This is a genomic window from Levilactobacillus parabrevis ATCC 53295 (genome assembly GCF_001434055.1).
Taxonomy (GTDB): domain Bacteria; phylum Bacillota; class Bacilli; order Lactobacillales; family Lactobacillaceae; genus Levilactobacillus; species Levilactobacillus parabrevis.
In genome coordinates this window covers 1-57671 of the sequence record NZ_AZCZ01000009.1, presented here as the reverse complement: position 1 = coordinate 57671, position 57671 = coordinate 1, and the positions used below count along the sequence as shown (strand labels likewise).

Annotated in this window: 51 protein-coding genes (1 of these 51 running past the window's edge); 18 read left to right on the top strand and 33 right to left on the bottom strand. The window is 50.8% G+C overall.

Annotation, left to right across the window (positions count from 1 at the left end):
• Positions 1–1478, top strand: the 3' portion of a protein-coding gene (gene yicI / locus FD07_RS03780; RefSeq protein WP_020088902.1) for an alpha-xylosidase. Its footprint begins 811 nt before the window's first position; 1478 of the gene's 2289 nt are visible here — the last part of the coding sequence; the start codon falls outside the window, past its left edge; the stop codon is at positions 1476–1478.
• 42 nt (positions 1479–1520) lie between these two features.
• On the opposite strand, the gene FD07_RS03775 is transcribed toward yicI, so the two are convergent.
• The 5 genes from FD07_RS03775 to FD07_RS03755 form a co-directional block, all read right to left on the bottom strand.
• Entirely contained in the window at positions 1521–2804 is a 1284-nt protein-coding gene (locus tag FD07_RS03775) for a helix-turn-helix domain-containing protein (RefSeq protein WP_162254216.1), read from the bottom strand.
• Between the two features lie 169 nt (positions 2805–2973).
• Entirely contained in the window at positions 2974–3774 is an 801-nt protein-coding gene (locus FD07_RS03770) for a serine hydrolase (protein ID WP_020088904.1), read from the bottom strand.
• Between the two features lie 166 nt (positions 3775–3940).
• Entirely contained in the window at positions 3941–5041 is a 1101-nt protein-coding gene (locus FD07_RS03765; RefSeq protein WP_020088905.1) for a hypothetical protein, read from the bottom strand.
• A 92-nt stretch (positions 5042–5133) separates the two neighbouring features.
• The gene (locus tag FD07_RS03760; RefSeq protein WP_020088906.1) at positions 5134–6234 is read right to left on the bottom strand and encodes a hypothetical protein; all 1101 of its coding nucleotides are present in this window, start codon (positions 6232–6234) and stop codon (positions 5134–5136) included.
• A gap of 150 nt (positions 6235–6384) precedes the next feature.
• The gene (locus FD07_RS03755; RefSeq protein WP_020088907.1) at positions 6385–6858 is read right to left on the bottom strand and encodes an S-ribosylhomocysteine lyase; all 474 of its coding nucleotides are present in this window, start codon (positions 6856–6858) and stop codon (positions 6385–6387) included.
• A gap of 424 nt (positions 6859–7282) precedes the next feature.
• Between FD07_RS03755 and FD07_RS03750 the strand changes: the two genes are divergently transcribed.
• Positions 7283–8281: an LCP family glycopolymer transferase gene (locus FD07_RS03750; protein WP_020088908.1), complete on the top strand. Its 999-nt coding sequence runs from the start codon at positions 7283–7285 to the stop codon at positions 8279–8281.
• Positions 8282–8423: 142 nt separating this feature from the next.
• Here FD07_RS03750 and FD07_RS03745 read toward each other — a convergent pair whose 3' ends face one another.
• From FD07_RS03745 to FD07_RS03710, 8 genes are all read right to left on the bottom strand, one after another.
• The gene (locus tag FD07_RS03745; protein WP_020088909.1) at positions 8424–9257 is read right to left on the bottom strand and encodes a DUF1129 domain-containing protein; all 834 of its coding nucleotides are present in this window, start codon (positions 9255–9257) and stop codon (positions 8424–8426) included.
• 78 nt (positions 9258–9335) lie between these two features.
• Positions 9336–9695, bottom strand: a complete 360-nt coding sequence (locus tag FD07_RS03740) for a fluoride efflux transporter FluC (protein ID WP_235804783.1) — start codon at positions 9693–9695, stop codon at positions 9336–9338.
• Complete coding sequence (locus tag FD07_RS03735; RefSeq protein WP_020088911.1) at positions 9692–10087, bottom strand: fluoride efflux transporter FluC; 396 nt, start codon at positions 10085–10087, stop codon at positions 9692–9694. The genes FD07_RS03740 and FD07_RS03735 overlap by 4 nt, the downstream gene beginning before the upstream one ends.
• Before the next feature lie 72 nt (positions 10088–10159).
• On the bottom strand, positions 10160–10423 hold the full coding sequence (locus FD07_RS03730) for a metal-sensitive transcriptional regulator (RefSeq protein WP_020088912.1): 264 nt from the start codon (positions 10421–10423) through the stop codon (positions 10160–10162).
• Positions 10423–10749, bottom strand: coding sequence for a thioredoxin (gene trxA, locus FD07_RS03725; protein WP_020088913.1), 327 nt, complete (start codon positions 10747–10749; stop codon positions 10423–10425). Before trxA ends, FD07_RS03730 begins: the two co-directional genes overlap by 1 nt.
• Positions 10750–10921: 172 nt before the next feature.
• Positions 10922–12322, bottom strand: coding sequence for an FAD-dependent oxidoreductase (locus FD07_RS03720; protein ID WP_020088914.1), 1401 nt, complete (start codon positions 12320–12322; stop codon positions 10922–10924).
• 687 nt (positions 12323–13009) lie between these two features.
• Positions 13010–13651 carry a VTT domain-containing protein gene (locus FD07_RS03715; RefSeq protein WP_020088915.1) on the bottom strand — a complete coding sequence of 214 codons (642 nt, stop codon included), beginning with the start codon at positions 13649–13651 and terminating at the stop codon, positions 13010–13012.
• A gap of 956 nt (positions 13652–14607) precedes the next feature.
• Complete coding sequence (locus tag FD07_RS03710) at positions 14608–15462, bottom strand: DegV family protein (protein WP_020088916.1); 855 nt, start codon at positions 15460–15462, stop codon at positions 14608–14610.
• A gap of 619 nt (positions 15463–16081) precedes the next feature.
• Here FD07_RS03710 and FD07_RS03705 point away from each other — a divergent pair.
• On the top strand, positions 16082–17461 hold the full coding sequence (locus FD07_RS03705; protein WP_020088917.1) for an Nramp family divalent metal transporter: 1380 nt from the start codon (positions 16082–16084) through the stop codon (positions 17459–17461).
• A gap of 133 nt (positions 17462–17594) precedes the next feature.
• Positions 17595–18137 carry a GNAT family N-acetyltransferase gene (locus FD07_RS03700; RefSeq protein WP_020088918.1) on the top strand — a complete coding sequence of 181 codons (543 nt, stop codon included), beginning with the start codon at positions 17595–17597 and terminating at the stop codon, positions 18135–18137.
• 106 nt (positions 18138–18243) lie between these two features.
• Here FD07_RS03700 and FD07_RS03695 read toward each other — a convergent pair whose 3' ends face one another.
• From FD07_RS03695 to FD07_RS03675, 5 genes are all read right to left on the bottom strand, one after another.
• Positions 18244–18993, bottom strand: a complete 750-nt coding sequence (locus tag FD07_RS03695) for a glucose 1-dehydrogenase (protein WP_020088919.1) — start codon at positions 18991–18993, stop codon at positions 18244–18246.
• Positions 18994–19135: 142 nt separating this feature from the next.
• Entirely contained in the window at positions 19136–20551 is a 1416-nt protein-coding gene (locus FD07_RS03690) for an NAD-dependent succinate-semialdehyde dehydrogenase (RefSeq protein ID WP_020088920.1), read from the bottom strand.
• A gap of 276 nt (positions 20552–20827) precedes the next feature.
• Positions 20828–21394 carry a TetR/AcrR family transcriptional regulator C-terminal domain-containing protein gene (locus tag FD07_RS03685; RefSeq protein WP_020088921.1) on the bottom strand — a complete coding sequence of 189 codons (567 nt, stop codon included), beginning with the start codon at positions 21392–21394 and terminating at the stop codon, positions 20828–20830.
• A gap of 298 nt (positions 21395–21692) precedes the next feature.
• Positions 21693–22220 (bottom strand): methylated-DNA--[protein]-cysteine S-methyltransferase, encoded by a 528-nt coding sequence (locus FD07_RS03680; RefSeq protein WP_020088922.1) that lies wholly within the window; start codon positions 22218–22220, stop codon positions 21693–21695.
• Positions 22221–22303: 83 nt separating this feature from the next.
• Complete coding sequence (locus FD07_RS03675; RefSeq protein WP_020088923.1) at positions 22304–23506, bottom strand: NAD(P)/FAD-dependent oxidoreductase; 1203 nt, start codon at positions 23504–23506, stop codon at positions 22304–22306.
• Between the two features lie 324 nt (positions 23507–23830).
• Between FD07_RS03675 and FD07_RS03670 the strand changes: the two genes are divergently transcribed.
• The gene (locus FD07_RS03670; protein WP_020088924.1) at positions 23831–24481 is read left to right on the top strand and encodes an SDR family oxidoreductase; all 651 of its coding nucleotides are present in this window, start codon (positions 23831–23833) and stop codon (positions 24479–24481) included.
• 210 nt (positions 24482–24691) lie between these two features.
• Here FD07_RS03670 and FD07_RS03665 read toward each other — a convergent pair whose 3' ends face one another.
• The gene (locus tag FD07_RS03665) at positions 24692–24985 is read right to left on the bottom strand and encodes a hypothetical protein (RefSeq protein WP_020088925.1); all 294 of its coding nucleotides are present in this window, start codon (positions 24983–24985) and stop codon (positions 24692–24694) included.
• Positions 24986–25165: 180 nt separating this feature from the next.
• Here FD07_RS03665 and FD07_RS03660 point away from each other — a divergent pair, with 180 nt between their 5' ends.
• From FD07_RS03660 to FD07_RS03650, 3 genes are all read left to right on the top strand, one after another.
• The gene (locus tag FD07_RS03660) at positions 25166–25867 is read left to right on the top strand and encodes a response regulator transcription factor (protein WP_020088926.1); all 702 of its coding nucleotides are present in this window, start codon (positions 25166–25168) and stop codon (positions 25865–25867) included.
• Positions 25857–27221 (top strand): sensor histidine kinase, encoded by a 1365-nt coding sequence (locus FD07_RS03655; protein WP_020088927.1) that lies wholly within the window; start codon positions 25857–25859, stop codon positions 27219–27221. The genes FD07_RS03660 and FD07_RS03655 overlap by 11 nt, the downstream gene beginning before the upstream one ends.
• 160 nt (positions 27222–27381) lie before the next feature.
• Positions 27382–27633 (top strand): hypothetical protein, encoded by a 252-nt coding sequence (locus tag FD07_RS03650; RefSeq protein WP_020088928.1) that lies wholly within the window; start codon positions 27382–27384, stop codon positions 27631–27633.
• A gap of 256 nt (positions 27634–27889) precedes the next feature.
• On the opposite strand, the gene FD07_RS03645 is transcribed toward FD07_RS03650, so the two are convergent.
• From FD07_RS03645 to FD07_RS03605, 9 genes are all read right to left on the bottom strand, one after another.
• Positions 27890–28309: a hypothetical protein gene (locus FD07_RS03645; RefSeq protein ID WP_020088929.1), complete on the bottom strand. Its 420-nt coding sequence runs from the start codon at positions 28307–28309 to the stop codon at positions 27890–27892.
• Positions 28310–28422: 113 nt separating this feature from the next.
• A complete protein-coding gene (locus FD07_RS03640) occupies positions 28423–29823 on the bottom strand; it encodes a DHA2 family efflux MFS transporter permease subunit (RefSeq protein ID WP_020088930.1) in 1401 nt (466 codons plus the stop codon).
• Positions 29824–30267 (bottom strand): MarR family winged helix-turn-helix transcriptional regulator, encoded by a 444-nt coding sequence (locus FD07_RS03635; RefSeq protein WP_155823040.1) that lies wholly within the window; start codon positions 30265–30267, stop codon positions 29824–29826. It lies immediately after the preceding gene.
• Positions 30268–30419: 152 nt separating this feature from the next.
• A complete protein-coding gene (spxB, locus tag FD07_RS03630) occupies positions 30420–32180 on the bottom strand; it encodes a pyruvate oxidase (protein ID WP_020088932.1) in 1761 nt (586 codons plus the stop codon).
• Positions 32181–32576: 396 nt separating this feature from the next.
• Entirely contained in the window at positions 32577–33497 is a 921-nt protein-coding gene (locus tag FD07_RS03625; RefSeq protein ID WP_020088933.1) for a magnesium transporter CorA family protein, read from the bottom strand.
• A gap of 174 nt (positions 33498–33671) precedes the next feature.
• Positions 33672–34424, bottom strand: coding sequence for a nicotinamide riboside transporter PnuC (pnuC, locus tag FD07_RS03620; protein ID WP_020088934.1), 753 nt, complete (start codon positions 34422–34424; stop codon positions 33672–33674).
• 327 nt (positions 34425–34751) lie between these two features.
• Positions 34752–35222: a MarR family winged helix-turn-helix transcriptional regulator gene (locus FD07_RS03615; RefSeq protein WP_020088935.1), complete on the bottom strand. Its 471-nt coding sequence runs from the start codon at positions 35220–35222 to the stop codon at positions 34752–34754.
• A 280-nt stretch (positions 35223–35502) separates the two neighbouring features.
• Positions 35503–37140, bottom strand: a complete 1638-nt coding sequence (locus tag FD07_RS03610; protein ID WP_020088936.1) for an alpha-glucosidase — start codon at positions 37138–37140, stop codon at positions 35503–35505.
• Between the two features lie 209 nt (positions 37141–37349).
• Complete coding sequence (locus FD07_RS03605) at positions 37350–38744, bottom strand: FAD-binding oxidoreductase (protein WP_020088937.1); 1395 nt, start codon at positions 38742–38744, stop codon at positions 37350–37352.
• Positions 38745–38891: 147 nt separating this feature from the next.
• Between FD07_RS03605 and FD07_RS03600 the strand changes: the two genes are divergently transcribed.
• Positions 38892–39344: a MarR family winged helix-turn-helix transcriptional regulator gene (locus FD07_RS03600; protein WP_020088938.1), complete on the top strand. Its 453-nt coding sequence runs from the start codon at positions 38892–38894 to the stop codon at positions 39342–39344.
• Positions 39345–39360: 16 nt separating this feature from the next.
• On the top strand, positions 39361–39855 hold the full coding sequence (locus tag FD07_RS03595; protein ID WP_020088939.1) for a GNAT family N-acetyltransferase: 495 nt from the start codon (positions 39361–39363) through the stop codon (positions 39853–39855).
• 103 nt (positions 39856–39958) lie between these two features.
• Here the strand turns inward: FD07_RS03595 and FD07_RS03590 are convergent, their stop codons facing one another.
• The 5 genes from FD07_RS03590 to FD07_RS03570 form a co-directional block, all read right to left on the bottom strand.
• Positions 39959–40618: an ABC transporter ATP-binding protein gene (locus FD07_RS03590; RefSeq protein WP_020088940.1), complete on the bottom strand. Its 660-nt coding sequence runs from the start codon at positions 40616–40618 to the stop codon at positions 39959–39961.
• 12 nt (positions 40619–40630) lie between these two features.
• Positions 40631–42097: an ABC transporter permease gene (locus tag FD07_RS03585; RefSeq protein WP_020088941.1), complete on the bottom strand. Its 1467-nt coding sequence runs from the start codon at positions 42095–42097 to the stop codon at positions 40631–40633.
• A gap of 180 nt (positions 42098–42277) precedes the next feature.
• Positions 42278–43453 carry an AI-2E family transporter gene (locus FD07_RS03580; RefSeq protein ID WP_020088942.1) on the bottom strand — a complete coding sequence of 392 codons (1176 nt, stop codon included), beginning with the start codon at positions 43451–43453 and terminating at the stop codon, positions 42278–42280.
• 575 nt (positions 43454–44028) lie between these two features.
• Positions 44029–44676 carry a hypothetical protein gene (locus FD07_RS03575; protein WP_020088943.1) on the bottom strand — a complete coding sequence of 216 codons (648 nt, stop codon included), beginning with the start codon at positions 44674–44676 and terminating at the stop codon, positions 44029–44031.
• A 23-nt stretch (positions 44677–44699) separates the two neighbouring features.
• Positions 44700–46070 carry a GH25 family lysozyme gene (locus FD07_RS03570; RefSeq protein WP_020088944.1) on the bottom strand — a complete coding sequence of 457 codons (1371 nt, stop codon included), beginning with the start codon at positions 46068–46070 and terminating at the stop codon, positions 44700–44702.
• Between the two features lie 598 nt (positions 46071–46668).
• Here FD07_RS03570 and purH point away from each other — a divergent pair.
• The 8 genes from purH to FD07_RS03530 all read left to right on the top strand — a co-directional run.
• Positions 46669–48201, top strand: coding sequence for a bifunctional phosphoribosylaminoimidazolecarboxamide formyltransferase/IMP cyclohydrolase (gene purH, locus FD07_RS03565; protein WP_020088945.1), 1533 nt, complete (start codon positions 46669–46671; stop codon positions 48199–48201).
• Positions 48202–48408: 207 nt separating this feature from the next.
• Complete coding sequence (locus FD07_RS03560; protein ID WP_020088946.1) at positions 48409–49425, top strand: glycosyltransferase family 2 protein; 1017 nt, start codon at positions 48409–48411, stop codon at positions 49423–49425.
• Positions 49426–49441: 16 nt separating this feature from the next.
• The gene (locus FD07_RS03555; RefSeq protein WP_020088947.1) at positions 49442–51511 is read left to right on the top strand and encodes a hypothetical protein; all 2070 of its coding nucleotides are present in this window, start codon (positions 49442–49444) and stop codon (positions 51509–51511) included.
• Positions 51512–51623: 112 nt separating this feature from the next.
• The gene (locus FD07_RS03550) at positions 51624–52478 is read left to right on the top strand and encodes a DUF3737 family protein (RefSeq protein WP_020088948.1); all 855 of its coding nucleotides are present in this window, start codon (positions 51624–51626) and stop codon (positions 52476–52478) included.
• Positions 52478–53644: a MalY/PatB family protein gene (locus FD07_RS03545; RefSeq protein ID WP_020088949.1), complete on the top strand. Its 1167-nt coding sequence runs from the start codon at positions 52478–52480 to the stop codon at positions 53642–53644. The genes FD07_RS03550 and FD07_RS03545 overlap by 1 nt, the downstream gene beginning before the upstream one ends.
• Before the next feature lie 218 nt (positions 53645–53862).
• Complete coding sequence (locus FD07_RS03540) at positions 53863–54819, top strand: Dyp-type peroxidase (protein ID WP_020088950.1); 957 nt, start codon at positions 53863–53865, stop codon at positions 54817–54819.
• A gap of 366 nt (positions 54820–55185) precedes the next feature.
• The gene (locus FD07_RS03535) at positions 55186–56421 is read left to right on the top strand and encodes an MFS transporter (protein ID WP_020088951.1); all 1236 of its coding nucleotides are present in this window, start codon (positions 55186–55188) and stop codon (positions 56419–56421) included.
• A gap of 188 nt (positions 56422–56609) precedes the next feature.
• Positions 56610–57671: MFS transporter (locus FD07_RS03530; protein ID WP_057161930.1), on the top strand; the 1062-nt coding region annotated here is incomplete at its 3' end.

Below are 57671 nucleotides of genomic sequence, written 5' to 3'. Positions count from 1 at the left end.
TGACGACCTCCTTCACCACTGATTACAGTGAAAAAACAGTGTTGAAGTTCATCGATGGCATGAAGGATCACAACATTCCATTGGATGTCTTTCACTTTGACTGCTTCTGGCAAAAAGGATTCGAATGGTCCAACATGGAATGGGACCGCGACGAATTCCCAGACCCAGAAGGCCTGATCAAGAAGATTCACGATCGGGGTATCAAGGTCTGTGTCTGGATCAACCCCTACATCGCCCAGAAAGGGAAGATGTTTGAAGAAGGCAAGAAGAACGGTTACTTCATCAAGCGTGAAAATGGTAACCTCTGGCAATGGGACCTCTGGCAAGCTGGTAACGCCTTCGTCGACTTTACCAACCCTGACGCCGTTAAGTGGTACAAGAGCAAGTTAAAGGCCCTGCTCGACATGGGTGTTGACTGCTTCAAGACCGACTTCGGTGAACGAATTCCCGTTGAGGATGCCGTCTTCTTTGACGGTTCAGATCCTAAGCGTGAACATAACTACTACACCCTGCAATACAACAAGGCCGTCTTCGACACAATCGAAGAAAACAAAGGTAAGGGCGAGGCCGTTGTCTTTGCTCGCTCCGCTACCGTTGGGTCACAAAAGTACCCCTTACACTGGGGTGGTGACGCCTTGTCTAACTTCAAGAACATGGCTGACACCTTACATGGTGGGCTGTCCTTCCTGAGTTCTGGGTTTGCCTTCTGGAGCCACGATATTGGTGGATTCGAAGATGGTCCCGACACGCCTACGCCAGACCTGTACAAGCGCTGGACGCAGTTTGGTCTGTTATCTTCTCACAGCCGTTACCACGGTAGCAACGTTTACCGGGTACCATGGAACTTCGATGACGAAGCCGTGGACAACACGCGGAAATTCGTTAACTTGAAGCTTTCCCTGATGCCATACCTGTACACCCAAGCCGCTCACGATACGACTTACGGTAACCCCCTGATGCGGCCAATGTGGTTCAACTTCACGGAAGACCGGACGGCACACACGTTGGACAACCAATACATGTTTGGGACCCAACTCTTGGTTGCCCCCGTCTTCAACCCTGAAGGCCACGTAAACTTCTACCTGCCAGCCGGCAAGTGGACCAGCATCATCAATGATGACGAAACTTACGACATCACTGATGGTAAGTGGATCAGCAAGGACTACGGTGAATTGGACTTGCCTGTATTGGCTCGTGATAACACGATCCTGTTACGGAATCCAAAAGCCGTTCACGCCGACTACGACTTCACCAAGGACCTGGACATCAACTTGTACGACATGCACGAAGGTTCCACTTCTGTTGCCGTCGTTGACCAAAAGGGTCAGGATACTGGTAAAGTCACAGTTGATCGCAGTGGTAACCAATTGACCGTCACCACTACTGGTTTGACTGGCTCTGCCACCATCTACGTCCACGAGAATGGGAAAGTTACTAAGGCTGCCTTAAACGGTACCGAAGCAACGATTACCCTGTAATCAACGACTTTAAGCTTTAAATTATGAAGCGTCATTGCCAATTCAATTGGTGATGGCGCTTTTTGTCTGCCGTTTTACAGCGCGCCAGACGGTACTGGTGCTGACGCCGAACTGCTGGGCAATCTCCCGGTAAGTCTTTCCGGTCGCTCTCAGTTGGCAGAAGATCGCGGGCGTAGGCACTAACATCTTGGGCTGTGATACCATTGGTTGCTGGTCATCTGCTGACTGAGGCACGTCCTCCACCCCTACATCACTTACCGAGTCCAACCGGATACCTGCCTGGGGACGTGTCAAAACCAGGGGTTCCGTCTGTTGAATCTTAGCCAGGGCATTAACGACGCAGTGCGTGGTCTGCGCATCCCAGAGAGCATTGTGCTGGTGCGGATTGAAGATATTCAAGAGTCCTGCCACGCCATTCAATGGCAAATAATGATGGGTATCCTTCTTGCGATGATTACTGCGGTTAATGACTTGATTGGTGTAAATGCTGCCGTCAAACACCGCTAGTTTCATATTTAGGAGCGCCTGCTCCGCTGCTGAGAACGCATCAAAGTTAACGGCCAATGTGTGTCGGAGCAAGCGCAGATCGTTGCTCTTGTCCCAAAAGACCAGTGGCAACTGGCGGGCCAGAACTTCATGGATAAAGGCCTTCAACACAGTCACCGGATCCGTTTGTCTGTCATATTCGGCCAAAGTCAATTGGGTCTCCTTGAGTCCTCGTAGTTTAATCTCAGCCGAGAAGTTGGGATTGTCCAAATAACGGTTGAAAAATAGATCCAGTGCCTGATTACCCGCGTATCCCAGAACTGCCAACTGAAAAATCCCCGCCTTTTCACCATAAAACGTGGCCCGCCGCTGCACGGTGCTGTCGCCCTGCCGCTGAGTTCTAAATAAGATTCCAAATTCACAATCGATCACCGCGTATTTCTCTGGAATCTCAGTCAATGTCTTGACCGTTGGGAAAACAGCCGCCAGTTGTGCCTTGAATTCATCGGTCAGTGGCTGCGCAGTCGTCACGGGCAGCCTATACCCATTCGTCTTTAGTAGTGCCGTTACGCTCATGTCCGCAACATCGGTATCGTAATTGACAATCTTTTTGGGTCCTAGTGTCAGTGAGTGCCCTGACGTTGAGTTAATCACAAACCGCTGGCGGGTATCGATCGTAATTTGCGTAATCTCACCCCAGCTGGCGTAGTTCTTCGCCACCAGCAACTGCCCCGAGCGATCGACCTGACAAATGGGATAATCGACAATGTAGACAAAGTGATTCTCCTGCGGGAGCTTGTCCAGCGCCCGTCGTTCCGCGAAAACAATCTTAGCCGTCACCATCATCCCCCGCTTCAGAATTTTGATTATTCCCAGCTTACCGGATTACTTTCTCAAAAGCTACCAAAACGCTTTACAAAATTAATTATTAAAGCCGTTACATAAATTCATGCATAATCCAGCGTCAAAAAAAGTTCAGGGCACTTGACCCCGAACTCGCACACGACGATTATCGATGATTCTCTAAATATCTTACGGTGTCGCGGCCTAACCGGTTCATCGCGCGATACTGCTGTGCCTGATTGCCTTGCTGCGCCATGACCACAACGGTATAGGTGCCGTGTTTCGTTCTAAAAAGACTAGCATCGTTTTGCACGCCCTTAGCTGGGAATTCACCAGTCTTGTTGTAGACCGCGGCATGCTTCACCATTTTTGGTAATTTTGAATGGTTCTTGCAATGATGAAGTAAGGTCATCATCTTATTATCGTAGGTCTTTCCCAACAATTTACGCTGACTGACCAACGTTAAGAAACGCGTGAGATCGTTGACCGACGTGTAATTATCGTGCCCCCGCTGTAAGGCCCGTGTGTCCATCATATAGCGACGCAGATGGGAGTGATTAAAGCCATAGGTCTTCATCGTCTGATTGACCCGCTTGAACCCGCCGAGCCGATTAATCAAGCGATTGGTCGCAGCATTGTCGGAATTGTGAATCATCCGTTTCAGATCCGTCTTGACCGTCTTCGTCAACTTCAAGTGGTGCGCCCGTGCGCGCTGAAAAATCGCTAACATGACGTAAACTTTGATCGTACTGGCTGACCGCTGTCCCTGGACCTTCTTGTTGCCCGTCGTCACCGCCAGCGGCCGTTGTCCGAGCCGCGTGACCTTGACGGACCAACGACCGTGAACGGGGCGCATGTCGCGTTTGACTATCTTCTTAATTGCTGTCTGCTCATGGTCGACCGTCGTTGCTTGCGCCGTTGTTCCCACAGCGCCAAATACACCGCAGCTAATCAATACCGCCAACATTATTTTCCAATACCGCATATGTCCCCCGCCTCGTTAACTATTTACTAACTTATATTTTACGCCTAATTAGCCAAAAGCAATAGGTCACAAAAAATCGCCACACCTCCGGCTCAGCCCAACCGGCTGATTTTCTGCGTGACGATCGCTTATTTTATTTTCTCCAAAATTACCAATCTAACGTGTTGCCCGCAAAGACTTCGGGCTGATGATTGCTCAACAGGTAAGCTTGTCCGTTCTCACCAAAGCTCAGGCCTTCAAATTCTCGCTTAGAGGCGAAGTGAGTCCACTTCACATCCTGTCCGGTCAGGTGTCCGCTTCCAGTGAGCTTAGCCACTGGCAGGCTGGCAATCGACTCATCGGCAACCAGGTACAGGCGATCATTGTTGGGATTGAACGCCATGCTCTGTACACAGGTTCCAGGCCCGTGCCTCAGGACTTGACTAGTCAGCCGAAAATCAACGTGATGCCGGCCAACGCGGCCCTGGTAAATATACACGTCCGTGGCATTCGGTCGGGTCCAGAAGTAGGCGCGCCCCTGATGATCAAACGCCAGCACGTGGCCACCGGGAACCGCAAAGTCCCCCGCACGTAACCGGAAACGAATCCGCTGGACCGGTGTCAGCGTGCTGGCACTTAGTTGCTGAAGATAGCCGTACTGGCTAACGGGTACCCGTGGCGCGGATTCACGGTCGCACCACATGTAAAGCTGGTGGGTCTTCCAATCATAAGCCAACGACTGGCCGTGACCGGTCACGAAGGCCGGGCCTACCTTGATTGCCGTACGAATCTGCTTTTCCTTCGCCGACAGGTTAGCTGCAATCGTGTAGACCCGTTGAATCTGATGCGGCGTTGCCTTTAGACTAGCTAATTTACGCATATTGAACCGCACGATGCGGCCACGGTTGTGCCAAGCCGTCGGGCAGTAGACGACATATAGGTAATGCCCCACCACGGCCATACTCTGCGGATCACCCCAGGCTTCCCCCTGATAACCTAGTGTGGGCAGGAGGTACTTCGTGGTAAACGTCACCGCTGATCCCTGATCACTGGCAATCGTGTTGGTCCCGTGAAGGTTGGCGGCTTGCGCATAACTGCTGGGTACCGTAACAAAATGGACTTGAGTATCATCGAGTGGACGTAACTTGTCCGGCGTTGCCAGAGCGGCCGCATGTTGATCCACAGTCGTCATCGCGTGAGCCGGTACGGTTGCAGTGACGCCCCAAATAAGACTTACGAGCAATGCTCCCCATAAATGAATTTTTCGCATAATCCATTACCCCCCAATCTTTTCAGCCAGTATAAGTCGGCCAGAAAAAACCGGGGTCTCAAATTATTTTCATTACTCACTCAACTTACTAGCTACCAACCGCGCCGATTGCCAGCCAAGATTTCCGGATTATGGTTGGTGAGCAGGTAGGCCTGACCATTGTGCGCAAACGCTAAGCCCTCAAACTCCCGCCGTGAAGCAAATTTATTCCAAGTCACATTATGCTTGGTGAGATGACCATTACCATTCAACTTTTTCGCCGGCAACTTGGCAATGGAATCATCGGCGACCAGGTAGAGTTGCCCCGTTCGCGGATTATACCCCATACTCTGAACCCGCGTCCCCGGACCGTGCTGGAGAACCTGATGGGTCAACCGAAATTTCACGTGATGCCGCGTGACCCGGCCCTTATAAATATAGACGTGATGGGTCGTCGGCCGCGTCCAGAAGTAAGCATTGCCGTATTTGTCAAACGTTAAGACATGGCCGCCTGCCACCGCAAAATGCCCGTGCTTCAACCGGAACCGCACCTGGTGAACAGGCTTCAGCTGGCTACCGCTAATCTGACTAATGTAGCCATATTTATTGGCTGGCACCCGTGGCGCCTTTTCCTTGTCACACCACATATAGAGCTGATGATCATGCCAGTTATAAGCCAAGGATTGGCCGTGTCCCGTCACAAATGCAGGGCCCACCTCGATGGCGCGTCGAATAGCCTGCGACTGGCCGCTTCCGCTGCGATAAGTTCGCTGAACTTGTTGTGGTGTCACGTGTAGCTTCCGCAAAGCCACCACGTCATACCGGACGATGCGCCCCCGATTGTGCCAAGCCGTCGGGCAGTACACCACGTAGAGATAGCGCCCAGCTGCTGCGATGCTCTGTGGATTGCCCCAAGCCTGATGCCGATAACCGGGATACGGCAACAGATAGTTTGTCTTAAAGGTGATGTGGGCCCCTCGCGTTTGCTTGATCACGTTTGCCCGATGGAGGTTGGGCGCATGCCGATAACTCTTGGGCACCTGCACATAATGCACGGCACTGTCATTAATGGCCCGGAGTCGACCAACGCTTAACGCACTAGAACGCTGATGGACGACGTGATAGGCCGCCGCGGGCGTACTCGGCAACACCCCCAATACGCCTAAGAAAAGGCCTATGACAAAGAACAACGTAACGCGTTTCCAATTCAACATAAAAATCTCTTTTCCCCAAAATAAACGTCTAAAAATAATCAACCACCTTAAGTATAAAGCATTCTTGCCAAAAGCTTCAGTATTTACGCCGAAAAAAACACGTGCCACCTAAAATGGTCACGTGCCTGTAAGGGTTGTAATTTAGTTAGCTTAGATAACTTCGCGTTTGAATGGGTCCTTAGAAATCCCCTTGTCGAGAATGTCCTTGCTCCATTCCTTAGCGGAGAAGAGGCTGTGGTCACGGTAGTTCCCACAACTGTATTTGTCAGTCCCCTGAACATCCTTCCATTCCGTATCAAATGCGATTCGGTGAAGGGCAGCCTTCAGTGCCTTGGCAACTTCTTCGGTGGATTGTTCACCCCAGGTAATCAAGTGGAACCCGGTCCGGCAACCAAATGGTGAACAGTCAATGACGCCGTCCATTTCGTCACGGAGGTAGCCCGCTAACAAGTGTTCAATCGTATGTAACCCGGCCGTTGGAATTGCATTGGTGTTGGGTTGAACTAACCGTAAATCAAAATTCGAGATAACGTCACCCTTCGTTCCCGTTTCACGGGTAATTAAACGAACGTAAGGTGCCTTAACAGCGGTGTGATCTAACGTAAAACTTTCAACTTTTGCCATTATTGTGCCAACTCCCTTGTTAAAAATATGTGTACATCTTTACTGTACACCAACCGCCCCAGCAGTTGCCACTAATTACTTGTCGCCTGCGGCTGTCAGAAACTCCGCCTGCTGTGGGGACCGGTCCAAGCCTGAGGTGCGGTCTTGGACCTCCTCCGGCTTAAATAGTCTTCATTATCTGGGAACTTCCTGTATCCACCCGATAGCACTAATAACCCAAAATGGCACTACTCAAGAAAACTAACCTACTATCCAATCTTTCTCACCAAACAACGCTATCCACTAGTTAAGTTTCTCTTGCAGTTTCTCTTGCAGTTTCCTAAAGTTACCTAAGAAAATATCAAAACTAGGCGTCCCCTTCGCCATCGCTGCTAAAGCTGGCTATACTGGGTTGCGGATTAAGAGATTTAGGGGAGGAATCATCATGCAAAACACACCATTACCACCACGTCGCCGGACCTTCACACCTCGTCGTCACCACTTACGGCGATGGCTGCTTGCCCTCTGTAGCCTGCTCGTCATCGGTGGCGGCATCTATGGCTGGTGGGCCTGGCACGCGGCTCAGGCAACCTTTTCACAGACCTACCGTGCCGATGGCCTCAAACCAACGAACACCGCGCTGACCAGTGGTAAACCCTTTGCCATCCTATTGTTAGGTACCGACACCGGTGCGCTGGGCCGCCATGACGTGGGCCGGACCGATACCATGATTGTCGCGACTATCAATCCCCAAAAACAGACGGCCAAGCTGACCAGCATCCCCCGCGATACGCTCGTCAACATCTATGGTAGCCAGCAGGACGAGGAGAAAATCAACGCCGCCTATCCCCTCTATGGCGCCAAGACGACCGTCAAGACCGTGGAACACCTCGTCAATATTCCCATCCACTACTACGTCCTGCTGAACATGGGCGGTCTAAAGAAAATGATCAACGCAGTGGGTGGGGTCACCGTCGATCCCTTGCTGACCTTCCACTATGAACAGGCTAACGTGGTCAAAGGTCATAAGATTCATCTGAACGGAGCCAGTGCCCTCGCCTACTCACGGATGCGTGACCAGGATCCGCTCGGTGACTACGGTCGGCAGGCACGCCAACGCCAGATCATCAAGGCCCTAGTCCTCAAGGAGGCCAGCATCAGCTCGCTGACCCGCTACCAGTCCGTGCTAAATTCACTGAGCAGTAACCTCCAGACCAATCTAACCTTCAACGACCTCATGTGGCTCCGCGCCAAGGACGGTCACACCAGCCGCCACATCAAATCGCAAACACTTCAAGGCGAAAACGCCACGCTCAACGGCATCGACTACCAGATTGCCCCGCAGAGTGAAGTCGCCAAAGTTTCAACCGATCTTCGCCAGGCACTGGGGCTGCCAACAGCGAGTGATTTTCAAACAGACGCCCTCGATCCAGTTGGATTCTAAAACCAGGCGCTCCTCTACCGGCTAGCTAACCTCACCGCTTCGTACACCCCACCCTGATTAGCTAAAATACGCTCCTGCAGACATTTTCACAAATTCCCGCAGAAGCGTATTTCTTATACTTTATTAATTTGTCTACCGACAACTAAGCGTCTTCCGCCTTGTGCTGCCGCGCTTGCCAGATACGCCAGCCGATGATCAGAACGCTCGCATCCCCTAGTAAGGTTCCTAACCCAATCAGCAAGTTACCGGCACTCGTTACCATCAAGCCAGACGTTGCCGGAAACCGTGCCAATAGCGCCAGTAGTGTCGTGATCCACAGGCTCCCCAACACGGCAGGTAACCAGGCGTTCGGGTGCTGCCGATTCTGCCACCAGGCCAAACCGGTAATGATCACAGCGAAAACCAACAACGTAATACTACCGCCGACCCGCGTCAGATAGACGAGGCCGTGTGCCGGAACCGTGCGCGCGGCGATCCCCATCGCAGCCAACAAGCCCACGATGATCACCAGCCACCCGATCAGCCGGCCTCGGATCGTAAATCGTTGCGTCAGCCAGCGTCCCAGTCCCATCGCCAGAATAAACAAACCATACTGCACGGCTACCAACAACAGCTGGAGCGGTACCGCCGGTAAGATCACACTCGGTAAAATTGTCCCCAGGGTAAAGACCAGCAACGGCACTAGGGCGTCCCAAGTTTGCCACCAGGAACGTTGCTCGACCAGTTTGCCCATGGCGATGGCCACGGTTGCCGGACCACCACTCAGATAGTCTTCGGCAGACTGACCGACCTTTTGTGCAGCCAGAATCTCCGTTAAGAGATCCGCCAAGTCCCGCTGTAGCAAGGTCTCATTCGCCGCATACTTCGGCTGTTCTCGTAAATGCTTGACGAGTTGACTCCAATAGGCCTGATTGACCGTATTCAACTGATCCCGCATCACGGCATTTCGTTTGATAATCGTTGCGATTCGCGCCACGACTGCCACTCCCTTCGAAAAAATACTCTGTTCCCATAATAGGGAAGTTTCCAACAAAACACCACTGATTTCTATATTTTAGCGAAAATGCAGGCCGCACCAGAGCCCACTGGCAGCCAACAACAGCCCACCGCCGACACTCAGGACTAAATACCCTAGTGCAGCACCAAAATGCCGCTGATCGGCTAACATGACCAGCTCATGGCTAAAGGTCGAGAAGGTGGTAAAGCCACCGAGAATACCGGTTCCTAATAACACGGTCAATGGCTGATCGAGTTGCCAACCGCTCAGGCCACCAAGTAAAAAGCATCCCACCCAATTAATAGCCAAGGTTGCGACTGGCCAATGGTTGCCAGTCCACCGTTGAATGACTCGCGTTGTCCCGTAGCGCCCCAGAGCGCCAATCGCCGCACCGAAGCCAGCCACCGCGGCCATCATGATTCCTCCTCCACGGGAAAGGCCCACCAGCGCCGAGCGCTCCAGACACCCAGCCAGCTGAGTAGCAGGCCACCAATTAAGGTAATTCCAACGTAGAGCCCCGCAACGCCCCAAGCCTGGTGGTTCAGGAGTCGCTCCAGGTCCAAGCTAAACGTCGAAAAGGTTGTAAACGCGCCTAAACCACCGACACCTAGCCCAACGCTCACCGCACTAGGCCACCGGGCTGTCACTCTTTCTGCGTGGGACAGCCAGGCTAGCAACCCACTCCCTAACAAGTTGACGAGGACCGTAGCCCAAGGAAAGCCAGCAGTAACGGGCAGAACAACCCCCAGTAAGTAACGGCTCCCACCACCGATAAATGCACACACTATAATTGCAAAAACATTGGCCATAGATCCGGGCCACCTCTCGAATAATATCTCTCGATTATACCAAAAAAGCCGCCATAATTGGCGACTTCCGGATCAATGTGTCTTAACAACTAAGTCTAAGGCATCCTGCAGTTCAGCTTGCTGATCCTCGTCGAGTTGATTCTCGGCAATACACTGTTTGACGTTCTCGGCGACAACAACTCCCATCATCCGCTCCACACCAGAACGAACGGCGGCCAATTGCGTCAGGATATCCTTGCACTCCCGTCCCTCATCGACCATCTTTAAGATTCCTTGGAGTTGCCCGTCGGCTCGCCGTAACCGGTTTTTGAGTTGGTTCGACGTCGTTTGCACCATTAGGCCGTCACCTCAGTTAACTTTTCATCAATGTACTTCTTCAGGGCTGACTTGGGATGGAAACCGACAACCTTTTCCGTAGGCATCCCATTCTTGAAGATGACCAATGACGGAATACTCATGATGCCCAGGGACTGTGCGAGGTCTTGGTTCTTATCGACATCGAGGGAGGCAAACTTGACTTGGTCGCCATAATCCTTGTCGAGATCCTCGAGAACCGGCGTCTGCATCTTACATGGCCCACACCAGTCAGCCCAGAAGTCTACGACCGTCACCGCAGTGTCGTCACCAATGTGTTCGAAATCCTTACTTGTAATAGCTTGCATACTTAGCAACTCCTCATCAAAATTAATTAGTGGCCTCAGTATACCCCCATAGGTATCTTTTGACTAGTCTTTTGCCTGTCGGTTGCAGAATTGCCAGCTATCAGTGACTCCTGTAGCTACAAAAAAAGCTCAGCGCCCTCACGCCAAGCCTCATTAGAATCGTTTTCTACAGTTAAACGTTCTCTGAATCTTCGTCCATCCCAGCCGTCAGACGTGGATGGTTATTCCCACGCTTCGTTTCCTTTTCAACCGCCATCTGAGCCACAATGTTCAGGTAGTTGAATGGGGCATCGAAGTTCGGGTTGAACAGCATATCAATGAAAGCTAAATCATCGATCGTGTTGCGGTTCTGAATCGCAATTGAAATGGCGTTAGCTGACTGTGCAACTTCATGTTGACTCAGGAATTGAGCTCCCAAGACCCGCCGGTTTTCCCGGTTGTAGACCAAATTGATGGTCAAGTCATCAGTCGATGGCATGTAGTCTGGCCGCCAAGTTCCTTGGAAGGTCACTTGGTCAGCGTCAATGCCAGCTCGCAAGGCGTGGTCAATCGTCAACCCGGTAGAAGCTAACGTCCGGCCAAAGATTTGCATCGCTGACGTGGCTTGCGTTCCCATGTACTTCTGGATGTTACCGAAGATGTTGATCCCGGCCAGCATCCCTTGACGCACGGCATTCGTCGCAAGTGGCGTGTAGGCTGGTTTGCCAGTTGGATTGAAGTTAACGACACTAGCGTCCCCACAAGCAAAGATGTCTGGGTTGGACGCCTGAACGTAGTCATTGATGATGATTGCGCCGTGCCGGTCCATATCAACCTGGCCCCGTAACAATTCTGTATTGGGTACGAACCCAGTGCAGACAACAGCTAAGTCAGCCGTAAAGTCACCGTTCGTTGATTCAATGACCAGTTGGCCATTATCATCACCGGTAAAGGACGTGACCCGACTATTCAGCATGACCTTAACCCCGTGGTCTTCCAAAATGCTAACAACGTGATCGGAGAATTCCTTGTCAACGTAGTGGTTCAAAATGATATCCCGTGACTGAATCAACTGAACATCATGCCCGGTCCGCGCGTAACTTTCAGCAAGTTCCGTCCCGATATAACCGGCCCCGATAATGGCGATTCGCTTGTTGCCCTTGGCCGCTTTATCAATGGCGATCGCTTGATCGTAGTTCTTACACATTAAAACCTTTTCTTCATCGATGCCGAAGATTGGTGGCACGGTCACTGTCGACCCGGTTGCCATAATTAATTTATCATAAGTATCCGTGGAAACGTCCCCAGTGTCCATATCCACGATTTCAAGTGATTTAGTTTCTGAATCGATCTTAATAACGTTGCGGCGCGTCAAGACCTTTGCACCAGCTTCAACCAACGCTTCGGGTGAAGAATAGAACATATCCTCCAGGTGCTTAACTTGACCGTCAAGGAACAGTGAAATCCCGCAAGACAAGAATGAAACCGTCGTGTGCCGTTCGTAAATAGTCACATCAGTTTCCGGATGATCCCGTAAAATTTGTAGCGCTGCATTTGTACCAGCGTGTGTACTACCAACAATGATGACTTTCATGTTTACCCTCCTACATGAAAAACGATTCTAACGATAGTCTACTTGAAAGTTAGCGAAAGATAAATGACTTCGTCTCGGAAAACAGGGAATATCCGGTCAAAGTCTCACATTTCAGAGATAATGACGGGCGAAAGTGCAATTTGCACATATCTTTTCACCGTTTTACTTATAGAATCATCATAATTTTCTATATAAGTAAGCGCTGTTTCGCAACGTTATGTAGGCTTATTGTCCATTTCTTCAATTTCACCCATTCGTTCGGCTTTTCCCATTCATCGACACCATAACTTATCTCGCCCCTTTTTAAAATGACCAGATTAAATCGCTTACCATCGAAATTAAAGGACAGCCTAAGCCCCTTATCATGCTATAAATAACGGCTTTGCTAGGATTTCTCCAACGACTATCTACCGTAAAATTGGGACACCCTATTCATGGAATTCACAATTTTATAACCACTTAATTCCAATCGTCACATTTTACTTGCGAACAACCTAACGAGCGCTTATGATGACTGTAGTTAGTTCGTGATACGTTCTGACCTTAAGCACTGTGATAGATGATAGGAATCACTGTCTATAGATGCACTCCCCCCAAAACAAGTGATTTATTAACAGATTCCTAAATAAGGTCCCGAGTAATCCGCATGTTACTCGGGACTTTTTCTATACAAAAACGCGTGAGCCCTTAGCTCGCGCGTTTTGTTTTAATCAATTGAATGGCGCGTTGCCCCAGAAAGGGAATCGCCAGTAAGACGATGAATAACCAGGTGAAGTTATTTCTAACGAATGGCGTATTGCCGAAAAAGTAGCCCACCGCACAGCAGCTCCCCACCCATAGAAGGCTTCCCATCAGGTTGTAGAGGCGGAATTGCCGCCAGGTCATCTCAGCCGTGCCGGCCATGATCGGTACAAACAAGCCAATGAACGGGATAAATCGCCCCACCAGCATGGTCTGGTCCTGATTGCGGTTAAAGGCCGCTGTCGCCTCCGCCACCTTCTGATCCGGTAACCGCTCGATCAGTTTATCCTGGGTATTGTGCCAGTGCAGCGTCGTCAGGTACTTAATCGCCGAACCCAGGGTGGCCGCCGTAGTAAACATCAAGACGAGCAGCCAAATATTTAACCGGGAATTCGGGTCGGCCGAGATCGACCCTACCATAAAGAGTAGCGACTGTCCCGGAATAAAGGAGAAGATTAACATCCCTGATTCCAGAAAGATCAAGAAGAACAGCACGGGGTAGATGCCGGTTCCCAACTGATTGGTCAGCGGCACTAACACATTCAGCGGATGCCAGATCATATCCCAAATCTCTAATAAAAACGTCATGTGAAAGCCCCCTCTATCTTATTTTTATTCGAACACGACTCACTCGTGTCCCGTGAATTTCACGAAATTCAGTCACACTTGCGCCCTTACTTATCAGGCGAACAATCGGATTACCACCGTCTTAAGCGGCAAAGACCAGCCCTAACATCCGGACATTTACCAGCCAAATTAGCCCTAAAAGTAACGGAATGTCAGGCCAATTGTCAGACAACTATTGTGATGACCGCCAGCGTCACAATGGCTAGCAACTTTAATAACTGACGATTAGTGGTGACACATTGTTGCCACCATTGCGATTGATATATGTGGCGTATAAATAATTAACGGGTGCACACCTCAAGAGTACCCCCCAAAAATTCGACATTTAGGAACACCCCGCTGGGACACGCCACTTCCCCGCCTTCTCGACATCCCCAGCCCCTCCGACCACGAAGTCTACTCAACCCAGTCAAAGTGTCGCCATCCAGCGTCGTTACTATTCGTTTCTCTATTATACGGATTATTCGCAGAAAGTCAGGCACTTTCGTCCAAAATAAAAAGCGACCCATTCAGTCATTGGGGTCGCAAAACGTTGTCGTCACCATCTTTAGCAGCATAAAATTGTTTTTGTTCACGACAATTGCTTCAGCTATTTAATTTTTCGTGCGCTGATCAATAAACGGCCAAAAGTGTTGTGGCACAAGGGATAACCCTATTATTAGTAAATTTATGGAACCAATCAATTGCACCTGAGAGGTCAAGGCGTTACACTACAAGCAAGTTAGTAACTACGGATGTTACTAGCTGGGTTGTACCAAATTCTTATTACTCTTTTTTACGAGCAGCAAGTAGCACTCCCCCAAAGTATCTATATTCTGCTCGTATCCCCCCTCAAGCCGCGATAGCCTTAATATCGTGGCTTTTTTTGCGCGTGTTTAACCCTGACGCTGTGACGGCCAGCCAAAGAACGACCTGACCTAGTCCAGCACCTGTACACCGACGCCAATTAAGCCCGGGCCGGTATGAACACCCAGCGCCGGTGACACGTCGCCAGCATACCATTCCAAAACATTGGGATGGGCCGCCTTTAATTTCTCAAGGACGGATGCGCGCAGCTCCGGGTTCACCCCATCACAGACGGCGACGTTGACCCGCTTGGCATCACCAATGGCGTCATTGACCAGCGCTAGTAACTTGGTAATCGTCCGCTTCTCACCGCGCACCTTGGCGATTGGGTAGTAGATTCCTTCTGCATCACAGGAAATAATAGGCTTCACGTTCAGTAAGGTTCCAGCCATCCCGGCAACCTTGCCGATCCGACCACCCGCCTGCAGATATTTTAAGGATGGCACGTAAAAGAATACTTTGGTCTGCGCCGTCACCCGTTCCACCTCGTCTACGATCTCTTGGAATGACTTCCCGGCAGACCGCAAAGCAGCGGCATAAATGGCCGCAAAACCACTGCCGATTCCCACACTTCGAGTATTGACCACGTGGACCGTCAAATCCGTGTCAGCGGCCAGCAATTGCGTTTCCTGATAGGTTCCAGAGAGTTCCGCTGAAATGCAGACAGAGATGACGTGGGTGTAGCCGGACGCTTGAATTCGTTCCAGAGCTTCCATAATGTGCTTCCCCGTGGGACTCGCCGTCGTCGCCCGTTCGGTTGCTTGCCGCCGGTAAAATTCTGCCGGGGTAATCGTGACCCGGTCCTCGTAGGCGCGATCCCGAAAAATAACGTTCATTGGCATCAGGGCCATGTCTGCCGCTTCCAGAACAGCCGCCGGAACGTCAGAACATGAGTCCACTAAAATTGCAATTTTCTCTTGTGGCATGGGTGTTACCTCGTTTCTCCTAGTATCGTTCTTGGATAATAATCGTTATTATAACGCAATTATCTAGTTTTGGGAACTAGGTCATCTACCGTTAGTTCCATATGTACCTTTACTAAGCTGGACACTTGCATCCATTAAGCCAGCAGAAAAGTTGATTTACGTGTAATCTGAATGTAGCCGAAAAAAATTTTTTTCTGTTAAAATTAAGCCGGAACTAATTCTGGTATTAGCCCTGCATATGCAACTCATCCTGGTTCCGACAGTTACCGCCACTTTGAATAACACTTCACACAGTCAATCACTGCAACCATGAAACCGGCACCACACTGTTGTGTCCTCTCCCAAGCAAGCCCTGCTAGTCCGTTTTTACGCTGACAAGAAAAAGGCTTCTACTTATACAAATATTTTTTTGGAGAACCAAAACTTCAGCCTGGTAAGGTTGACATTGCGGCTAGATAGCCTATACTTACGTTTGGAAATGAAGTGAGTGATCGACATCAGTTTTCCGATTTTGCTCTTATTTGCACCATCTATTACTGGTTCCGACCACGTACTTACCAGGAAAGACAGAAGTCACTTGACTACCTGAATTTCTAAGCCAATAGAAAAGAGGGATTTTATGAAAAATCATGAAACCGACCCAAAGTCCAAGCACCATATGATTGGATCCACTGACTCTAACCAGAAGAGCCTCGATGAAGTCAACGGTACCGTTGAAGTACCGCAAAACGCAGGCTTCTGGAGAACCCTAATGGCCTATACAGGCCCCGGCGCGTTAATTGCCGTGGGGTATATGGATCCCGGGAACTGGATCACTTCAATTGCCGGTGGTGCGCAATACAAGTACGCACTGCTAACCGTTGTTCTGCTATCCAGTTTGGTTGCCATGTTGCTACAAGCCATGTCGGCGCGGTTGGGGATTGTTACGGGTAAGGATCTCGCGCAACTGACGCGAGAACGTACCGGTAAGAAGACCGGACTGTTCCTCTGGATTGTCACTGAATTAGCCATTATGGCCACGGATATTGCCGAAATTATCGGGTCCGCGATTGCTTTAAAGTTATTATTCGGTTTCCCATTAATTGTCGGCCTGATCATCACTGCCGCCGACGTCTTAATTCTCTTAATCCTGATGAAGCTGGGCTTCCGTAAGATTGAAGCCATCGTCGCCACTCTGGTTGCCGTCATCCTCTTCGTATTCTTGTATGAAGTGATTCTCGCCAAGCCAGAAGTCACCCAGATGTTAGAGGGTTACATTCCTTCCAGCGCTATCGTGACTAATCACGGCATGCTCTACCTGACCTTAGGGATTGTCGGTGCAACGGTCATGCCCCATGATTTGTACCTGGGCTCATCAATCTCACAAACGCGGAACTTCGACCGGAGCGACCGGAAGAGTGTGGCCAAGGCCATCAAGTTCACCACGATTGACTCCAACATTCAGTTAACGATTGCGTTCGTTGTAAACAGTCTGTTACTGATTCTGGGGGCTGCCCTGTTCTTCGGTACCAACAGTGACCTGGGTCGCTTCGTTGACCTGTTCAACGCCCTCAGCGATAACCAAGTCGTCGGCGCCATTGCCAGTCCACTTCTCAGTATGCTCTTCGCCTTAGCCCTGTTGGCTTCCGGGCAAAGTTCAACCATTACTGGGACGCTGGCTGGACAGATTATCATGGAAGGGTTCATCAACCTGAAGATGCCACTCTGGGCACAACGGCTGCTGACTCGGTTACTCTCCGTGACACCAGTTATCATCTTCGCCGTCATCTACCACGGTAATGAAGCGAAGATCGAAGACTTGCTAACATCCTCGCAGGTCTTCCTGAGTATCGCGTTACCATTCGCCATGATTCCACTGGTGCTGTTCACCAGTAACAAGGACCTGATGGGTGAATTCGTCAACAAGACCTGGTCTAAGGTCTTGGGATGGATCATCGCCGTCATTCTGATTATCCTGAATATTTACCTGATTCTAAATACACTAGGCATTACCGCCTAGAACTAACACTCGACTTGCAAAGGTCGGGTGTTTTTTTGACTTCTGAGATAGCAACAGGTATAACTAAATTTATAATTGGTGATTTTAACAATCTACGTAGCCACCTAATCTCTTAAAGTGCGAGGTGTTTCCCGTGAAAGCCAACTTCCTAACAACCCTGCGGACCCATCTCATGACTCCCGTGGTCGCCGATGCGCCAGCTCTATACGCCCTGATCGATGCGGATCGTGAAAATTTGGCACGGTGGATGCCCCGCACGGCCAGCCTCAAATCAGTGGAAGACGAGGCGGCCTACCTGTTCCGTTCCCAGGAACGCATTGCCAACAATCAATTCTGGCTAGCGGTCATCTGGGTTGGCAATCGTCCGGCCGGAACGATCGACCTTCACAATTTCCAGAACGGTCACGCCGAGATTGGTTACTGGCTGGGCCGCGACTTCCGGGGCCGCGGTATTATGACGCACGTGTTGGGCATTGTCGGGGACGTGGCCTTCAGTCAGCTGGACCTTCATCAGCTAGAATTGATCATTGCCACGGCCAACACAGCTAGCCGTGCCGTCGCCCAGCGCCGCAGGTTCCATCAAGACGGTATTCTGCGAGAGCACCTGTTAACGGCTAGTGGCAACTATGATGACGCCGTCGTCTATACCAAGTTAGCTCGCGAATTCGAGGCTTAATTTCATTAAAGGTCAGGGAGGAAATTGACCGCATGTTAAAAGGGAACTGCGCACAAAACGCAGTTCCCCTTTTTCAAATCTATTTCAATTGTGTGACCATGAAGCTTTAAGCGCGTTGACCACCATCGACCGTGAATTCTGCCCCGTTAGCGAAGCTAGATTCATCGCTACCCAGGTAGACACAGACTTCACCAATGTCTTGTGGCTTGCCTAAGTGTCCAACCGGCACCGTCTTCACGATGGCGTCGCGAGCAGCTTCCGGAATAATCGCCGTATCGATCCAACCAGGATGAACGGAGTTGACCCGGATGTCGATACCACGTTGCGCCAGGTTCAGTGCCGTGGCGTGGCTTAACATCCGACTCCCACCCTTACTTGCGGAGTAAGCTGGGGCCAATGGCAGCCCAACCAGGCCGGCAACGGAGGACACATTGATGATGGACCCCTTAGCGTCGTTGGTCTTCTGCATAGCCTTGATACCAGCCTTTTCACCCAAGAAGTTGGCCGTCAGGTTAATGTCGATGACCTTCTGCCAGTCTTCCAGTGACAGGTCTTCAATGGCACTGTTGACGCCACCAATCCCGGCGTTGTTGACTAAGATATCCAGCTTGCCAAATTTAGCGATCGTGGCATCGATAACCTTCTGCCAATCAGCTTCCTTAGCGACATCTTGTTGGACGAAGAGACTGACATCGTCCCCAAATTTCGCGACAGCAGCGTGACCGCCATCAACGTTATGGTTGGCCGTAATGACCACCTTAGCCCCTTCACGAACGTAGCATTCAGCGATACCTAAACCAATTCCAGCGACCCCGCCGGTAATAATTGCAACTTTTCCCTTTAAACGATCAGTCATCTTAAAATCATCCTTTCAACATTTCCTATTGTTCAGAATATCACATTAAGTGGCTTGGGGAAAATGTTTTGCCTAAATAATTGTGACCCTTCATCTGCCAACTAAAAAAAGAGCAGGTCATTGGGACCCACTCCAACTTATATTAAAATTTATGCGGTAAGACTAGCCCACCAAACTCGTTTTCGTTTGGCCGCTCACGCTTAACCACTAATTCTTGATTAACGAAGCTTGAAATCCCAGTCTGTCCAAGTTCCCGACCGAAGCCAGACTTCTTCACCCCACCGAATTCTAACTCTGGTAGAGAGCTGAAGAAGGTGTTGACGAAGACCATCCCAGTCTCAACCTGCGAAGCTAATTCCGCACCGTATTCGGCGCTACCGGCAAAGACGATCCCACCCAAGCCGTAATCGGAGTCATTGGCTAACGCCACAGCTTCGGCGTCATCCTTCACCTTGTAGACCTGAGCCACGGGGCCAAACATTTCCTTCCCATAGGCCGGATTATCTTTGGTGATGTCCGTCAAAATAGTCGGCATAAAGAACTGACCCTCGTCGTCGATTGGTTCATGGACGTAGTACGCCGTTGCGCCACCATCCAAAGCCATGTCGACCTGCGCTTGGAGGTGTTCTTTGGCCTTCTTGGAGTTCATGGGTGCCAGCGTAGTTGCTGGATCCATGGGATCACCCATCTTCACACTAGAGAAGGCATCCTTCAGCGCTGCCAAAAGCTCATCGTAATTGTTTTCCGTGACAATGAATCGCTTGGAAGACGTGCAGACTTGCCCGGCATTGTAGAGCCGTGCTCGCGGTGCAATCGCCGTCACATCAGCCATGTTGGCATCGTGCGCCACGATGAAGGCATCGGTTCCCCCGAGCTCCATCGTGTTCTTCTTCAAATATTTACCAGCAACTTCGGCAACTGCCACCCCGCCACGTTCCGAACCGGTCAGGGCCACCCCTTGAACCCGTTTGTCGGCGACCACCTGGGACACTTGATCGTAAGACAGGAAGAGGTTAGTCAGCGCACCATCGGGAGCCCCAGCCCGCCGCACAGCATCTTCAAAGGCCAACGCCGACGCTGGCGTGATTGCTGCGTGTTTGAAGACGATGGGATCGCCGACCGCAAAGTTAGGCGCGAAGATCCGCATCATTTGGTAGTATGGAAAGTTCCACGGTTCTACCGCCATCAGGACGCCCAGCGGATGATCCTCGATTTGTGCGTCACCAGCAATCGTATTGATGGTCCGTGGCTGTAGGAATTCTTCGGCGTGGTCCGCATAGTATTCCGCAATCTGAGCACACAATAACACTTCACCCTGGGCTTCCACAAAGAGTTTACCCATATCGATCGTCAAAACTTTGGCCAGACTGTCCGTCTCATCTCTAAAGAGCTGCGCGAGTTTACGCAAAACAGGAATCCGGGTAGCTACGGGATCATTCCGCCACTTTTTATAGAGCGCTTGGGCCTTGGCGAGACTCTCTTCAACGTACTCTGGTGTTGCATCAGCATAGGTCTTTACAACTTCATTGGTATAGGGATTCGTCGTCTGATAAGCCATAATCGTTGTCCTCCTAACGGGATCGTTCACATTCACAATGTAACCCTTTACAAAATATACTATACCCGCATGAATCGTTAAATACCAGCATTTAGATTGTGATGTTTTCGACATGAAAGCTTGTGAATTATCGCATTTATTTTGTCACTTCACAATTGACAGTTTTTAAATTGGTCTAGGTACACTATGACGGTTAACCATCAATTTGGCCGAAAAAAAAACGGTTGACCCAGACTGACCGAATCCAGTCTGCATCATCCGTTTTGACCTTACACTTTAACTTAACTTCCAACGGTCTAGAATCCCGTTGAACAGACGGTTAGCCGTCGTCATCTGATCGAGGACCGTCCGGGGACTTGCGGTAAAGTTATCGTTCGCCCACTTATTAATAATTCCCAACGCGCCAGCAGCAATAAATTCCGCCGACGTGTCGATCACGTCTTCCTTTAAGTAACGATACTCGGGCATTGCGTGGAGCAAAATTGACAATCGTGAAGCCACAAACTCATTCATTGATTGACGCCAAACGCCATCATCATAGGGATAAGCGTTCAGGAAAATCTTAGAATTATCAGCGATCCGTTCCAACAATTGAATTGTTGCCGGTCGCCAGTTCTCTAAGGTCAGGGCTACGGGTTGTTCATGACGCGGTGCTTCAACGATAAAGTGTTGATAGACAAAGGTCAACAACTCGTATTTATCGGCAAAGTAGTAATAGAACGTCTTTCGGTGAACTTCCGCTTCGTCCGCAATCTCACGGACCGTAATCTTATCAAACGTATTGTGGTTCAACAACGAAGCCAAGGCCTCCGCAATTCGCTCCTTAGTTTCCGATGCAGCCATCGTGATACCTCCAATCATTCACACAACATTTTATTTATGTTTTGTGCGTTACTAGCATCCCCCCTGGAAGCTAGTAACCTTAACTAACGTCCCAAGCTGACTAAAATTATACGCGTCTTCTAGTAAGAAGAAACCCTTTTCGCGAAAAAAATGTCAGTTCATTGTTGAGTAGTTACGCCTATCAACAATGCTATCAATTTAGTTTTTGGACAGAATTGATTATAGCATATCTACCGGTACATTGTACGATACTTTTGTGCACAATAGGTAAGAAATCCGTAAATTTTCTGGAAAATACCTAATTTTTTTCGAGAACTACGCGCTCAGTCGTCATCGCCAGGCTTCCTTCGAGCCGCAACAGCGATTTCTTCCGAATCAGTCCACCGGCGTAACCAACTAAATCCCCCATTTGCCCAACAACTCGATGGCATGGAATCACCAGACTAATCGGATTGTGACCGACAGCATTGCCCATGGCACGGGCTCCCGGGTTATGACCAATCATTGGGGTCACCAATGTTGCCAGTTCACCATAAGTTCGAACTTCGCCATATGGAATTGTTCGTAACACCGACCAGACGACCTGACGAAGCGCCGTTCCGGCTGGTCGAACAGGGAAATCCACCGGCGGCTGTTGCCCGGCAAAGTAGGCCGTCAGCCACTCTGCCAACTGGTCAAAGACCGGTGCATCCCCCAGTGATGTCTCAGCTGATAGCGTGCTCCCATAGTGTTGCTGGTCGGTAAACCACAGACCCGTAAGCGCATCGCCATCACTGGCAGCTGTAATCGTTCCCAATGGCGTCATGAGTTGCTTCTGTCGCATCATTTATCACCCTTTTTGCTTATTTTAGCATTAAAAAAGCGGGTAGGCTAATATTGCCTACTCGCTTTTTGAAAGTTGTCCCGTTTTTAGTGGTATAGGTCGAACCGACCCTTGCTGAAGACCGTGCTCAAATGGGCACTCTCCAAGATGGAACGATCGGTAATGACCTTCTTCAAAGCAGATGCCGGATATCCCTTGACCTTCCGCTTATTGCTAAAGATTTCACCGATTCCATCCCGGTCACTCAATGAAGCAACCGTGCCGACTGACTTGTACACGAACGGCCGTGTCTCGTGGCCACGTAGTTGCAAGCCAATATTCTTAGCAGCCTGCGCCCCAGCGGCCAATGCAATCTGGGCAGTCGTTGGATAAGGCCGGTTGCTCTCAGCATCCATCACGGCCGCGACATCCCCGACAACGTAAACTTCGGGATGACCCTCGATTGACAGGTCGTCCTTAACCACGATCCGGTTCCGCCGTTGTTCAAAGCCAGAATCAGAAATGACGTGTGAGCCGCTGACCCCGACCGTCCAAACGATGGTATTGGCTGGCTGCTCGTGTTCTTCATCGTTACTGTCAGTGTAAACGACGACCCCCGGCTTGATCTCTTTGATGTTTGACCCTAACTTCATTTCCACATTGTGCTTAGCCATGAAGCGCATCGCATACTCTGCCAGTGACTTGTCAAACATTGGCAGAATGGCTGGCGATCGTTCCAAGCAGACCAGCTTAATCTCCGGCGTATTGTAGCGTGTCTGGAGCTTTGGCAGGGATTGGGTCAATTCCCCTAACAACTCGATTCCGGTAAAACCAGCCCCACAGACGGCCACTGTCAGGTCGTTAGGGTCTTGCGTCTGAGCATAGCCTTTTACTGTATCCTCGATGTGCCGGTAAACGGCTTCGGACGTCTTCAGGTCATCCATTGGTAAGGCATTTTCTTCGGCACCCTTGAGGCCAAATGTTTCGGTCTGAAAACCCAATGCCAAGATTAAATAGTCATACGTGATCGGCTCATGGTCTTTCAGCGTTACTTGCTTCTGGTCAACATCAACGTTGGTCACACTGTCTTGAATAAAGTTAACCCGACTGCCGATCACATCGTTGATTTCATAGGTAATCCGCTCGGGCGCAATCGTCCCAGCCGCCACCTCATGAAGATTGGTTTTTTCTGCATGGGTCCCCGTCTTATCGACCAAGATAATCTCATCGTCACTTGGAACCTCACGTTGTAAAAATTTAATAGCCCGCATGCCTGCATAGCCACCGCCTAGAACTAAAACCGTTGCCATTGTAAACGACCCCTTTTCTACTGTAGTTTCCCAATTCACGATTAGCTCGTTAACACTTCTACTGGTTAAACCGGTTACATTTTCAGCCAGCCATCACTCCCCCCGGAGGAATCGGTGGGTGAACTAACCAATTAGGGATGATTTACCTCTATTATACGAGTTATCAAGTGAAAAGCTATTGATAACGGTTAGCAATTTTCTTCACAATCTCCCCAGCACCCAGGCTGCCCCAAATTCATTTGATGAGTCGCTTTAGCTGAAACTTTTCCACAAAACCTTTATTGTAGAGGTTAGTTAAGTGAACGAAACTTAGGAGGCTTTTGAATGACAACATTGATTATTGGCGCTCACGGCCACGTGGGCCAACACATCGTGAAGCAACTCGCAGCAACAGGTGAAACGGTGTACGCCGGCATCCGTTCCGCCACCCAGGCCGACAGCATCACTGCTTTAGGCGGCCAGCCCCGAATCGTTGACCTGCTGGGTACTGCCGACGCTATGGTCCCCGCTATGGCTGGCGTTGACACAGTGGTCTTCTCTGCCGGTTCCGGCGGCAGTACCGGGGACGATATGACGTTGAATATCGACCTCGATGGGGCAATTAAGTCCATGATTGCCACCGAAAAGGCCGGCATCAAGCGGTTCATCATCGTCAGTGCTATGGGCACCGACGATCGGACCTTCTGGGACAAATCCGGGATTCGGCCCTACTACGTTGCCAAGTACTATGCTGATCAGTGGTTACGCCATCGGACCAACTTAGACTACACGATCGTCCGGCCAGGAATCTTAACCAACGACGCACCAACGGGCAAGATCACTCTGGACACGGCTAACAGCGATATCAAATCCATCAGCCGTGAAGACGTGGCCGCAGCGGTTGTTGCTGTGGTTAAGCATCCCCTGCCTAAGCAAACGTTTGAATTAGTTAATGGCGATACGGCGATTGCTGACGCCGTGGCAGCTGTAAAGTAACGACTGTTCCCTTACGTTAACCAAATCAGGCCGCCCCTGGACGTTCACACCATTGTGAATGTCCGGGGGCGACCTTTAATTTTACTTAAAAAGCCAGCAGCGCTCTCTGGCACCACTGACAATTTAGCTTCTATTTTGCTGATTCACGTGCGGGCATTACACCCAAGGGATGGCGCTAATTTCATCTGGCAAAGCTTAGACCGTCACTTTTTACTTTAATTGGTCGTCACTGTGCTTCTGGTCCAGGTTCAGGGCACTGGCATCAACTACCGTTTGGACTTGGCTAGCAATTCTTTTCGTGGTGACCCGCTTCAAGTGGATCTTCATGGGATGAATCGGCGCTGCAGGCCGTGAATCCAATTGCACCGTCGTTCGGACAGCCGGGGCCGCTGTGTTGGTCGTCGTCACCGTGGCGGCGGAAGCCCCCGCGGACGTTGCCAATAAAGTTGTTACAGTCATGGCACCCAGAATTACTTTAGTCATCATTGCTTTAATTTTAGTCATTTTAACCACTCCTAAGTTCGTTGTTTGGCTTATCGCTTTCGATGTATTAGTTATACCATCCGGTCAGGCCATTAATCTTTAAGCTTCGTTAAGGTTAAAATATGAATTTCTTATTTTTGCCACGGCGTTGTGTGGTATCATGCCTGTAAACCACGTCACAGCAAGGAGTATCGCTTAAACATGAAAAATACAATTCTACTAGTTGAGGACGAAGAGGGCCTCGCCAGTTACGTTGCTAAGGAATTAACTTTTGAAGATTTTGACGTCCTGACCGCTGCCGATGGGGAAGCCGCCTGGGAGACTTATCAGGAAAAGAAGGATGACCTGCTCTTAGTTCTCCTGGACTGGATGTTACCAAAGATGGATGGCATGCAGGTACTCCGTCGGATTCGAAAGCACGACGACCTACCCGTGATCATGATGACGGCTCGCGACTACCTCGGCGATAAGATTACGGGCCTCGACACTGGCGCTGACGATTACATCACGAAGCCATTTGAGATTGAAGAGTTGTTGGCGCGTATCCGGGTGATTCAGCGACGGACTGCTCATCAGAGCGGTCGCGACCAGACCTATCACCTGCAAGACCTGACGTTGGTCACCAAGACCCGGCAAGTCGACCGCGGTGGCCAAGCCATTCAATTGACCCAGCGCGAATACGATCTGCTCCTTTTCCTATTACAACACCCGGGCCAAGTCTTTACCCGCGATGAACTCCTCGACAATGTCTGGGGCGTCGACTTTCTCGGCCAACAGAATGTGGTCGACGTTTACATCGGTTATTTACGCAATAAAATTGACGTTGGCGACGCTCCCCACCTGTTCCACACGATCCGGGGCGTCGGCTACAGTCTTAAAGAGGATGATGACGATGCCGGCTAAACAGCCTCGAACCTACGCGGATATTATCCGCCATTCCTTTACCAGCCTACTCACTACGATTGGCATTGTCATCGTACTGACCGTCAGTGTGACCCTGGTCGTGGATCAGTTACTGCGCGCACAGAATCAGGCCGAACAACTGAGTGCCAGCCTCCAAACTTCACAAGTCACGAACTTTCAAGACTGGCTGGCCATCAACCGCTCGAGCGGCCTCAATTCCCACAACACATTTGTCTTCATTAAGAACGCCAACGGCTCGACCACTTCACTGCTGCCCCACGGCAACGCGTTGGCCAACGCCAGCACTTGGTCGGTCCCATTTACTCACCTGACCTACTTCAAGGGCTTGGGCCTCTTCTTCGCGGAAACGTTGAAGACTGGCGGTCGCACGTATCACCTCTACATCGGGATGCACGTGCTGGTCGGTAACCTCCACGTATTGATTGCTGTGTTGATCATTGCCATCGGCCTCAGCCTCCTGATTGGGCTCTTCTTTGTGCGACGATTGGCCAAACGTATCAGCGCGCCCACGATTCAACTCGCTCAAGCGGCCCAACAAGCTGCGGCCAACCCCGAGACGACCCAGACGGAACTTCCCCAACCACAGGAACCCGTCGAGATTTCCCAGCTGGCTAAGGACTTCAATCAGTTGTTAGCTTCTCAGAACGGTCGACTACAGCGTGAACGACAGTTTATTTCCGATGCCTCTCACGAATTACGGACTCCGATTGCGACGATCCGAGGGAATATTAAGTTGATTGAACGCCGCGGCGACAAGCATCCCGAGGTCATCCCCGAGTCACTGGGCTTCATTGATCAGGAATCGCTACGCATGCAGCATTTGATCGAAAATCTCCTACATCTGTCGCGAGCCGACCGGGCCGAGGTAACGCTACAGCCGCTCAATATCGCACAACTGACCCAGAGCGTTGTGACTCACTACCAACCACTGGTCACCCAACCACTGAGCTTCATCGGTCCCGGCGACCCGGTAATGGCCTTGGGCGACACTGACATGCTTCATCAGATCCTAACGGCACTCTTGGATAACGCCCACAAGTATTCGCCGGCAGACCAGCCCATAACCGTAACCGTCGCGCAGAGCGCTGGCCAGATTACCGTAACCGTGGCTGACCAGGGAACCGGAATTCCTGTGGCCGACCGGGCCCACATCTTCGAGCGCTTCTACCGAGTCGACGCCTCTCGCTCCAGCAAGATTGAAGGGAGTGGGCTCGGTCTAGCCATCGTGTCGCAGTTGGTCCAACTGAATCAAGGAACCATTACGGTGAGTGATAACGATCCCCGTGGTACCAAGTTCACCGTCATTCTTCAGGCCACTGATGAACTGGCTTAAACCGTCACCTACAGCTGTCAGAGTCCCTGGCTACTTTATGCGACAATCATCAAAAATCGAAAAACTAAGAAATTCTCAGACAAAACTTAACTTACATCAAGGACTTTCGCTACCTTTTCCAGGTATACTGGGTTCATCAAATGAAAGGAAGCGGACAATTATGCTGATAGATGACAACCCAAAGATTAAAACGATTACTCCCGCCCAGATTACGAAAGTGTTCTACCCTTACGTCATCGCCAAGACGGAAGCCGGGAGTTACGTCAACATTAAGTTAAGCGACCAGGAGCGCAAGGACCCCCTCTTTTGGGAGTCAATTGCCAACATTGCGAAAGCCAAACTGTGGGTCCCAATTGGCGAGAAGTTCCACCAATTACTGGCCTACGACTGGACGTACTCGCCAGCCTACTAAAAACCCTAAAACTACTATCAAATGATGCGACTGTGTTTAACCGTTACAGCGAGAACGGAACCAGTCGTTTTTATTTCAGAAGATTTCGCTCATGCCCTTACGCCTAGCAGGACTGAGTTTTGAGCTTAAATGCCGACACAAAACACCCCCAGGTCGAACGTCCATTCGTTGACCTGGGGGTGTTCTTCTGTCAGAATCGGAAGACCGCTTCCGATTCAAATCGAGCACTAAATTTTTCGGAGAAATAACCGTAAGCTCACCGTGGCATCGGCTTACGGAGAATCTCAGCTTTCTTCCGCAACTGAGCACGTGTCTGACTGACTAAAATATCGGTTGGGTGGGCGATGCGACCGTCCAGAGAACCCCCAAAGCTTGCCACACAGAAACTCACGAATCCCCAAGCTGACGGTGACCAGTACCCAAAGTAGGGCGCCACCGCTGCCATCATGACGAAGAAACCGATGCTGATCAGACCGCCAAATCCTTGGCGCCCAAACCGATTAAAATATGGATATTGCCGCGTAAAGAGATAGTCGACAAGTAGAACCGCAACCATCGTGCCCATCGCAATGTGTTTGACAGACACTTGATCGATAAAAATCACGGGACTCATCATCAGCATCAACATCATTAGAAACCAAAATGAATGAAAACCATACCGCCAGTCATACCGCATTCCGGTCGCCTCACTTTCAACCTACACAATCGCATCTTCATTAAGTGAAGTGTAGCATGGGGTTAATGAAATTAGGGTAGCTCGCGGTCGCTATGGTAAAGCCAATAGCAATACTAACGCGTGCGGGTTGGACGGGATAGCTTGAAAGCCATTAGCATACTCAACAGTGCTAGGGCCCCCGTGACGACCAGCACCAACAGGGCCCACTGCGACCCCACCGCCGTCTTCACGGCGGTACTTCCCTGACCACTCGCCTGACTGGCGGAGATAATCATGGAAACAACGGCGGTTCCTAGGGCACCTGCAAATTGCTGCATGGCGTTCATGAGCGCATTGCCATCGGCCTTCAGGTCACCCCGCAGTTGTTTCAGGCCAGCCGTCATGATATTTCCAAACGCCGTACCAATCCCGACCATGTAGGCAATGTAGAGACCCAAGACCGCCCAGACCGGTAACTGACGGGCAAACGCGGTCATCGCAAGCAACGTGACCGTCACAATGCTCAGTCCCAAAACAATTGGTTTCTTGGCGCCGAACCGGTCGAGAATCTGACCCCCGATCGGTGAAAACGCAGCCCCAATCACAGCACCAGGCAAGACAACTAAGCCGGCGATGAAAGCGGTTTGCTGATCAACTAATTGCAGATAATTGGGCAAGATAAAGGACAGGCCCAACGCCGTCGTTTGCAAGAGGAAGAACGCAGCTAAATGCCAAGCAAACGCGGAATTTTTCACCGTATCCAACTTGATCAGCGGGTGTTCCACATGATTGGAGCGGAACACAAATCCTAGTAAGCCCAAGATTCCAACGATCCAAGCTCCCAGAACGGACCAACTCAACAGCGGCTGACTGCCCAGTGAACTGAACCCGTAGATCAGACCGCCAAAGGTTGCAATAACCGTCAACATGCTCAACCCATCAAATTTTTCGTGAACGATGGGTGAGACTTGTTGAATAGTTTTGAGTCCCACGAAGAATGACACAATCAAGAATGGTAGCAAGATCCAGAAAATATATCGCCAGTTCAGACTGGTCACGAGGATTCCCCCGTACGTCGGTCCGATTGCCGGGCCAATAGCGGTGATCAGTGTTCCCACCCCCGTCATCATGCCGATTCGACTCAGTGGTACCTGTTCTAAGATAATATTAAACATCAGTGGTAAGGCAATTCCCGTACCCACCGCTTGAATGGCTCGCCCAACCAGCAGCCAGACAAACGCGGGCGCCAACGCATCCACTAGCAATCCGGTAATAAAGAGTAAGTTCGCCGTCACGAAAAGCTGTTTCATTTTAAAGCGTCGTTTCAGAAATGATGAAACAGGCACGATGCAGGCGACAATCAGCAGGTACAATGTCGTCATCCACTGAACCGTTCCAGTGGTCACGCCAAATTGTTTCATTAAAGTTGGAAAAGTGATGTTCATCGCAGTTTCAATGATGACCCCACTCAGAGACATCAACCCCGTCGCCAGGACAGCGCCAATCACCCGTGGTTCAATCTTTTCAGTTGCCATTTACTTACTCCCTTTCTCCGGGGCCTTGCCCCACCGTGTCACGTTCTCTAGCGCGTGACGAAAAGCTACGGCCTCCTGCGCCGTTAATCCAGCTACCATAAGAGCATCCTGTTGTTTCAGGTGTGCCATCACGATGGGGACCAGTTGTTGTCCCTGCGTCGTTAGTTTAAGCTGTCGCTTACGACTGTCGCCGGGTGCCACGACACGCGTCATCAACCCATGTTCCACCATCCGTTTGATTAAGATAGAGGCCGTGGAACGCTGGACGTGAAATTCTCGTTCTACATCAACTTGGAAGGTATCAACGCCCCCGCGACGACCGAAAAAGTCGATCACCGACATCTGCATCCCCGTCAGCCCGTATGGTCGGGCGAATTCGTTCATTTCAAGGTTCATTTGGTGCTCGGCGTCTCGGAGCCAAGCCCCCAACCTTCTGTCAGGCAATTTAAGTCATCCTCTCTTTGTTAGTCAGCTAACAATTCTAAGCTGATTATCCACCGATTGCAAGTGTCATTTCAGAAAAAATCTTGCACGACAAAAAAGTCGTTCCACATCAATAACTGACTTGGAACGACTCTCGTTTTTAAAATTTCAAATTAAAGGTTATCGCCCTTGGCACGCAGCAGTTCACCTAAAGCAGGTTGTTGCTGAACGTCAATGTGGTTCTCCTTGGCGTAAGCATCGACCGTCTCCTGGCCGTAGAGCTTGGCGTCAAGTGGCATGAAGGCCGTCCCAATCGGGTCATCATCCTTGATAACGGCGTTGACCACAATAGGCTTCTTGTTGCCCTTTGCCTGCAGATCCTTGATCTGATCGAAGACCTTTTCGACTTCGGCATTGTTGGTTACGGTAAAGCCGATACCACCCAAGCCTTCGGCAACCTTTGCCCAGTCAGCATCGGTCAGATCGACCCCGTACAAGTGTTGCTTCGTATCGACCTGTTCACGGTAAATGAATCCGAAACGCCGGTTGCTGAAGACCACGTTGATGACGGGCAACTCGTAACGCACTTCCGTAATAATATCGGGAGCGACCATCGCAAAGCCACCATCACCAGAGAACGACCAAGCTTGGCCCTCTGGAACGCTCAAAGCCCCGGCCATTCCGGCTGGTAACCCGTAGCCCATCGTCGCAAATAAGCCGGACAAGACGAACCGCTGTTGCTTGTTCATTGGTAAGCCCCGAACGGACCATTCCGAAACGTTCCCGGTATCGACCCCGTAAGTATCCTTAGGGCCCACCATGGAAGCGACCTTCTTCATCACGGCTTCGGGCGCTAAGCCATTGCTGTCATCATCGGCAAGCTGGGACAACCACTTGTTCCAGTTTTGCTTGTTGAGGCGATTGGCCTTGAGCCAGTCCGTTTCAGGCAACGTTTCACCCGTGGCGATCATGGCTTGCAGGTAACTCTTAGCATCGCTGATAACAGCGTAATCAACGGGCACCATCTTGCCAATATCAAAGGAATTATCGTTAACTTGGATAATCTTGATGTTCTTTGGCCAGAACTGGGCAAATGGGAACTCGGACCCCAAGAACAGGATCAAATCGGTGTGTTGGAGTGCTTCAAATCCAGACTTAGACCCCAAGCGACCAAACGTCCCAATGGCGTTTGGATGATCGGTTGGAATTACCCCGGTGGCCGGCACGGTGTTGATCACGGGAATATTGAACTGTTCGCTAAATTTGACCAGTTCATCGCGAGCACCTAACAAGCCCCGACCAGCATAGATCAAGGGATGCTTGGCGGCTTTCAACAGTTCTAAGGTCGCCGTTACAGCCTTGGGGTCAATTGTTTGGGTAAACGTGTTGGAGACCGTGTTTGGCGTCTTCACGGGTTCATAGTCGATTTCGGTCGATGACAAGTCTTCCGGAATGATGACTACAGCTGGTCCCTTTTGCCGGTAGGCCTCCCGGATCGCCTGGTTGACGACGTAAGGCAGTTGTTCCGCGGTCGTCGCTGTCCGATTGTAAACGGCAACGTCAGCGAACATCGGCGTTTCATCCATTTCTTGGAAGTAATTCGTATTCATCGTCGCTGTCGGCACTTGCCCGACCAACGCCAACATTGGCACGTGATCCATTTTAGCATCGTAAAGACCATTGAACAGGTGAGTCGCGCCGGGACCAGCGGAACCAAAGGCAACACCGATCTTCCCAGTGTACTTGGCATCAGCCGCCGCAGCTAGCGCACCAACCTCTTCGTGCCGCACCTGAATGTATTGAACCTTATCCTTTTCCAGGTACAAGCCTTCAACGGTATGATTAATTGATCCCCCAGGTATCCCATACAGGTGGTCAACCCCCCATGCTTCCAAAACCTTTACCAATGCTTGACCCGCAATCATCTTTGTCATTTGAATCGCGCTCCTTTGATGGGATGTCGCCAAATAAAAGCACCCCGAAATCATTGATTAGTAACATCATAGTCCGTTTCAGGATGAAATGCCAGTAATTCTACTTACTTTTTGTTAGTGAAAATAATCACTTGAATCGTTGCCCAAACAAATGCCGATATTTCCCGCTAAGGCAACAAATAAAGCGCATTCAAAAGATTGCAAATCCATGAGATGCCACGAAAACTAACAAGCCAATTAGCGATAGCTTATTCCGCTCCGACAGTCGCGAATACTAATTTTAGGCAAAGAAAAAGCCCGGAACAAAATCCCAGGCTCTGCTGCTATTCACTCTTATATCGCTGAAACGGTTGTCAAAAGCCAGCTAGTTCCCCGCTCCATGTTTCATCCTTATTTTTACCAGAAATGTCGGTGTTTCAGCATCAGTGCGACCCATACCATGACTCCCAGCATGATCGCCACCGTGATCAACCACGAGACACTGCCTTGATTGGCCAACGGTAGCTTGACGTTCATGCCGTAAAAACCAGTCACAATGGTTGGAATTGTTAAGACCAATGACCAAATCGTCAAGAACTTCATCGTGTCGTTCAGGTTATTATTCAGCACGTTATTGAACGTACTTGAGATTCGGTCAACGACATCGGCCTCGATTGACGTCATTTCAGAGGCTTGGCGTGCTTCGATCACCGCATCATCTAGCCGTTCCTGATTGGTATCAGAAAGTTGCCGACCAAACGGCGTATTGCTGAGATTAACCGCCATCATGGCATTGTTACGCGTGGCACTGACAAAGTAAGCCAGACTCTGTTGCAGGTTGGACAGCGCGATTAAGTCCTTGTTATCCGGCGACTTATTGAGCTGCTTATCCAAACGATTCTGTTCCGCATTGATTTTGCGAATCGGCGCCAGAAATTGGTCGAATAGAATGAACATCCCAACCAGCAACAATTCATTTGTGTCGTAGATTTGATCCAGCTTCAAACGCTCATCCAACAGCGTATTCGCCCAATGTGTATTCTTCGTGGTGATGGAAAAAATGTTATTTCCCTTCAATAGAAACGTCACTGGTCGCGTGATGTAGCGCTGGGATACCTGATCTACGACCACCGGCACGTGCAACACAAACAATTGTGAATTTAAGAAATCGTCCCGGTCATAGTGGGACCGTTCATTTTCATCGGTCACATACGTTAAAATCTCATCGGTTAGGCCATATTTAACCTTCAGGGTCTCTCGGTCGGCTTCTTCCTCAACCATAGTCATGACCCATACCAGGTCCTGATCTTTGGCCCCGATCTTCTTCTCAACTATCATGGTCTCCGCTCCCTCATACAAGCAATGCCCCTAGTGTACCACGTCCCCCGTACCCGCGCTGAAAAAAGTCAATTTTGAAAAGACAGTCACGCGTTCGACAAGCGCAAAATCACCATAAAAGCCGTCGTTTCAAGACCCACGCCTGAAACAACGGCCCAATCACTAAACCTTAACTTAGTTGGAACTCTCTAGACTGGCAGCGTACGCCGTCTCTTGCTTGATGATCCGCGCGCGTTCCTTCTTGTTGTACCAAGGTGAAACGGTGAAGGCCAACACGTCGTTGATCAGGTAGACGGAACTGTTGATAAACATCGCCAGCGTTGCAGAACCCTGCCGGAACGAAATAAACCACAGAACCATTTGAGCGAGACCTGAAGCAATCCACCAGACGTACTGGTTGTTGAAACGTAAGAAGCAAATGATGCCAGCCGTTAAACTGATGGCAAAGCTGATCGCATCGACCCAGGGCCGAGGATCGTCCGTGAAGGCGCCAATGGCCCACCCGGAGATTAGGTAAACGGCAATCGTGGAAACCAACGCAATTGCCCAACTTTTACCGTCAAACTTCCGAATCTTAGAAGCCATGTTAACGTTCCAGCTCGCACTCAGCAGAACTGGAATATCCAGCGTGGCCACGTAAGATAACTGTTCAAAAATACTTAAATAATTCTTAGCAGCGAAACCCGTAACGATGAAGCAAATCGCAGACAGCACACCCAGCCAGCCGTTGACTGACTTGGCCGCGTTGATTGCCAGAACACACAGCACACCTAACGTGGTCCCAATAAACGTCAGCACCGTCAGTAGCGTTATCTGCTGGCCAACTAAGGTCATGACCTGGCACCCGAGGCTAAAGAAGAACAGATAATAATTCTGTTGTGGCCAGCCCTTCAGTTGGTGAGATAAAAATTGAATATAATGCTTCATGTTAATGCGCTCCCTCATATTTTATTAACCACATATAGTATTAATCTCGCCGGCGAGGTGGCTACACTACACAATATATTGTGTCACTCGTTTTGAGCAACAGGTATGATTATAGCACGCAATTTTCTCTGAAACTGGAAAAATTTCAAATTTGTTTCATGACGCTACGATTATCAGAAAACGGTTACACTCCCGTCAGGTGTCCTGTGAAACAGGATTCTATAACATATCGACATTGCACACTTTTTATAGTTTGAGGGGAAATGACCAAATAAAAAGGATCAGTCGTGAACGACTGATCCGTCTAAATAAAAATTTAAAAGTCCCTTACTCTTCTGGTGCTTCCGGTGTTAATTGTGCCGTAGCCGACGCAAGCATCTGCGTTAGCTCACCCACCGTAAACTGACTCCCCTCTGCAGAAAGGGGGGTCTCACTCATGATCTTCGCTGACTTGATCAGCAGATCATGACACATCATTTCTAGCTCTTCCCCACTCGTGGTTAACGACAGCGGCCGTACCCGGCGATCGGAAGACTGGTAGCTCTGCAGCACGTAACCGCGCCGAATCAGCTGTGAAATCCCGCGTGAAACAGCTGCTCGGGAGATTCCTCGACTGTCAGCAACCGTGGCCGACGTCAACTTACCGGGATTCTCCAAAATATGATGCAGAATAGCATACTGATCCACCGAAATCCCCATTGCTCGTTGGAATCGCGTTGCTGATTTCTCTAATTCTCGCTTCAACTCCATGTAAGATTCGAAGAAACTCTCCGCATGTACGACCTTACTTTTTGCCATAGTATTCATCATATCCTTATCTTTTACTTACTAACCGCTAAGATAATTAACACGATTAGCAATACGCAAAATGGTTGACCCCATAGAAATATCTATACATTTAATAATAAAGAACAATCTCGTGAAATGCAAGTGGCTTTCACTAATTTGTCGAAAAGTTTATGGTTTAAACTACTCCGACTATAATTCTGGCTAATTATTAACAGCTAAAATACTCTTTCGCAATCAAATGTATACAAAAAGCGGCCGCGTTTTCACCCGGACCGCCCCGCTTTCAATCTCACTCTAGTTTTCGTAAATGGTACAACCGGGCTTCCCACGGCTGAATCTGTGTTTCATCCGAAGCTGCATCTACCCGCATATTGGTGACAATCAGCTCGCTCGGATTTAAATCAAACTCCTGAGTGGTTGCAGCAGCATTGCTCATATTCACGACAATCAACCAATTATCGCCATTATAAGTTCGACGATAAACATATAATTGGTCATCTTTAGTATCAATCAATTCATAACGGCCCTTTTGTAACGTCGGTACCGTCTTTTTCAACTGAATCAGCTGGCGATAGAACGTGAAAACCGAGTATGGATCATGACTTTCACGTTCCACGTTGATGCGTTCCACAACTTGTGTGGGTTGAATCCACGGCTGATGCTCGGAAAAACCACCATTCACTTCACCGTTCCACGGGAATGGCGTCCGCGCATTGTCCCGACTCTCAGCGGCCAGTTGTGCCAAAATCTTTGACTCTGGAACACCCTTGGCCCGCTGACTCCGGTAATACAGGCGACTATCTAAATCACGGTAATCATCAATACTATCGAACCGAGCGTTGGGTAACCCCAGCTCCTGGCCCTGATAGATAAACGGCGTGCCCTTCATCAACAAGTACCACAATCCCAAGGCCTTCGCAGAACGACGGCGATAGTCCACCGGGTTCCCATAGTAGGAAACGGCGCGGGGTAAATCGTGATTTTCAATGAATAACGCGTTCCAGCCCTTGTCGGCCAGTGCCAACTGCCAGCGCGTCAGGTTCTGACGCAAGGCAGCAATCGGTAGCTTAGGTTCCGCATTCTCCCAGTAATGCACGTGGTCAAATTCCAACAACAGGTCAAAGTACCCCGTATCAGGATCCAGCCAGCGTTGCGCCGTCGGCATATCGATGCCACCCGCCTCACCAATGGTAAATAAATGATTGCGTTGCAGGACTGGCTTCAGGTCAGCCAAGTAGGTGGTGACCCCCGCAAAGTCTCGGTAATAATCCGTCCGGGGCGCGGCTACATCGGCAAAATCAGCTTGCTTCTTCAGATGGGTGACCCCATCCAAACGGAAGCCATCAACGCCGCGATCCGCCCACCACTGAATGATGTCACTCATCTCATGGCGCACAGCTGGATTCTCCCAGTTCAGATCCGGCTGTTTCCGAGCAAAGGTATGGAGGTACGCCGCTTGACTTGCGGCATGGTAGGTCCACGCCGAGCCACCGAAGACGGACTCCCAATTATTCGGGGCCACGTCCGGTGGGGTCGGTTGCCAGATATAATAATCGTGATAGGCGCTGGTGGGGTCGGCTAATGCCTCCTGAAACCACGGGTGTTCACTCGACGTATGGTTGAGTGCCAGGTCAATCACAATCTTAATATCGGCCGCATGGAGCGCTGCAACGAGCCGGTCAAAATCAGCCAGCGTCCCGAACTGTGGTGCCACACCACGGTATTTCACGACATCATAGCCATTATCCACGTCACCTGACGGGTAGAATGAAGAGACCCAGACAAAGTCGACCCGCAAGGTTTTCAGGTAGTCGATCTGCTGTTGAATACCAGCAAGATCTCCGATACCATCGTTATTCGTATCTAAGAAACTCTGCGGATAAATCTGATATCCGACTGCGTGTTGCCACCACTGTGTGTCGCCCATGACTTTCTTCCTTCCATCCCTGAAACTGTGCAACCGATTGTTATCGGGAAATACCAATCCTGCATTCGCTTTCATTGTAACAATAATTATCCGGTTTGTCGGCTTCTTTTGCAAGTTTTATGCCTATCTTTTAAAAAGTCCGGCCCCCGAACATTTTGGTCGGTGGCCGGACACAATTTTCTAGTTTAATTACGAGTGATCAGCCGACCTTAATCAATCTTACGTTTGGGATTCAACAGGTTCATCGGATCAAAGAGTGTCTTGATCTGGTGTTGCAACTGATCGACTGTTTCACCCAATTCAGGGTTGTTCCACTGATTTTTCAACATCCCCACGGCGTGTTCCCCAGAGATCGTTCCTCCGAGTTCCAGCGTCTTCCAGAAGGTCTGCCGTAAGGCTTCAATGATGACCTCTGGCACCTCATCGACATCCTTGTCCCACACGAAGGTCGGGTGGACGTTACCATCCCCAGCATGACCCGCCGTGTAGATAGTAATGCCCAGCTTCTGCCCAAGGTCCTGCAGATAATCCATCATTGGCGCCAGCTTGGACAGCGGCATCGCCATGTCTTCCATCAGGTGATTTCGTCCAGCAAAGACGGCCGGCAACATGTCCCGCCGCAGCTGTTCCAAATTGGCTTCTTCCTTCTCATCCGTGGTCACCGTCACGTTCTGCCCGTGATACTTATCCAGTAAGTCGCGTACGACCTGGACGTTCTCGGGACTGCCGCCTTCCAGCCGGAAGATCAGCATGGCACCGCTGTTATCGGCGTAATGGGTCTTTTCGTATTTATCCAGTGCCACCACGGTATTGCCGTCCAGGGCTTCCAGCATCGTGGGGTAGACCCCAGACATCCGAATAGCCGTGACGCCTTGTGCCAGCGCCGTCATATCGTTGAAGAAGGCCACGCCCATGACGGATTGTCCCAGTGGAATCGGCATTAACTTAACAGTGACTTCGTAGATAATCCCCAGAGTTCCCTCGGAGCCGACGAAGAGCTGGGTCAAGTCATACCCAAAAGCTTGTTTCAGTGTCCGGCCACCGAGCTTGACCACCCGACCATCGGCCAGCACCGCCTTCAAACCCAACACGTTGTCCTTGGTCGCCCCGTAGCGTACAGTGCTCATCCCACCAGCATTGGTAGAGACATTCCCACCAATCGATGAGAACGGCTTAGAGCCAGGATCTGGGGCGTAGAATAGCCCCTGCTTGCGGGCTTCTTTATCCAAATCGCCGTTGACGACCCCGGGTTCCACGACGGCCACGGAATCTTCCTTACTAATTTCCAGGATCTGATTCATCTTACGCGTAGACAAGATAATTGCCCCGGTTAGACCATCGGACCCGATCACTGTGCTACTAAAGGTGGTTTGGGGAATCACGGCGATGTGGAACTTCCGCGCTGTCCGCAAGACGCCTTGGATATCTTCAACATCGGCAACCTCGACAAACGCCCGCGCCAAGCCCGTTTCACCACCAGTTGCATTGGGATTGAAGGATTGCTTGCGCAACGTGACTTCATCCGTAGCAACTGTTCCTGTCTTTACCTGAGACTTTAAATAGTCCAGAATCTCCTCGTCGGAATAGGCACTAAACACTGTCATCACAAAGACCTCTTTTATTTTTTGAATTGCTCATTGGTCATTTTAACAGGAAATCAAGGTGATTACTTCACCAATAGCTTGAATTTTGTTGCAATTACAACTAAATTGTCGTATACTACCTTTTACCACGAAACGAGGTGAATCAGCTTGGCAGAAGTTTTACGTCCGATAGGCACCGTTGCCCGGGCACTCGACAGCATTAGCAACATTGAATTCAAGGCGCTCGACCTGAATCGTGGCCAGTATCTCTACTTGGTTCGCGTGGCCGAAACGCCTGGTATTATTCTGGAACGCCTCGCCGTGATTGTCCGGGTCGACAAGACTACCGCGGCCCGCGCCATTCAGAAACTGGAGAAGAACGGCATTCTGGAACGCCGACCCAGTCCCACTGATAAGAAGCAAAAACAGATTTTTCTCACATCAAAGGGCCAGGCACTCTACCCTATCATCAAACGAGAGAATGCCTATTCCAACGCCACCGCACTCAAGGGATTTACTCCGGCCGAACGCGACCAACTCGCTGACTATCTGAAACGCGTGGAAGCCAATATCAATTCCGACTGGTTTAAAGTGAAACACGGCGAACACCGTAACTACTGAAAGGACACGTAAATCAATGAAAAATACCACCATTACTCCCGTAACTCCCGCTAACCTGGAACTACTCCGGAATGTCAGCGTTGAAACCTTTACCGCAACCTTTGGGGCCGTGAATACTCCGGAGAACTTAAAGACTTACCTGGAACACGACCTCAGCCGCGAACAACTCGGCCAGGAGCTCGTCGACCCAACCGCTACCTTCTACTTTCTTCAAGTCGACGGCCAACTCGCCGGCTATGGTAAGCTCCTCCGCCACGCGGCTGACATAGAAATCCAACGAGTCTACGTGCGCGAAGGCTTCCAGCATCATGGCCTCGGTCGCCAATTCCTTGAGTTTACCGAGCAGGTCGCTCGCGAGGCTGGCCTTCCTAAAGTTATTCTGGGCGTCTGGGAACATAACGACAACGCCTTGGCTTTCTACAAATTCATGGGCTACCACCGCTACGGCGCCCACACATTCAAGCTGGGGGATGATCCTCAGACCGACTACCTGATGGAAAAAGACCTGTAAGCTTGTTTCACTCTAGCGCATACGAAAAGACCTGGAAAAATTCCAGGTCTTTTTTCACACTTTCAAGCTTTTCAGTCGTCCTGGTAAGCCCACTCAAGTCGCGTTAATCCAACTGCACAAACTGCTTATTTTCCAAGCGATACTGGTGATCACACCGCGCCGCCACATCGGGTTCGTGGGTCACGATAATCACGCATTTCTGCTGATCGTGGGCAATCCGCTGGAACTGGTCGATGACCTCTTTCGTATTGTCCTCGTCCAAGTTTCCAGTCGGTTCATCGGCCACGACGAGTTTGGCATCACAACACATGGTTCGGGCAATGGCGACCCGTTGCTGTTGCCCACCGGAAAGCCGCTGAACGTTTCTAGTGAGGAGCTCATCCCCAATCCCTAGGTCGTTGAGCACCCGTTGCGCATAGCCTCGATCCCCAGCATGCCTGGCGTTGGTGATTGCCATCGCCGTCAATAGGTTATTCAACGGGGACATGTAATTAAATAGATTGTATGCCTGAAACACGATAGCAACGTCGTGTCGCCGATAGTTAGTCAGCCCGATCTGTTTCAGTGACCGGTCATTGAGGAAAATATCACCTTCCCGCGGCTTATCTAGCCCGGCAATCAGTGAAAGAAAAGTGGTCTTCCCGGTTCCACTGTGACCCAGAATCGCGTAGGATTGGCCTTCTTCAAATTCGAGATTGATATCTTGAAACAACGGTTGTTCTTTATCCTGGTACCAATAACCCAGGCCTTCAGTTCTTAACATCTGCGTCCCTCCTTAGGAAATCAGTACCTTCTTCGGCTCCAGTCTGAGAATGCCACCGGAGGCAATCATGATCGACAGGAAAGTAATGGCCAAACCAAAACCACCCAGTTCCGCTAGGTCAACGGCGCTCACGGTGATTTCCAGATCAGGGTTCTTCGTCTTGGTACTGTTAGTCGTGCTGCCAGGTCCACCGGCCCCACCGCGCATACCACCACTACCGCCGCCCGGTTGGCCACTACCACCAGGCTGGCCGGACGTCCTGCTACTGCTCGTCTGCGTGGTGGTACTCTGTGAGACCAGCTGTGACCCCAACTGATTTCCCACGAATTGACCACCAACGCCGGCAATTGCCAAAGCAACCACGATGACCATCAACATTTCTGTAAAGAATTGGGCCACAATCTTCCAGCGGGCTTCACCCAAAGATAGCAACACGCCGATTTCAAATCGCCGTTCGCGAATCATCAGGATAACGATCAGGGCCAGAATAATCGTGCCGGCAATCGCCACTAACCAAACGATCTTGTTGGCAAAACCTTCCACGCTGTCCATCGAAGCCTTAATCGCTTGGTAGCTGGCATCATCGGTACTCAGGGCGTATTTACTGCTAATCAGCTTGTTACCGGCCTTCTTGGTGGCACTAGCCTTGGCGGGATTCGTCACGTTAAACGTCACAGAGTCCGCCGTTCCCGTATACTTGCTGCCCTTAATCGTGTTGGCTAGCGTGTATGAGGCGTAGATCGTATTCGCCGGATCGGTACTCATCGGACCCGCACTGACTGAACTCGTCGAGCTGGCCTTGTAGATTCCCACTACTTTCACTTTGCGGGTACTCTTGGACCCCGTCGTCTCCTTGATGGTCATGGTATCGCCGACCGTCAAATTGTTTTGACTCGCCAGATCCTTTTCTATCACAACATTATTGGTTCCCTGGTCAGACGCCTTGATACCGCGCCCCTTGGTAATCTTACTCTGGTTGTCGGTGAAGTCCGTCGTCAGTGCCGTTGCCGTGACCCCGTTGATTTGGGTATCGCCGGACGAACTGCTCGTAGACTTCATGCCACCAGGGCCGCCCCCGCTGCTGTCGCTCATCCCCGTACTGGTCGAGACCGTTTCATAGGATTTTGCATTCGCCGTAGTGCTACTAGTCACGTTGTAACTCTTGATATTGCTGAGCTTCGCGATACGCTTGGCATCACTCAGCTTGACCGGTGTCAACGTCAGCTTGGGCCGACTGGACTTCGAGGAGCTACTGGAACTGCTGCTCTGCATCTTCTTAAATGCCGCCTGCCGATTGGCCGACAGCGTCATCGTCGCACCAGCATCCGTCTTGGCGGTCTCCGTCGCCTTGACCGCCGCACTCCTGATCAGTAGCCCCGCCAACACAAACATCAGAATGGCGGACGAGACCAGAATCAGTAAGACCGACCGGCCCTTCTTCGCCCACACATTTAACCAGGCCCGTTTGAAAAAGTTCATTCGAGTCGCCTCCATTTCATAACATGTCCCGATTATGGCAAAACTGGCTTATCGTAAACCTAAAGTGCTGGGCTTTACAGCATTAACCGATAGCGCTTGGTCCAACAAAAAATGGCGGTATCCCGCAGGACACCGCCGCTTGTAACTGATTCACTTGTTAATCATGACGTTAATAAACCGTTAAGGCTCACCCAATTTGTCCTCCGGTGGGAAGACGTCCGGGTAAAGCGCAGAGTACTCCTGATACCACTGAAAGGCAGTCGTCACCAGAACCTTTAGCACGGCGAATCCCGGCACCCCGAAGATCACACCGACTAGCCCAAACATCTTTCCGGCGGCTAGTAACACGAAGACGATGGTAATTGGGTGCATCGCCAGGCTGTTCCCCATGATCAGGGGAGACAGGACCTGCGTTTCCAAGACCCATTCAATCAGATAGACGATGACGACCCCTAGCAGCATCGACGGGCTCGTAATGGCCCCGATAATTAGCGCTGGGATCAACGCAATAGCCGACCCAAAGTAGGGAATCAAGTTGAGCGGCCCCGCTAGCAGCCCGATCAACAGGGCATAGCGCAAGCCAATGATGGAATAACCAGTGGTGAAGATAATCAGGACACACAGTGCCACGGTCAATTGCCCACGGACGTAAGAACTAACCTTGACGTTCATCTGGTCTAACATCACCACAAACCGTTCCCGGTAAGCCGTGGGCACGACCTGACTCACGTAATGCGGAAAGCGCGTGCCATCCTTCAACATGAAGAATAGGACCAGCGGCGCCGTGATAATCGTGATGACCCAGTCGCTAACGGTCGTCACGACGTTGCCAATCGACGTCAGTGTCCCGGTCAACAGGTTCAGTCCCCGCTTAGAGAAGTAAGTGGTAACACGTTGATTGACCTGATCCAAGTTATTCGTAGAGATCCAGTGATGGACCTGATTAAGATGATTTAGCTTTGCAAGCATATCATTGGCAAACTGGGGCAACGTGCTCACGGCCCCGGCCGCCTGCTTAGCGAGAAATGGAATCAAATTGAGAAAAACCAGAATAATGGCTCCAACCGCCACCAACATGGCAATCGCAATCGCTAATCCCTGACGAATATGTAGTCGTCGCTCCATCAAGTGAACAAACGGATCCAATACGTAAAATAGAATTCCCGCCACCACGATGGCTGGCATGGTAATGCTGGCAAACTTCCAAATTGGGTCCAAAAGCCCAGCATTCTGAACAATCTCGTTAACAACTAACAATAAAAGAAAAATATTCAATAGCAAAATCGTGATGTGATTATTCAAGAAACGTTGATAGAACCAGGAAAATCCCGACTCCGGTTGACGCAAATTTTTCAAGCTGACCCCTCCCTGCTGTAGCTTCTCTCCTAGTGTACGGCGGAACCGCCCCGTTGACTAGTCCGGACGCTCGAGTTTTGGTAAGAATCGCGGCTCGGCGCTTTCCATTCGCTTGCGGCCATCAGGGATTTCGCCTGCTGTGGGGACCGGTCCAAGCCTAAGGAACGGTCTTGGTCATCGTCACGGCCGGCTGCATCTCTGACTGCCTCCAGCTACATACTAGCGTTCGCCATAATCTTTACCAAGCCTAGCTACTTTCTAACTGGTCACAAGACAAAAGATTGCCTCCCCTTCACCTTACTCTGAAAGGGAGACAACCTTTTTCAAATCTAATTGTACCAACTCGTGTAAAAATCAACTGGATATGCGAACTAAACCGACGTTAGCTGTGAGGGCAGCGCAAATAAACTCAGCCGTGGGAATTCTCTTGGCGGCTTGCCGCTTAGAGAATTGGTGACTTTGAAACACGACCTTTGTGGTTCAAAGCAAGCTCGGAGACCGCCTCTTGGCTCCGGGCGTCCGCCCACAGCGCTCCGGTTTATTTGCACTGCCCGGTAAGGCGAACGGTTTATTCGCTAGTCCGTGTCTTGGGCTAATTTAACGGTGCTGGCAGCCGTCTTGCCGCTGACCGTGTAGAGTTGCTTACCCTTCTGCCAGCTGACCGAATTGGCCTGTTGCTTTTCTGTGCCGCTGTAAACGGTAATGGCGCCGGTGTCGGCCGACTTAGGCAAGCTGGACGACGTAATCTGCTGGTTAACTTGCTTGGCAAATTGCGTTGGTGTTCCCGTTTCGTCGGCATTGCTGGCAACCGCCGTGACCGACCAGTCGCCCTTGTTCCAGTGAACGTAGGTGTGACCCATGACACCTTGGACCACAGCGGTCGTGCGCCCGTTCAGCTTGACCTTGGCACCCTCGGTATTAGTACCCACGTAATCCACTTGGCTTTCGGCCCGATTGCTGGACCCGTACGTCTTCTTCTGCAGGGTCGCGGATTGGTCGCCGGTATTCTTATCGGTATATTTAACCGTGTAGTTTTGCTTCGTACCACTGGCACTATCGGCGGTCAATTTTGCACTATCGGCATGCACCGTACTGGGCGCCGTCGTCTGACTCACACTGCTGACGTCATTGGCGGCGTGCATCTCGAGGACCGTCCCAGACCCCAACGTGATGACTGCCAGCGCTGCCGTAACCGCGGTAATGATCTTTGTTTTTCGTTGCATATTTATTCATCCTCTTTCGTGATTTATTCCGTAACGTAGCTCTTCAACGCCGTGACATATTTGCCATTACTCAAGACAAAGTACCGTGACCCAGTAGACCGCTTCTTAACGGCAGTCACCTTCAGCTTGGTCCCCTTGGTAACGGCCTTCGAGCGACTAGACTTGGCAAACGAAGACTTCTTGTATTCGTAAACTTTCTTCTTGGTCTTAATCGTCTTGGTGCTGCTCAAAGATTCATAGTAAGCCGGCGTCATAAATTTAACGTTAGCGGACAGGTATCCCAGACTCGTCTTGACCCGATACGACTTCCCGCTCGGCGCCTTGACCAGCTTTCCCGCGACGGTATCACCGGATACGTAATAACTCCCGGTCTTCTTGGTGAGGCTAGAATCCGAATAAAGATTCAATTTATGCTTCAACGTGTAGGAGCCATGCTGCCCCACAAAATAACCCGTGCCATCTTGCGAAAGGACCCACTTTCCTAGATCACTGATGTATAAAGCCTGCTTGGACCTTGATTGCGTTAGATTCTTAACCTTAGAGATCCTGTAAAACTTCTGCCGGTCAGACTTAGCAATCTTGGTGCCATCCGCATATTTGGATGCATTATTATGTAAGTAAATATGCTGTCCCGCCTTATATCCACTGTACGCATAGGTCACACTCGACAAGGCTGTGGCCACACTCGACAAGGCTGTGGCCACACTATCCGTCCACCAACTGATGGGGTGAACCGAGGTGACCGCCCTACTATTATCGGTGTATTCACTCAGCGCCGGAAGGTAATTATGATCAGTGTATTGCCACAGCGCAAACGAAATCGTTGGCGCATAGGAATAGTTGGCGATCCACTGCGCATCAAAGTTTTGCCGCGCCGTATTGGCATATGACGTGGCGAAGCTTTGATAAGAATAGAAGACTAAGTTCTTACTCGTCAACGAACGCATCTCATCGTACCACGCCTCAACTGCGGCATTGGTGGTACCTGAGGTGACGTCATTTTCCTCAAAATCCAAAGCATAGAATGACGCGTTCTTATTCGAGCGATTATAGAAATCCTTAGCTTCCTGTCTGGCACTGGCGGCACTGGTAAACCTGGCATAATCGTACTCGCCAAACGGAATACCATATTTCACATACAATGCCGTATTATTGGCGGCGTAAAGGTCCTGATAGGCCGACCCATATTGCCGCCGGTTAATCACAAAGGAGACCTGACTCTTCAAATTTAAAACCTGACTCGCAGTTAGTTTCCCTTGCCACTCGGAAATATCCGGAATGGCTAGCGTGCTCGCGCTGGCAACGGCTTGCTCACCCCACGCAATCCCAATCATGGCACTGGCGGCCACAACTAACTGTGCTAACCGTTTGGCCCAACGATGCTTGTTCGACATACTTGGCACTTCCCTACTTAAAATTTGGTGTGCCCTACCCCTTTAGATTCGGCGTTTGATTCCCCGCGCCGCTACTCCCCTTCGCTGACTGTTCACCACCTCATTTTTGGGATCTTACTAAACAGTACCCGAAGAAAATGTGCATTCAATAACAATGGGATTGCAGTTTGATTACTGGATTTTACAATTATATTTATTACAGGAACGCCGGTAAATCAACGATAGTCAATATTTGTTTGTTGTAAAATCATTGGTGTTCTCAACCGCTACATTCGGCGAATTTCTCACTTGTGAATGCATTTGACAACGTCCAAAGCGGGAAAGTTGCTTGGCTCTTCTCACAATAGTCACCTTCTAGTTAAAGTTCGGTTTTTACAATTAATTTAATATTTAGATTATCATTCGTTGTTTAGCAAAACAGGGTTGCTAATTAACGTTTAATGGCAGAATTAGCATCGAGCAATTACCATTATCTGATGAATTTGGGTTTTCCGGCTACGACCACAATATACGAATATTTATATTTTGTTCCCGTTGATTGTTCCTTAAAAATCACGTATGATAGGACTAACTTAAATTACTCTAGGAGGTCTCGCTTATGCGCCGTGCTTTGCTTAGTGTTTCCGATAAAACGGGAATTGTCGAATTTGCCCAAGACTTGATTGCTCACCACTTTGAAATTGTCTCCACCGGTGGCACCCAGACTGCGCTAAACGCGGCTGGCATCGCCGTCACACCGATCGAAGATGTGACGCGTTTCCCTGAAATGCTAAACGGGCGCGTCAAAACGTTGAATCCACGGGTCTTCGGCGGTATTCTTGCGCGGCGTGAAGACCCCGACCACCTACAAACACTTGCTGAGCACGACATTACACCGATTGATCTCGTTTGCGTAAATCTTTATCCCTTCGCCGAGACCATTAGCGACCCCGAAGTCACCTTGGCGGACGCCGTTGAGCAAATTGACATTGGCGGTCCCTCTTTGATTCGGGCAGCAGCCAAGAATTACCGCGACATCTTAGTTGTCTGTGACGTGGCCGACTACGATCAAGTTAGCTTGGCACTCGACACTCCTGATGATGACATGCGCTTCCGCAAGCATTTGGCGGCCAAAGTCTTCCACCACACCGCCCACTACGATGCCGTCATTGCCAACTACCTGACCGATGAGGCCAAATCAGACACCCTGACGCTGACTTATCAACGCAAGCAAGCCCTCCGCTATGGGGAAAACCCTCAGCAGACGGCGACCTTTTACGCGGACTACCAACCCGCACCATTTTCAATTGCCGCTGCCAAACAACTCCACGGCAAGCCGCTCTCCTTCAACAATATCAAGGACGCTGACGCCGCCCTGGGCTTAATCCGTGAGTTTCCCACCCAACCGACCGTGGTCGCACTCAAACACATGAATCCCTGTGGTATCGGTTCTGACGCCATTCTCGAACACGCTTGGGATAAATGTTACGTGGCTGACTCCATGTCGATCTTTGGTGGCATCATTGTCCTGAATCGTCCGGTCGACCTCGCCACCGCCACCAAGATGCACCAACTCTTCTTGGAAATCATCATCGCTCCCGGCTTTGACGATGACGCGTACGACCTATTAGCCAAAAAGAAAAATCTTCGCCTAATGACGGTAGACTTTACCACCGCTCAGGCTCCAGAAGCCGACGAAATCATCAGCATCCGCGGTGGCTTATTACGTCAGGAACGCGATGACGTTCGCGACGACCCGACTAATTTCCAAACCGTCAGTCACGCACAACCATCGCCCGAACAACTCACAGCAATTGCCTTTGGTCTCAAAGCCATTAAGTTCGTCAAAAGTAATGCTATTCTGGTCAATACCAGTGACCAAACGCTAGGCGTTGGACCCGGCCAAATGAATCGGATCGATGCCGTGAAGATCGCAGTCGGCAAGGCCGAAAATAAGCCGAACTTTGACCAGGCCGTCTTAGTCTCCGATGCCTTCTTCCCGATGGACGACTGCGTCAAATATGCCGCTGAGCACAGAATCAAGGTCATCGCCGAGCCTGGCGGTAGCATCCGCGACAAGGAATCCATCGCCATGGCTGATGCCCTGGGCGTGGCCCTCGTCTTCACCGGAAATCGTCACTTCAGACACTAAACCTAACGTTAAAATAAAACCCGACACCACTAGAATGGCCGTCGCAGTCACCAATTGGTCCTCTGCGGCGGCCATTTTGCGACCTGCGTTATAGTTAATCACCCGAAAAAAGTCGTTTGATTTAAATACCAATAGCCCCATAATGGAGTTATCCGGTTTATCATCAAACTCAGAAATAACTATCAATCTCTGGGGGAGTGATTGTTTATGAAAAGTTCCGTGATTCCACGTCTCACTATCGTTGTGCCGTGCTACAACGAGGAACCCGTCTTACCAACCAGTGCACCCATTCTGCGGCGCATTCTGCAACGGCTAATGGATCACCAACAAGTGACACCTGACAGTAAGATTCTCTTCGTTGACGATGGCAGTCAGGATCGCACTTGGGCCTTAATTACTGAGTTACGCCAACAGGACACCTGTTACACGGGCCTGAAGTTCAGTCGTAACTATGGTCAAGAGGCGGCCCTCATGGCTGGCATGCAGATTGCCCAGCCTTACGCTGACCTCATCGTCACGATTGATGCCGACTTACAGGATGACCCCCAACTCATCTTTGGTATGCTTGAACAGGCACGCGAAGGCTTCGATATCGTGTACGGTGTCCGCAACGATCGGTCGACCGATACCTGGTTCAAGCGGACGACGGCCCAAGGCTTCTACTGGTTTATGGGCAAGTTGGGGGTGGACCTCATCCCCAATCACTCCGATTTTCGACTCATGAGTCAACGGGCTGTGACCGCCCTCATGAGCTGTCAGGAATCCCATCCCTTTATTCGGGGGATCATCCCACAACTTGGTTTTCCAGCAACCAAGCTGTATTACAAACGTCAGCCGCGTAAGGCCGGCGTTTCCAAATACCCCTTACGCAAGATGATTCGCTTCGCCCTCGATGGCATTCTATCTTTTTCCATCGCGCCCATTCGCGCGGTGCTCTACGCTGGATTACTCATCTGCGGCGGGGCACTGTTGGTCTTACTCTGGATCTTGATTCAGCACATTCGGGGCGCCGTCGTCACCGGGTGGAGTTCCATTATGGCTTCTCTGTGGTTTCTCGGCGGTTTTCAACTGGTCGCTACCAGCATTATCGGTGAATACGTTGGCCGAACCTTCACCGAAGTTAAGCACCGACCACGTTTCATCATTCAATCCGACACCTATTCTTCAGCATTTACACCTGCACAACCCGTGGTCCCGTTGACACGTGACCACTCATCTCGTTAGATAAGGAAGTCTTATTATGGCAATCCGGCAGCATCTCACCACTGGCCTCAGCGGTCTCATCAGTTTAATGTTCCTATTGACTGGCGTCCTAGCTGGCCTGGTACCCGTGACTTTTCGGATCGACCACGACTGGCTTTCACCCCTCATCATTATCCTGGGTGCCGGTATCTACCTGGGCGGCGTGGGTCTGGCCTTCCGCTGGTTCCATCGACTCAGCAAACATCAGCATCGCTATCTCAGTCTCGGCCTCTGGGCCCTCTTACTGGCCATTCAACTTTGGGTCGCTGTCAATTGGATTTCTGCTCCGCGGGCCGATTTATACTTCGTCCACCAACAAGCCGTTTCCCTATTAGAGGGGAGTGCTCACTGGAACCGCTACTTCTACACCTATTCTAACAATGTGAGTTTCACCATACTCCTGAGTGGTCTCCTGAAGGTCGGCCGCTGGCTGGGCTTTAGTTCTGGTGTTTGGCTGAATCTCGTTCAATTTGCCTGGCTCGACTGCGGACTGGTCACGGTCTGGTACGTCCTAACCAAGAAGAATCCGGCTCGTGGTCACCTCTTTTTAGGCATCATTTTAGGAACGGTCCCCCTGTATGCCTACGCCCTCAACACGTATAATGACACTTATGTCCTGCCCATGGGACTCTTCGCTGTCGTCCTTGTACGTGGTCTTCTACGGGCCACCAACTGGCGGCAGACCGTACCTCGTGCGCTGGGACTTGGAATCATCCTAACATCGACCTACCTATTAAAAGCCAACTTCATCGTCCTCATTATTGCCACTATTCTGATACTCTGGCTGCTGCCAAACGCCACGACTCACCCCTTCCTAACGCGCAGTTGGGTTACCCTTCTTCTGCTAGCACTATTAGCCGGCGGTACAATCGGTAACCGAACCGCCCAGCAGGCGGCTGGATTTCAGTCTAATCCCGACCAAGCGCTACCCGCGACCAGTTGGATTGCCATGAGCTGGAATCCGGCATATTACGGCCAATACAACTGCCACGATGTCGGCCGGATTATGGCCCAACCCACGGCCGCCGCTAAACAGGCCCAGGCGAAGACCAACTTCAAAGACTACCTGCATCAGCTCGGCCCTAGCGGCATCATCCACCACCTCTACCGCAAGGCCAAACTATTTCTCGCAACGGGCACCTTTGATAGCTTTCAGATTTCCCCAGCCTATGATCGCGCACCCAACTGGTACCGTCAGCATCGCAACACCATCGACTGGCTACTTGCCAACTGGTGTCAGATGAACTACCTAGCCCTCCTCATTGTCAACTGTGGTTGGGGTATTCAGCAGATTCGCCGTCGCAAATTCAGTACGGGCTATCTTCTGGGCGGCCTCTTCATCATCGGTATGGCTTGTTTCCACGTGATCTTCTGGGAATCAGAGGAACGTTACGCACTGCCACTACTCCCGTTACTCATCGCTGGTACCGCTGCTGGTTACCGCCAACCCCTGAACCTCCTGCGCTGGTCGCAACGCTCACGTTGGTTGCCTCTTGGTCTAGCCATCGGGTTCACCGCAGCCTTAGGAATCGGTGCCTGGCAAAACTACGGTTTGGTCACCCGATCTCGTAGTCACCCGGTCAGCGTGGTCAGTCAAAACGAAGGCCGTTACTACCAGAATCACAAAGTATGGCTTCAGCAAAATCAGCGACTGACGCAACCCTTCACGGCGCCGTTGCCCTTCAATCACGTATTGATCAACAACGGCGAATCCTTTACCGGCAACGTTACGCTGCGAACAGCAAGCGGCAAGTTGGCCTGGCAGTCCCGGGGCAAGCCACTCAGCTTAACGCAAACTCTGCCGCGCCCACTACCAGCCGGCCATTACACGTTGACCCTTACGGCTACTCGGTACGACCCACAAAAAATCGTCACGGCACCCGCCAACTATCCCCTGTTGGCCCAGCCACTCACCACGCACCCTCACCAGTACCTGCGTTTCTTCATTGATCAACGCAGCGTGAGCCCCATCCTAACGCCCAGCAAGCTCTGGCTGATTATTGGCACACTCTGGCTCGGCGGACTGATCATCATCGACCGTTTTTACTGGTATCGCCGCCACATTTAAAAAAATTACCAAACGGCTTGCCTTCGAGTGGCTCTAAGGTACTAGAATGGAACCATGGGTAAATTTACGAACTCAAATTCCAGCAAACGTATTTTTAAAAGGAGCCAAAAACTTGAAAGAAATCAACCAACAAACTTTAACTGGCGAACGTGCTCTGTTTCAAGGGCATGATCTCCACATTACAAATAGTACCTTTGTCGACGGTGAATCGCCGTTGAAACACGCCAAAAACGTTGCCATCGACCACACCATCTTCAAATGGAAGTACCCGCTGTGGTACACCAATCACGCTAGCTTAGACCATACGACTTGGCAGCCAGACGCCCACGCCGGCATCTGGTACACCCAGGACTTGACCATGAAGCACAGTGTCGTCCGGGCCACCAAGACCTTCCGGCACGCACAAGACATCCACTTAGATGATGTAACCTTCGCCAACGCCGGCGAGACACTCTGGTGGTGCCAAGACATTACGCTCGATAACGTCACTGCAACCGGCGACTACTTCGGCATGAACAGCGAGAATGTCGTGGCCCATAACCTAACGATCAACGGCAACTACGCCTTCGATGGCAGTAAAAATGTGGAGGTCCACAACTCAACCTTCATCACCCACGACGCCTTCTGGAACTGCGACAACGTGACGATTTACGATTCCACCATCATTGGCGAATATTTAGCCTGGAACACCAAGAATATTACCTTCGTCAATTGTTGGTTGGAAAGTGATCAGGGTCTCTGCTACGTTGACCACTTGACCCTGCGTAACTGTTCGCTGATCAATACGGACCTCTCCTTTGAGTACTGTTCTGACATCGATGCCACCATCAACACGGCAATCGATAGCGTGAAGAACCCTATTAATGGTAAAATTACAGCACCGGCAATCGGCCAGGTTATCTTTGACGACCCCGCCATTGACCCGACACAGACCATTATTTCAACTACTCAGGAGGCTTCCGCATAATGAGTTATAATTTTTCAGAAATGATTGACCGTCGGCACACGAATTCCGTCAAATGGGACGTGGCCGCAAATGAGCTCCCCATGTGGGTGGCGGATATGGACTTCCGGACCGCACCTGGAATCGTCGATGCCATCAAACGTAAGGCTGACACTGGAATCTTCGGTTACGAAGAAGTGCCTGACGCTTACTTTGAAGCGGTTCAACACTGGTACGCGACCGAACACAACTGGGCACCCAACACCGATTGGATGCGCTTCGTAACCGGTGTGGTACCGGCCATCTCATCCGCCGTTCGCCGCGTCAGTCACGTGGGTGACAATGTGTTGATCCAGGCACCGGTCTACAATATCTTTTACAATTCAATCGTTAACAACGGCCGCCATGTCCTTTCAAGTGACCTCCAATATCACGATGGCCAGTACACCATTGATTGGGACGACCTCGCTGCCAAGATGGCCGAACCACTCACCACGATGATGATCCTCTGCAATCCGCACAATCCGGTCGGTAAAATCTGGACGGCTGCCGAATTGAAGCGCATCGGGGAGTTGGCCGCTGCCAATCACGTGGTCGTTTTTGCCGATGAAATCCACGGCGACATTACCGAAACGGGCTACGGCTACACGCCATTTGCTGCCGCTGGCGACGTTTGCGCGAACAACAGCATTACCGCCGTTTCCCCTAGCAAGACCTTCAACGTGGCCGCCCTCCACGCCGCTACGTTGATCATCCCCAACGAAAACCTACGGAATATCGTGGACCGCGGCATTAACACTGACGAGCTAGCCGAACCCAACGCTTTCGCCATCGACGGCAGTATCGCAGCCTACACGACTGGTGCGGAATGGGTTCACGAACTCAACGCCCAGATTACCGCGAACAAGCAGGCCTTAACCAAGCTGATTGCGAAGAAATTGCCACAGTTACACGTCATCACCGGTCACGCGACCTACCTCGTGTGGATCGACTGTACCGAAGTCACCACCGACTCTACGGCACTGTGTGACTTCATCCGCAAGAACACCGGCCTCTTCATTACGGCCGGCGCCGTCTACGGTGGTGATGGTCACGACTTCGTGCGCATCAACGTCGCCTGCCCAGCTGAACGACTCCAAGATGGCTTGGATCGGTTAGTCGCTGGGGTAAAGGATTTTCAAAAGGCGTAACGTAAACGGGTGACGGGTTACGGTCAACTCGCCATCACGTGAAGCATAGCTTACCTACATTACACACGTTCAAAACGAGTCCGGGATTTCCCCCGAACTCGTTTTTTATGCCAGTCAACTTTCACCAAACTTCACAAGGGCCCGCCGACTGGTTTTCTCGTTATCCTTGCTATACTGATTGTGATGATCGTACCAACTACAACGAGGAGGATGACCCCATGACAATTATTAATCCCAGTGCCGCCCAAGATGTCTACCGCGATGCCGGTGAAAACATTCAATTCACAACTTACTTAATCGACCGTGAAGATATCGCTAAAGACCGCGATGGCTTAGCTGAATTCGCCGATCGACTCGCGGCTATCGAACGCAGCATGGCTATTCGCTACCCTGACGCCCAACTCAAAGTCGCCTTTGGTCTCGGCGCCACGGCCTGGCGACTCCTCTTTCCCACAGCAAGTCAGCCAAAAGAACTCGTCGACTTTACGCCGATCAAAGGTCCCCGTTACACGGCACCAGCGACCGCGGGCGACTTGTTCATGCACGTCCGGGCCAAAGAGATGGCCGTTGTCTTCGAAGTCATGGACCAAGCCCGGGAATTCTTACGTGACTGGACAACCGTGATCGACGAGACCCACGGCTTCCGCTACTTCGAAGGGCGAGCAATCATTGGCTTTATTGACGGGACGGAAAATCCAGCCGGCAACGACGCCGCAGAGTATGCGTTGATTGGCGACGAGGACCCGGAATTTGCCAACGGCTCCTACGCCTTTGCCCAAAAATATACGCACAACATGGATGCCTGGAATGCCCTGCACACTGAAGCTCAGGAGAAAGCCATCGGCCGCCACAAATTTACCGATCGCGAACTTGACGATGACGAAAAACTGGCTAACGCCCACAACCTGGCTTCTCAGGACAACACGGACGGCATCGAACACAAGATTGTTCGCATGAACGTCCCCTATGCCAAGCCCGGTGAAGGCATCGCCGGCACCTACTTCATTGGTTACGCCCGCCACTTCACGGTGACCCAGCGGATGCTGGAGAATATGTTCACCCAGAGTGATCGACTCCTCGACTTCAGCACCCCCATCACCGGTAACACCTTTTTTATCCCCTCCCGACCGCTGCTAGAACGCATTGCGGCAGGGGACTTGTTCCCAGTCGAATGAGGGAACAGCTGACACTTACGGCGGCCAGAAGATCTGCCGTGTTTCTATTTTCTTCAATCCTCTAATAATCACAAAGCATCTTCCTCGGCCCCTTTCGGCACGAGGGATTTTTTAGTAAAAGCATCGCCCACACCAGGTCACTGCTAATTCTTGACTAACTTTCTGACAGGGGCTAAATATTTTAAAATTCCGGCTACCGTATGGTACGAAACCATTGCGAGCGCATACAAATAAGCGTCCTTCGTTGACCTTTCGGCTCTAAGAGGGTATGTTAGTGGGGTTGTCATCAAGAATTTAATGTCGATTGGTTTGCGTTACCTAGGGTAATCTCACCAATCAATCTAGATACTGAGGAGTTGACTCATCTTGGACGAGGCTGAAAGAGAACAGGGGCCATGGCGCCGTAATCTTCGTGTTCTCTGGTTCTGTACGTTCGTAGCCGGTATGGCTTTTAGTGAGATCATGCCGTTTTTATCGTTATATATTAGTAGTTTGGGTAATTACACCAAATCACAGGTCACCATGTATAGTGGGCTCGTCTACGCCGCCGACTTCTTTGTCAGCGCAATTGCCTCCCCACTCTGGGGCATGGTGGCCGATCGCAAGGGACGCAAATTAATGCTGCTGCGGTCATCCCTCGGGATGGCGGTGGCCATGAGCCTGATGGGCTTTGCCACTAGCGTTTGGCAGTTAGTTGCCCTGCGTGCCTTACAGGGGGTCTTCGCCGGGTTCATTTCCAACGCTCAAGCCCTCGTGGCTTCACAGACGCCGCGGAAACATTCCGGGGCCTCCCTCAGCACCTTAATGACCGGGGTCACTAGTGGGATGTTACTGGGACCCGTTATCGGTGGGGTCTTGGCGCAAATTTTCTCAATTCGGCTGACCTTCTTTATCACTGGTGGGCTGCTCTTACTGACCTTCTTCATGAGTTGGATCTTTGTGGAAGAACAGTTCAAGCCGGTCGTTCGCGACCCCAACCAAAAGCGGCTCCACAATCCGCTGGCGGCCTTTCCCAACCCCAAGTTGATTCTCGTTTTACTGTCTTCGACTCTGATCGTTCAGTTCGGGAACATTTCAATTTCTCCTATTATTAGTCTGTACGTCAAGGAACTCATGCATAACGTGGGTCCCATCACCGTGGTTGCCGGCATTATTGCCGCCCTGCCGGGAATCTCCAACATCATTGCCGCCCCACGATTGGGCCGTTACGGGGACCAGCATGGGTCCGGTAAAGTCCTGTTGTTCGGCTACATCTTTGCGACGGTCATGTACGTGCCGCAAGGCTTTGTCACCAGTGTGTGGATGCTCGGGATCTTACGGTTCATGATCGGGATCTCCGATGGTGCCCTCTTCCCCGAAATTCAGACGCTACTGACCAAGAACTCACCGGTCGAACTGACCTCGACCGTCTTCAGTTGGAACCAATCCTTCCAGTCGATTGGGAACATGATGGGGTCGTTACTCGGCGGCTGGATCGCCGGGGTCTTCAACTACAACGCCGTCTTCATTTCCACCGCGGCGCTCATGCTAATTAATCTCGCGCTCGTCTGGTGGCTAGTGCCGGAAATCCGGAAACCACAGATCCAAGTGGCCAACGACTAAAATTTTTAAATTAATGACGCTCAAAACGATCAGAATCCAACTCTGGTCGTTTTTTATTAGCTCCTTGGCGATAATTGCTCTATTCCGTGCGTGCGCAAAAAAGTTGCCCACATGCATTGACCATTCGCAGTTTGCGCGGTATGTTAATGACATGTTCGCAACTTTTTGCGTTAAGGAGCTGACCCATTGTGGGTGAAACTGATGCGGACCATGAACTTTGGCGGCGAAACCTCCACATTCTGTGGTTCTGTTCGTTCATCGTTGGCATGGCCTTCAGTGAAATTATGCCATTTTTATCGTTATATGTTAGTAGCCTGGGCAACTACACCAAGGCCCAAGTCACCATGTACAGTGGGCTCGTCTACGCCGCCGACTTCTTCGTCGGGGCCATCGCTGCTCCCCTCTGGGGTATGGTTGCTGACCGCAAAGGCCGCAAGCTCATGTTGCTGCGGACCTCGCTGGGAATCGCCGTGGCCATGGGCCTCATGGGCTTGGCCACCAACGTCTGGCAGCTGGTCGCCCTGCGCTCCCTGCAAGGCATCTTCGCCGGCTACATCCCCAACGCCCAAGCACTGATTGCCGCTCAGACGCCGCGGAAATACTCCGGGGCCGCGCTCAGCACCCTCACGACCGGAGGAACCAGCGGCAATCTGCTGGGCCCCATCATCGGGGGTGTGCTGGCACAGATTTTCTCCATTCGCATGACTTTCTTCGTGACGGCCAGCCTGCTCCTGATTACTTTTGTTCTGAGCTGGGTACTGGTCAAGGAAGACTTCAAGCCAGTGCCGCAGCAACCCAAGCAGACTCAGCGTCACAGCCGTTTGGCCATGGTACCCAACCTTAAATTAATCATCGTATTGCTCTGCTCGACCATGTTCGTTCAGTTCGGCAACACCTCCATCTCGCCGATCATCAGCCTCTACGTCAAGGAGCTCATGCACAACGTGGGGCCCATCACCGTGGTCGCCGGCATCATCGCCGCGCTGCCCGGAATCTCCAACATCATTGCCGCCCCGCGACTCGGCCGTTACGGCGACCACCACGGGTCTGGGAAAGTCTTGATCTTCGGCTACATCTTTGCCACGCTCATGTATTTCCCACAAGGCTTCGTAACCAGCGTCTGGATGCTGGGAATTCTACGCTTCATGATCGGCATTTCCGATGGCGCGCTTTTCCCTGAGATTCAGGTCCTCTTAACGAAAAATACACCCGTCACGCTTACCTCGACCGTCTTCAGCTGGAATCAGTCG

Excerpts from the sequence above, each read along its gene's own strand:
- FD07_RS03770 (WP_020088904.1), bottom strand. The coding sequence starts at position 3,774 with ATGTTGGCGGTATTGATTAGCTGCGGTGTATTTGGCGCTGTGGGAACA.
- FD07_RS03765 (WP_020088905.1), bottom strand. The coding sequence starts at position 5,041 with ATGCGAAAAATTCATTTATGGGGAGCATTGCTCGTAAGTCTTATTTGG.
- FD07_RS03760 (WP_020088906.1), bottom strand. The coding sequence starts at position 6,234 with ATGTTGAATTGGAAACGCGTTACGTTGTTCTTTGTCATAGGCCTTTTC.
- FD07_RS03755 (WP_020088907.1), bottom strand. The coding sequence starts at position 6,858 with ATGGCAAAAGTTGAAAGTTTTACGTTAGATCACACCGCTGTTAAGGCA.
- FD07_RS03750 (WP_020088908.1), top strand. The coding sequence starts at position 7,283 with ATGCAAAACACACCATTACCACCACGTCGCCGGACCTTCACACCTCGT.
- FD07_RS03740 (WP_235804783.1), bottom strand. The coding sequence starts at position 9,695 with ATGATGGCCGCGGTGGCTGGCTTCGGTGCGGCGATTGGCGCTCTGGGG.
- FD07_RS03735 (WP_020088911.1), bottom strand. The coding sequence starts at position 10,087 with ATGGCCAATGTTTTTGCAATTATAGTGTGTGCATTTATCGGTGGTGGG.
- FD07_RS03730 (WP_020088912.1), bottom strand. The coding sequence starts at position 10,423 with ATGGTGCAAACGACGTCGAACCAACTCAAAAACCGGTTACGGCGAGCC.
- trxA (WP_020088913.1), bottom strand. The coding sequence starts at position 10,749 with ATGCAAGCTATTACAAGTAAGGATTTCGAACACATTGGTGACGACACT.
- FD07_RS03720 (WP_020088914.1), bottom strand. The coding sequence starts at position 12,322 with ATGAAAGTCATCATTGTTGGTAGTACACACGCTGGTACAAATGCAGCG.
- FD07_RS03715 (WP_020088915.1), bottom strand. The coding sequence starts at position 13,651 with ATGACGTTTTTATTAGAGATTTGGGATATGATCTGGCATCCGCTGAAT.
- FD07_RS03710 (WP_020088916.1), bottom strand. The coding sequence starts at position 15,462 with ATGCCACAAGAGAAAATTGCAATTTTAGTGGACTCATGTTCTGACGTT.
- FD07_RS03705 (WP_020088917.1), top strand. The coding sequence starts at position 16,082 with ATGAAAAATCATGAAACCGACCCAAAGTCCAAGCACCATATGATTGGA.
- FD07_RS03695 (WP_020088919.1), bottom strand. The coding sequence starts at position 18,993 with ATGACTGATCGTTTAAAGGGAAAAGTTGCAATTATTACCGGCGGGGTC.
- FD07_RS03690 (WP_020088920.1), bottom strand. The coding sequence starts at position 20,551 with ATGGCTTATCAGACGACGAATCCCTATACCAATGAAGTTGTAAAGACC.
- FD07_RS03685 (WP_020088921.1), bottom strand. The coding sequence starts at position 21,394 with ATGGCTGCATCGGAAACTAAGGAGCGAATTGCGGAGGCCTTGGCTTCG.
- FD07_RS03680 (WP_020088922.1), bottom strand. The coding sequence starts at position 22,220 with ATGATGCGACAGAAGCAACTCATGACGCCATTGGGAACGATTACAGCT.
- FD07_RS03675 (WP_020088923.1), bottom strand. The coding sequence starts at position 23,506 with ATGGCAACGGTTTTAGTTCTAGGCGGTGGCTATGCAGGCATGCGGGCT.
- FD07_RS03670 (WP_020088924.1), top strand. The coding sequence starts at position 23,831 with ATGACAACATTGATTATTGGCGCTCACGGCCACGTGGGCCAACACATC.
- FD07_RS03665 (WP_020088925.1), bottom strand. The coding sequence starts at position 24,985 with ATGACTAAAATTAAAGCAATGATGACTAAAGTAATTCTGGGTGCCATG.
- FD07_RS03660 (WP_020088926.1), top strand. The coding sequence starts at position 25,166 with ATGAAAAATACAATTCTACTAGTTGAGGACGAAGAGGGCCTCGCCAGT.
- FD07_RS03655 (WP_020088927.1), top strand. The coding sequence starts at position 25,857 with ATGCCGGCTAAACAGCCTCGAACCTACGCGGATATTATCCGCCATTCC.
- FD07_RS03650 (WP_020088928.1), top strand. The coding sequence starts at position 27,382 with ATGCTGATAGATGACAACCCAAAGATTAAAACGATTACTCCCGCCCAG.
- FD07_RS03645 (WP_020088929.1), bottom strand. The coding sequence starts at position 28,309 with ATGCGGTATGACTGGCGGTATGGTTTTCATTCATTTTGGTTTCTAATG.
- FD07_RS03640 (WP_020088930.1), bottom strand. The coding sequence starts at position 29,823 with ATGGCAACTGAAAAGATTGAACCACGGGTGATTGGCGCTGTCCTGGCG.
- spxB (WP_020088932.1), bottom strand. The coding sequence starts at position 32,180 with ATGACAAAGATGATTGCGGGTCAAGCATTGGTAAAGGTTTTGGAAGCA.
- FD07_RS03625 (WP_020088933.1), bottom strand. The coding sequence starts at position 33,497 with ATGATAGTTGAGAAGAAGATCGGGGCCAAAGATCAGGACCTGGTATGG.
- pnuC (WP_020088934.1), bottom strand. The coding sequence starts at position 34,424 with ATGAAGCATTATATTCAATTTTTATCTCACCAACTGAAGGGCTGGCCA.
- FD07_RS03615 (WP_020088935.1), bottom strand. The coding sequence starts at position 35,222 with ATGGCAAAAAGTAAGGTCGTACATGCGGAGAGTTTCTTCGAATCTTAC.
- FD07_RS03610 (WP_020088936.1), bottom strand. The coding sequence starts at position 37,140 with ATGGGCGACACACAGTGGTGGCAACACGCAGTCGGATATCAGATTTAT.
- FD07_RS03605 (WP_020088937.1), bottom strand. The coding sequence starts at position 38,744 with ATGACAGTGTTTAGTGCCTATTCCGACGAGGAGATTCTGGACTATTTA.
- FD07_RS03595 (WP_020088939.1), top strand. The coding sequence starts at position 39,361 with ATGAAAAATACCACCATTACTCCCGTAACTCCCGCTAACCTGGAACTA.
- FD07_RS03590 (WP_020088940.1), bottom strand. The coding sequence starts at position 40,618 with ATGTTAAGAACTGAAGGCCTGGGTTATTGGTACCAGGATAAAGAACAA.
- FD07_RS03585 (WP_020088941.1), bottom strand. The coding sequence starts at position 42,097 with ATGAACTTTTTCAAACGGGCCTGGTTAAATGTGTGGGCGAAGAAGGGC.
- FD07_RS03575 (WP_020088943.1), bottom strand. The coding sequence starts at position 44,676 with ATGCAACGAAAAACAAAGATCATTACCGCGGTTACGGCAGCGCTGGCA.
- FD07_RS03570 (WP_020088944.1), bottom strand. The coding sequence starts at position 46,070 with ATGTCGAACAAGCATCGTTGGGCCAAACGGTTAGCACAGTTAGTTGTG.
- purH (WP_020088945.1), top strand. The coding sequence starts at position 46,669 with ATGCGCCGTGCTTTGCTTAGTGTTTCCGATAAAACGGGAATTGTCGAA.
- FD07_RS03560 (WP_020088946.1), top strand. The coding sequence starts at position 48,409 with ATGAAAAGTTCCGTGATTCCACGTCTCACTATCGTTGTGCCGTGCTAC.
- FD07_RS03555 (WP_020088947.1), top strand. The coding sequence starts at position 49,442 with ATGGCAATCCGGCAGCATCTCACCACTGGCCTCAGCGGTCTCATCAGT.
- FD07_RS03545 (WP_020088949.1), top strand. The coding sequence starts at position 52,478 with ATGAGTTATAATTTTTCAGAAATGATTGACCGTCGGCACACGAATTCC.
- FD07_RS03540 (WP_020088950.1), top strand. The coding sequence starts at position 53,863 with ATGACAATTATTAATCCCAGTGCCGCCCAAGATGTCTACCGCGATGCC.